The sequence below is a fragment of the Mesorhizobium ciceri WSM4083 genome (assembly GCF_000519305.1).
Classification (GTDB): Bacteria; Pseudomonadota; Alphaproteobacteria; order Rhizobiales; family Rhizobiaceae; genus Mesorhizobium; species Mesorhizobium ciceri_B.
Map to the genome: position 1 here is coordinate 1 of NZ_JAFG01000009.1, position 55,657 is coordinate 55,657.

Here is a 55,657-nt window from a genome sequence, read left to right on the forward strand (position 1 = left end):
CTGGTCGAGGCCAAGACCACCATCCCGCATTTCTACCTGACGCTCGACTGCGAGCTGGATGCACTGTTGGCGCTGCGCACGCAGATCAATGCGGCTGCCCCGGTGAAGAAAACCGACAAGGGCGANGCNCCNGCCTACAAGCTGTCGGTCAACGACATGGTGATCAAGGCGATGGCGATGGCACTGAAGGCGGTGCCGGATGCCAATGCCTCATGGACCGAAAGCGCCATGGTCAAGCACAAGCATGCCGATGTCGGCGTTGCCGTGTCGATCCCCGGTGGGCTGATCACGCCGATTATCCGCAAGGCCGACGAAAAGACACTGTCCACCATCTCCAACGAGATGAAGGATCTGGCCAGCCGCGCGCGCAGCCGCAAGCTGAAGCCGGAAGAGTATCAGGGCGGCACCACGGCGGTGTCCAACCTCGGCATGTTCGGCATCAAGGATTTTGCTGCCGTCATCAACCCGCCGCATGCGACCATCCTTGCGGTCGGCGCCGGGGAGGAGCGGGCGGTGGTCAAGAACGGCGAGATCAAGATCGCCACCGTGATGTCGGTGACGCTGTCGACCGACCATCGCGCCGTCGACGGTGCGCTGGGTGCCGAACTGCTGGTCGCCTTCAAGAACCTCCTTGAAAATCCGATGGGCCTGCTGGTCTGATCCACCAAGCAGAAGCCGGCGCCGAATGATGCGCCGGCTTACGGCAGAAACGACTTGTCAGGCGCCGACCCTTGACCCATGTTCTATCTGGATTGCGATCCAGGGAGGCCAAATATGCCTGCATTCGACCCGTCTGACGTCAAAACCCTGTTCGGCAAGGTCATGGGCGCGTCGCCATCCGACATCAAGCTGGTGGCGCAGCGCCTGCACGACCACGCCTTCGAGCCGCGCATGTCGGCGGACGAGACCAGGCAACTTGTCGCCAGCCTCGGCTATGACAGTCTGGACGCGTTCTGCGCCGACATCGGCTTGCCCACCCACATCGCCGAGCGGTGGAGCCGTTTCGGTGTTTCCGGCGAGATGAAGCAGGTGTTCACACTGTTGGCGGCGCAGCGCAAGCGGGTGGCCGAGGCGATCGCCGAATTCGAATCCATGACCCATGTCGGCGTCGAGGATTTTTTGCGAGAGCGCGGACTCATTTAGCGGGAAACACCGGAGCCAGTCGAACCGGCTCAGCCGCCCTTGGCAAGCAGCGCCGTGGCGGTATCGCTGTCGGTGATCAGCACGTTGGTGTCGACGGCTTTCAGCGCGGCGAGGATCGCCGCGACCTTGCGCTTGCCGCCCGCGGCAAGAACGACATTAGGCACGTTGCTGACCACATCGAGATCGATGGCCATGACGCGGCTGTTGACCTCGTGGTCGACCAGTCCGCCGGCGGCATCGACGAAATAGCACAGCATGTTGGCGACCGCGCCCTTCGCTTTCAGCGGAGCGATCAGCGATGACGGCACGATGCCGTGCCGGAAGATGGTGGCGTCCGGCGACATGTCGCCGACGGTGAGCAGCGCGATGTCGGCGGTCGCCGCGCGTTGGCGCACATCCTGCAGGGTCGGCTGTGCCCAGAGGAGATCACGCAGCGAGGAATTGTCGACCGTCACCGGCGCGGTGATCTGGTAGCTGTCGACCTCGAAGACGTCTGCGACCTTGGCTGCGACGATCGATGGATTGATCCATTGCGAATGCGGCAGGCTGCCGACGAGCGCCACCACGCAGGCACGCTTCAACTGCCGGCGGGCAAGGAAGCCGAGGCTGGCATGCAGGGTCGCGCCGCCACCGATCGCCAGCGTCATGCCGTCCTGCATCTGCTCGCCGAGATAGGCCGCGACGGCGTGGCCGATGGCCTTCTCCAGATGGTCATGCGCCGAAGGCGTCGGGATGACGACGGCGGCATTCAGACCCCAGCGCTTTTCCAGCTCCCGCTCGAGCGCCACCTGTCCGGCGGTCGGCGCGTTGATCATGGTGACGACGATGCCTTCGGCGGTGCACGAGGCCAGGGTACGCATGACCTTCACCCTGGAGACATCGAGCTTTTCAGCGATCTGTTCCTGGGTGAAACCTTCGACATAGTAGAGCCATGCCGTCTTGACGGTAAGGTCCGACGAGACCATCGGCAGGCGAGCCTGTCTGGGTTTTTCTGTGGTCATCGGTTCCTGTCCCTCATGAGCCGTGGCCTGCCCGGTGCTCATCAAGGAAACACCGGCCGGATGTCAACTGATGCCGGATCTTCGGCGTGTCGATTGTCGCACATTTCTGTTCATTTGTAATTGACATCGTACATATGAACATATTTTGTGGGTTTCACGCGCTGTGTCATCCACCAGTCATATGCGCCGTGCAGGGAGGAAGAGACGGGGAGCCGGCCAGAGCCGGACCGGTCATGCACAGACAAGACAGGAGGTCTCATTGAAGACGCACTTCATCAAGCTGCTGGCCAGCCAGCTGGCGCTCGCGGCAACCTTGTTTGCCGGGGTGGCAAACGCCGAAACACTGACGCTCTACACGTCCCAACCAGAAGCCGACGCGGCCAAGACCGTGGATGCCTTCAAGAAGGCACAGCCGGGTATCGATGTGAATATCTATCGCTCGGGAACGAGCGACATCCTGACCAAGATGGCGGCCGAGTTTGCCGCCGGCAGCCCGCAGCCCGACGTGCTTCTGATCGCCGATGCGGTCTCGATGGAGCTGTTGAAGAAGGACGACCGGCTGCTGCCCTATCCCGAGGCAAAGCTCGAAGGCATCGAGGCGGATGCCTATGATGCCGACAAGACCTATTTCGGCAGCAAGCTGATCACCACCGGCATCGTCTACAACACTGCGGCGACCGAGAAGCCGCAGCATTGGGCCGATCTCGCCAAGCCGGCCTATGCAGATGGCCTGGTCATGCCGAGCCCGCTCTATTCGGGTGCGGCCGCCTACCTGCTTTCGGGCTTCGTCGGCGATACCAATTATGGCTGGGATTTCTTCCAGAAGCTGAAGACCAACAACACCGTCAGCGTGCGCGGCAATGGTGCGGTGCTGAAGTCGGTGGCATCGGGCGAGAAGCCCTATGGCATCCTCGTCGACTTCATGGCGATGAATGCCAAGAAGAAGGGTTCCCCGGTCGAGTTCGTGTTCCCCTCGGAAGGTGTGCCGGCAGTGACCGAACCGGTCGCCATCATGAAGACCGCCAGGAATGTCGATGGCGCCAAGAAGTTCGTCGACTTCATTCTTTCCGATGACGGCCAGAAGCTGGCGCTTTCGATGGGCTATCTGCCGGCGCGCGCCTCGGTCGGCCGCCCCGAATGGCTGCCGGAAGGCGTCAAGGTCAAGGTGATGTCGTTCGACACCAAGGCAATCGTCGCCAAAACCGACGCCGACAAGGCGAAGTTCTCGGAACTGTTCGGCGGCTGAGCCGGCAATCCCGTCAGGGATGCCGTCCCAGCGGCATCCCTGACGGGAAAAACCCCGATCGCATCGGCTGATCGACCCCAGGAAACGCAATCATGTCCACACGGATCAGGGAAAGCCGGGGCCAGGAAATGGTCCTGACGGCGGCGGTAGCCATCGTCATCGTCCTGCTTTCGCTGCTGCCGATGCTGCGCCTGATCAAGGAGATCGTGGCACCCGGTGGCACGCTGTCGACCGTCGCGATAAAGGCGGGGCTCGCCAGTCCGGCGACCTGGATCGCCACCTGGCACACACTGGTCGTCGGTATCGGCGGCACCCTGCTTGCGGTGCTGTCGGGAACGCTGGTGGCCGTCCTCGTCACTCTGACCGATATCCGCGCTCGCAGCGCCATGGTGCTCTGTTACGTCATGCCCTTGATGATCGCGCCGCAGGTGACGGCGCTGGCCTGGCTGCAACTGTTCGGCCCGGCAAGCCCGTTCCTGAAACTGTTCGGGGCGGCACCGCCGCTCGGTACCAGGAACCCGCTCTATTCGACCTCGGGCATTATCCTGCTGCTCGGCGTGCAGTATGGGCCGCTGGTTTTCCTGCTGGTGCGCGCCGGCCTGCGCAAGCTGCCGCGCGAGCTGGTCGAAGCGGCGCGGGCCGGCGGCGCCGGCTGGTTCTCCGTGCTGATCACCATCGTGCTGCCGCTGATGACGCCGTCGATCATGGCGGCAGCGGCACTGGCTTTCGTCTCCTGCGTCGGGAATTTCGGCATTCCCGCCTTTCTCGGCATTCCTGCCAACTATCTCGTGCTGCCAACGCTGATTTATCAAAAATTGGCCGGCGGCGGCCCGGCCGTGCTCGGCGAAACCGCGTTCCTGTCGGTGCTGATTGGCGTCATTGCCATGGCTGGTATCTTCGCCCAGGAGGTGATGAGCCGCCGCCGCGACTATCGCATCAGCTCTACATCGCTGCCGGCTGAGCCATACGAACTCGGCCGCTGGCGGCCGGCCGTGCAGGCCGGCATGTGGCTGCTGATCATCGTGGTGCTGGTCCTGCCGCTGTTCGGGCTGGTTCTGACATCGCTGGTGCCGGGCTATGGCATTGCGCTCACAGCCAAGACGGCGACGCTCGACAATTATCGCTTTGTGCTGTTCGAGCATGACGCGGCCAGCCGCGCCTTCTTCAACAGCTTCTGGCTGTCGATCGCGGCGGCCTTCTTCGCGGTTCTGGTCGCAGTGCCGATCGGCTATCTGATCGCCTGGGGCAAGCAGCGCTGGGTACGGCTGCTCAATCTGTCGGTCGAGCTCCCCTATGCCTTGCCAGGCGTGGTGCTGGCGATCGCCTCGCTGCTCATGTTCCTGCGGCCGATCCCGCTCACCGGCATCCAGCTCTACAACACCGTCTGGATCATCCTCTACGCCTATCTCGCCCGCTTCCTGGTGCTGGCGCTGCGGCCGACCATCAGCGGCTATCACCAGATCGACCGGGCGCTGGAGGAGGCTGCGCAAGTGGCCGGCGCCGGGCTGTTCACCCGCATGCGCACGATCATCTTTCCCCTGGTGGCACCGGCGGCGATCGCCGGCGGCCTGCTGATCTTCATGACGGCGCTGAGCGAACTCACCGTTTCGGCGCTGCTGTGGTCGTCGGGCTCGGAAACCATCGGCGTGGTGATGTTCTCCTTCGAGCAGGGCGGCGATTCCAACTATGCGGCGGCGATGTCCGTCATCACCGTGGCGGTCACTTTCGCGCTGATGCTGGTGACCAATCTGCTTGCCCCCTACCTTCCGACCGGAGTGCTGCCATGGCGCGATTGAGCCTGGACAATGTGACCAAGAGCTTCGCCAATTTCGATGCCGTCAAGGACGTATCGATCGACGTCGCCGACGGCGAGTTCCTGGCAGTGCTCGGCCCTTCCGGCTGCGGCAAGACGACGTTGCTAAGGCTCGTCGCCGGATTCGAGAAAGTGACGTCAGGCGAAATCCGCATCGGCAATGAGGTGGTGTCGCGCAAGGGCGGCAGCGTCGCGCCGGAAAAACGGCGCGTCGGCATCGTCTTCCAGAACTATGCGCTGTGGCCGCATATGACGGTGGCCGAGAACATCGGCTATTCGCTGAAGGTGGCGAAGCTCGACAAGGCTGTCGCCCGCCGGAAGGTTGAAGACGCACTCGCCCTGGTCAATCTGCAAGGGCTGGGCGAGCGCCGGCCGGCCAATCTTTCCGGCGGCCAACGCCAGCGCGTGGCGCTGGCGCGCTGCCTGGTCGCCGCGCCCTCGCTGGTGCTGTTCGATGAGCCGCTCGCCAATCTCGACGTGCATCTGAGGGCATCGATGGAGGACGAGTTCGCATCCTTCCACAAACGCACCGGCACCACCATCGTCTACATCACCCATGATCAGGCCGAGGCGATGGCGCTGGCCGACCGCATCGCGGTGATGGATGGCGGGCGCCTTGCCCAGCTGGCGACGCCGCGAGAACTCTATCATGAGCCGGCAAATGAAATGGTGGCGTCCTTCATTTCGCAGGGCATTTTGCTGCCCGCCGACGTGCTGAGCGCGGAGCAGGCGGGCCACTGCAAGATCCGGGTTCTCGGGACTGAACTGATTGTCCGCTGCCGGCCAGGCGAGCGGCCGCGAATCGGGGCCAAGATCTGCTGCCGGTCGGCCGATCTCGACGTGTCGCCGGATGGCCCCGGCTTCGATGGCTTGGTCAAACGGGTGATCTACCAGGGTGGCTCGGCGCGCATCGAATTCACGCCTTCGACCAGTCCCGACCTCACCTTGCATTTCGAACAGCCCGACCCGGTTGTGCTGGAGAGCGGAGCCCAGGCGCGTCTGCGGATACGGTCCGGCTGGCTGATCCCGGCGGCGGGGGCAGCAGCGTGATGATGCTCGATCTGCTCGGCGGCTTTGGCGAAAAAGGCCGCACCAGCCTCGCTGTCGGCAGCGGCAAGGATCGCATCTTGCTCGACGTCGGCATCAAGGTCGGCGCCTCGGGAGCGGACTATTATCCGGCGCTGGATGGTTCGATTGCCGACATCGATGCGCTGTTCGTCTCGCACGCGCATGAGGATCATATCGGTGCGCTGAGCTGGCTGCTGTCGCGCGGTTATGCCGGTCCGATCTTCATGACGGCCGAGACCCGAGACGAGGCCCCGGCCACGCTTGCCGGCTATGCCGAGCCCGAGGATTTCAGGCGGTTCCCTTTTCCCGAAGACCGCATCGAATTGTTCGAGCCGGGCGACACGTTGAACAGCGGCAACCTCACGATCCGGACGGGACGCTCCGGGCATGTCGTGGGCGGCGTCTGGTTTGCGGTGGACGACGGCGAGAGCCGCGTCGCCTATTCGGCCGATGTGGTGCCGGACAGCAATGTCTTCGTCATGGACACGATCCCGCACTGCGACCTGCTTGTTCTCGATGCGTCCTACGGCGCCGATCCGGTGCCGGGGACGGCGCGTGCGCGCGAAATCTCGCAGTGGGTGGCGAGGCATTCGGACGGGTGTCTTTTGCCGACGCCGCTCTCGGGTCGGTCGCTGGAGCTGATCGCGGCCTTGCCGGGGCCGTTCGCCATCCATGCCGGCATGCGTTCGTCCCTGGAAGCGCAGATCGGCGCCACGGCGGCCTTGTTGCCGGGTGTCTCAGAATTGCTGCGCCGCCGCTTGCAGGAAGCAGCCGACTGGATCGATGCCGATCCCCTGCCGTCCATGCCTTTGCTGGCGGATGACGGCATGGGTGAAGCCGGCCCTTCGTCGCGCCTCTTGCCGCGTGCCGACCATTCCGGTTTTCCGGTGCTGCTTACCGGCCATCTGCCGTCAGGCTCGCCGGGCGATCTGTTGCACAAGGCCGGCCGAGCGGACTGGGTGCGCATGCCGACCCATCCGACGCTGTCGGGCAATGTCGACATCTGGGAGAAGGCCGGGCGTCCCGCAGCACTCGGTCACTCCTGCACGCCGGACCTTCTCGGCGATCTGCAAACCCACATCCCGTCGCTGCGCACGCAATGCCGCACCGGCCAGCGCATAGTGGTGTCGGAGGCAAGAAAACGATGAGAATTCTGATCTGCAACGACGACGGCATCGAAGCGCCGGGGCTTGCCCGTCTGGTCAATGCGGCCAGCGCGTTGAGCGACGATGTCTGGGTGGTCGCGCCCGACGGCAAGCGCACCGCAGCCGGCTCGTCATTGACGATTGCCAGGCCGTTGACCATGCGGGGCGTCAAACCGAACTGGTACGCCTGTTCCGGCACCCCGGCCGATTGCGTGGTAAGCGCCATGACGTGGCTGTTCGCCGATTCCGAGAGACCGGGCCTTGTGCTGTCGGGCGTCAACGATGGCCGCAACGTTGCCGAGGACCTTGCCTATTCCGGCACGCTCGGCATTGCGCGGGAGGCGACCTTCTGGGGCGTTCCAGCCATCGGCTTCTCACGCGTGAAAAATCCTGATTTCACCGATGGCGACGACCAATGGCTTGGCGCGCTGATCGCTTCATTGTGGCAATCGCGCGCCGACTGGGCCGCTGAGGGGCATTGGCTGAGCATCAACCTGCCGACCTTGCTGCCGGCCGAAATCCGGCAGCCGCGCATCGGCCGCGACAAGATCGCCCGCAAGGCCGAGATCATGGAAAGCGACGGCGAACGCACGGTCATCACCGTGCCGCGCGGGCGCGCTCATGCAAGTGAGCCGGGTGACGAAAACGAGGCGATCGATGCCGGCTTTATCAGCATCAACCGGCTGAACTGGTTTGGCGAGACACGGCTGGACGAACGGTTTCTGGACGGGATCGCGAGCCAGCGGCAAACTGGCTGACCTGGGGTCTGCGCGTCGTCATCCGATCACCAACCTGTCAGCGGTTAAATCAAGCCAATCCACTACCTATGCTTGAAGCCGCCGCTATTTCATTCCACATCGGTGAGGATGAAGGGCGAGACAGGAGAACGGCGGCGGCATCTGCTGTGGGCTTTGCCCGCATCGCTGATCCTGCATGCGCTCATCGCGGCGTTTCTGGTCTATGGCCTGCCGAGACCCGAGCAGCAGCCGGTTCAGCAGGAACAGCCCGTCAATGTCGCGATCGTGCCGCCACCCGAGAAGCCCAAGCCGAAACCTGCTCCAAAGCCACCGGAACCAACACCTGAAAAGAAGGCTGAAAAGCCGCCTGAACAAAAGCCGCCTCCAGAACCGCCGAAACCGCCAGACGAGCAGGTTCTGAAGCGCGTCTTCCAGTACGGCCAGAAAGATACCGGGCCGGAGAAATCGCTCGACGGAAGCAGCGCTAAACCCAACACGCCATCGCCGGCCAAGGATGAGGCGGCGAAGCCGCCTGTGGCACCGACACCCACGCCGACCCAGCCAGCCCCGGCTGCAACGCCACCGCAGAAGGCGGAGTCCAGCAAGCCTGACGAGAAGCCAGCCACCGTTGCGCCGGACGAAAAGCCCGCGCAAAGCGAGGAAAAGGCGGCGACCGAGGATACCGACAAACAGCAGCCGGACAAACAGGAACCCGCACCGCAACCCGACGAAAAGCAAGCCGTCGTGACGCCAAAGCCATTGACGGCTGAGACCGGTGACAAGCCGGCGCCTCCAGCCTCGACCGAAAAGGCAAAGCCCAAAGCCAAACCTGCCAAGACAATGACGTTCAAACCCGCAAGAGCTTTCAAAGCGCCGAGCGGGAATGCTGGAAGGTCAAATCCCACCAACAACGCCCTTGCGGGATCACCGATCTATTCCGGCCTTCCTGGCGTCAGAAAGCTTTACTCGCAAGGGGCAACCGGCAATGCGTTCGCTACAAGCTCCATGGAGAATGTGCCGCGCGGTCAGCGCGTGGCCACCCTTTGCGGCAACGTTCTGAGCCGGGAATTGCAAACTGCCGACTATACGGTCAAATGGGTGCCAACCATCACGCTGGACAAAGGCAATGTTCTCAATCCTCCGCAGGCCGCCTTCAGCACCAGAAACGCCTGGTATAACCTAAATTTTCGATGCGAAGTCGACGCCGATGCGACCAGGGTCCTGTCCTTCAACTTCCGTGTGGGCTCATTGGTGCCGCCTGGCGAATGGGCCAGCCGTGGATTCACAAAGTATCGCCTAAACTAGGCCGGCACACCAAACCTAGCCAATTGCCGGCTAACTTCTTGCCAGTCGGCGCAGACGAAATCGGCACCGGCAGCTGTCAGCCGCGCGGCGTGCTCGGCATAGGTATGGCCGCCGCCGGTGTAGCCGATCGCCGTCATGCCGGCGGCGACAGCGCCCTGGATGCCGAAGGGCGAGTCCTCGATGACGATGCAGTCAACGGGATTGGCGCCGATCTTGTCCGCCGCGAAGAGGAAGATGTCCGGCGCGGGCTTGCCGTTCTTGACCATCGAGGAGCTGTAGATCGCGTCGCCGAAGAAACGCGCCAGCCCGGTCACGGCAAGGCTGTGGTTTATGCGCTCGACGGAGGAGGACGAGGCGACACAGCGGTCGCCCGCAAGCGTCGCGAGAAACGCAGTGATTCCCGGTGTCGGCTTCAATTCCTGCGAGAACAGCACCTTGGTCTCGGCCCAGATGTCGCCGTCCGCCGCCGCCGGAAATTGGTGCCCGGTCAATTCCTTGATCCTGGCGATGATATCGGACTGCTTCATGCCGACGCATTGGGCGATGATGCTGGTGTTGACACCGGGCATGCCGTGCTTTTCGTAGACGCGCTCATAGGCGCGGGCGGCCAGCGGCTCGCTGTCGACAAGAACGCCGTCGCAATCGAAAATAATAGGCCTTGGTCGCGCCACGCGTTTCCCTCTCGAGTCAATTTTCGCACATCGCTATCGGCAAAAAGTCAAATGTTCAATAGTGCGTGCGTTTTGGGGGCGCGAAGAGCGGGCTCAAAGCTGGCGCAACGCATCGCTCGCACGGGAAGACCCGAGCGCCCGTTGCATGGCTTGCCGGGACTGTGCGCGGTCCGGGGTGATCCAGTTCGGTTCGGCGCCGAGAAAGCGGTCGAGGAAAGCCACCGCATAGGCCGGCATCTCGGTCACATTCTCGCGATAGGACCACCATGTGCGCAAATCGTCGGCGCATTTGTCGATGCCGGGTGCGGTGCCGAATTCCTGCTCGTGGATCGCCGAAATCACCGAGACGCAGTAGTTGGTGTAGAGGAAACCCTCCGGCCAGAAGCGGACGATTTCCAGCGTGCCGGCGTTCGTTTCCGTCTCGATCAGCTGCGTGAGGCCGGAGATTTCCCTGGCCGGCGCCTGTTTTATCAGTTCGCGCAGCACGAGGCCGGCGGCAAAGACGATGAAGTCGGCGCGGTTGATCGCGGCGAAGCGCTTCTGCGCCTCCATGATCTCGACCCAGTCGAGAAAGGCCCTGGTGAGCTTTGCCTCGTCGATCTCGAAGCGCACGCCGAACGTGTCCGAGACCACCTTCGCGCTGCCGCGAAAGGTGGCGCGGAACCAGCGCAACTGCCGCAGCCGATGGCGAAGATCGGGCATCAAGGCCAGTTCGTCCCTGAAGGGCAGATCCATCTTCCTCGTATCCTGTTTCCCGGTCAGCCTAGCACAATGGCACCACGGCCGAAATCGGTCAGCGTCCCTGTGGATGACCGCAGCCGAGGCCAATATCATACATATTGACATTCTTGGAAACAAATGTTCTCACTTTGCTGTTGTCACGCGCCGGTCCAAGGTGCGGTTCAACTGAGGCTTCGGGAGGAGAACCGAATGGCGATTTGGCAGTGGGGACTGCTTCTGCTGGTTATTGTGTGGGCGCTGCAGTCGCTCGGCGTCTGGCTGCAGATGCGGCACTATTCGGATGTCTTCAGGGGCGTCACCGACCAGTACAAGGACGGCTTCGTCGGAGCCGGCAATTTTCGCGGCCGTTTGGCCAAGGGCACCATCGCGCTCGTCGTGGTGACACCCGACCTGATCGTGCGCCGCCTGATGGTGATGAGCGGCCGTTCCGTCTTCACCAAGTTCAAGAGACATGAAGAATTCGAGGGTGTTCCCCTCGATAGACTCCGGTCCAACCCTGCAATCATGGGGGAGGGGGAACCCGGTGTGGCCGAGGCCGTGAAACGGGCGATCGAACAGATCGACAAGACACGGTCGGAGCCGGGAAAGAAGCCGGGTCTGTCCGGCTTGAACATAGCAAGGGCCTAGAGGACGAGAGGACGCCGCGCACCGACTGGGATCAACCGGCGGGCGGCATAAGGAGGAGAAATGTCTGTATTTTCGTTGTTAGCGCAGCATGCCGACATGGCCGTGCACAATCTGCATGTCGCAGGTGCCATGGTCTCGGATGCCGCATTGCATGGCAAGCTCGCCGTCGAGCATGCCTCCGACCATCTCGTTGTCCTCGCACAAGCGGACAGCGGACCGATCACCGTCGATCAGTTCAAGGAAAAGCTGAAGGACGTCCAGCAGGAAGAGCAGCTCGGCTGGCTGACTGCCATCGGCAAATACTTCATCGGCATCTTCCAGAAGGGCGGCGAGGTCTTCGCCGGCTTCGTCACCGGCATCATTCCGACGCTGGTGGTGCTGATGACGGCCTTCTACGCCGTCACCGAACTGGTCGGTGAAGAGCGCGTGCATGGTCTGGCGCGCGGGGCCGGCCGGATCGCGCTGACGCGCTACACGCTGTTGCCGCTGCTGGCGGTGTTCTTCCTCACCAATCCGATGGCCTATACGTTCGGATCGTTCCTGGAAGAAAAGCACAAGCCGGCCTTCTATGACGCGGCCGTATCCTATGTGCACCCGCCGCTCGGTCTGTTCCCGCACATCAATCCCGGCGAGTATTTCGTCTGGGGCGGCATTCTCGTCGCGCTGCTGGAGCTGGAAAAGAAGGGCGTCGTCGTCGCCGGCTACCACGTCAAGGTGGCGATCTGGTACGCCATCGTCGGCCTCGTCGTCATCCTGCTCAAGGGCATGCTGACCGAACGCATCACCGCGATCATGGCACGCCGCCAGGGCGTCGAGCTGTAAGGGCGGGGAGGACATCATGGCCAAGACATACAAAGCCGTAAGGATCACCCAGGGCAAAACCGGCTGGGGCGGCCCGCTCGTCATCGAGCCGACCGAACAGCGCAGCAAGGTTGTTTCCGTCACCGGCGGTGGCATTCACCCGGTGGCGCAGCTTATCGCCGACATGACCGGTGGCGAAGCCGTCGACGGCTTCAGGGCGCCGCCGATCGAAAGCGAGATGGCGGTGGTCGTCGTCGACTGCGGCGGCACCGCACGATGCGGCGTCTATCCACGCAAGCGCATCCCGACCGTCAACCTGACGCCGGTCGGCCAATCCGGGCCGCTGGCCCAGTTCATCACCGAGGACATCTACGTTTCGGGCGTGAAGCCGGCCAACATCACAATGGCGGACGGATCCGAAACGGTCACGACTGCAGGGGGAGCAGCAGCGATGAGTTCAAGCAACAATGCGGCCGCGGCACCACAGCCGCTGCCGAGCGAAGGTGGGCTGATCGGGCTCATCAGCACGATCGGCCGCGTCATGGGACGTATCGTCGGCATCTTCTTCAATGCCGGCCGTCGCACCATCGATCAGGTCATTCGCAACGTGCTGCCGTTCATGGCCTTCGTGACCATGCTCATCGGTCTGATCCTGTATACCGGCATCGGCGATGTGCTGGCGCAGCCGATGGGTCCGCTGGCCAACAACATCGTCGGCCTGCTGATCATCTCGGCGATCTGCGGCCTGCCGTTCCTGTCGCCCATCCTCGGGCCAGGCGCTGTCATCGCGCAGGTCATCGGCGTTGCCATCATCGGCCCCCAGATCGCCAATGGCACGATTTCGCCGGCAATGGCACTGCCGGCGCTGTTTGCCTACAATACCCAGGTGGGCTGCGACTTCGTCCCAGTCGGCCTGGCGCTCGGTGAGGCCAAGCCTAAGACGATCGAAATCGGCGTTCCGGCGGTGCTCATCAGCCGCCAGATCATGGGTCCGGTCTCGGTGCTGATCGCCTGGGTCGTCAGCCTGATCGTGTTCTAAGGCAATTCCGGGAAAAGCGCACAATGCTTTCCCTTGGAAATTGCGTCAAAACAAAGAGATAGAGCGGTTCACCGCTCTAGGGAAAGTTGAGAAAATGAGGTTCGCCATATGACGGTTCTGCTGAGAACACGGGTCACTGCCATCGGCCCCGAAGTGGCGGACCTTGCCGAAGGGGGCGTGGTCATCCTGTTTGCGGATGGCTCGCCGCCGGAGCTTGCCGAGGTTTCGGTGCTCCACAAGGCGGAGCAGGGACCAAGTGACGGAGCGCCCGCCAAGGGCGCTTCGATCACCCTCGGCCCGGTTGCCGCTGTTATCACGGCGGTAGGCTCCAGCGCGTGGAGCAAGGTGCTGGAAATGGGTCATGTCGTCATTTCGTTCAACGGCGCTACCGAGGCCGAGAGGCCGGGCGAGATCTGTGCGTCGCAAGTCGACCCGCAAGCGCTCGTGGCCGCCCTGAAGACGGGCGCGATCATCACCATCGCCGCCTGACAGCATTCGCGCCGCGGCCTATGTTGGGAGCGGCGCCCAAAACCAGAGTATTTGCCATGGAACGCTCGACCATCGTCAGAGTGCATGAAGGTTTGCACGCCCGTCCCGCGACGCGGTTCGTGAAGCTCGCCAAAGGCTTCGAATCCGATGTCGAACTGGTCAAGGACGGCAAGGCGGTCAGCGCCAAGAGTTCGGTCAAGCTGATGCTTTTGGCAGTCAAGGAAAACCAGGAAGTCACAGTGCGGGCGCACGGTGCCGACGCGATCGAGGCGATCGAGGCGTTGATCGGCTATCTCGAGAATCCAAAGGCCGGCCTTGATGACGAGGACTCCCAGCCGACAGGCGATGCCGGGCCGAAGGCGGCGGTCGGATCCGCGCCGACGGCATCTGGAGCAGCAAACGCCTTGCGCGGGGTGGCGGCAAGCGAAGGTTTTGCCATCGGCCCGGCCTTTGCGCATTTCCCGCCCGATATCGCCGGACAAGGCCGCGTGTTGCGGGCCGAGGAGATAGAAGGCGAGATCGACAGGTTCCGCACGGCTGTCGGCGCGGTCCAGGCACGCATGGACCATGCGTTGGCGCAGGACAGCCTGTCGGCTGGAGACCGCGGCATCGTCGCCGCACTGCGGGACATTGCCGCCGACGACAGTCTGACCGGCGAGGCCGAGGGCCTGATCAAGGGTGGCAACGATGCGATTTCGGCCGTCATCACCGCCGCCTCCACCATCGCCGCCGATTTCAGCGCTGTCGACGATCACTATCTCAACGCGCGGGCGGACGACGTTCATGCGGTCGGACGACAGATCTGCCTGGTGTTGCTGGGCCAAGACGATGTCAGCCTCGAAAACATACCCGAAGGCGCTATCCTGATTGCCGATGACATCGGCGCCTGGGATCTGGCACGCGCGCCGCTGAAGCGTATCGGCGGCGTGGTGTGCGGCCATGGCGGCGCCACCTCGCACATCGCCATCATCGCGCGCTCGCACGGCATTCCGGCCGTGCTCGGCCTCGGCGGCCAGGTCAATGCCTTGCGCACCGCGCGAGACGTCGCGCTCGACGGCAATGCCGGCCATGTGATCATCGACCCCGACGAGGCGACCCGCGCCGATTTCGCCGGCCGCGTCGAAGCGGCGGCAAAGGAGCGCGCCGGGTTGACCGTCTTCAAGACGGTGACGCCGAAGCTCGCCGACGGCAGGATCATCGAGGTCGCGGCCAACATCGGCTCACTTGAGGAAATCGAAGCGGCGCAAGAGGCTGGCGCCATGGGCATCGGCCTGTTCCGCACCGAGCTTTTGTTCATGCGCCATATGCATCTGCCCTCGGAAGACATGCAGGCCGAGACCTATGCGGCGCTGGCCAAGGCTTTTGCGCCCTATCCGGTCATTGTGCGCACGCTCGACATCGGCGGTGACAAGCCGATTGCCGGCATCGAATTTCCCGACGAGGAAAATCCCTTCCTCGGCTGGCGCGGCATCCGCATGTGTCTCGACCGGCCCGACATCTTCAAGCGCCAACTGCGGGCGCTGCTGCGCGCCGCCGTGCACGGCAACATCAAGGTGATGCTGCCGATGGTGTCCGACATCTCTGAAGTCAGGCAGACGCGCGTGCTGATTGACGAATGCACGGTCGAGCTGAAAGCCGAAGGCGTGCCGCACGCGTCATTCGATCTCGGCGTCATGATCGAAACCCCGGCTGCCGTGCTGATCGCCCCGGCGCTGGCCAAGGAGGTCGCTTTCTTCTCGATCGGCACCAATGATCTGACCCAGTACATCATGGCCGCCGACCGGCTCAATCCGACGGTCGCCAAGCTCAACGATGTCACCAATCCGGCCGTCATGTCGGCGATCGAAATGACGGCAAAAGCCGGCGTCGCCGCCGGTATCATGGTCGGCATGTGCGGTGAGGCGGCCGGCCGTCCGGATTTGATTGCGACCTTCGTGAAGATGGGGCTGACCGAACTCTCGATGAGCCCGGCTTCCATCCAGCGCGCCAAGAAAGCGATCATGGCCATGGCCGCTGAAGGCTAGCCCAGGCCGGCTGACTACGGCAGATGGGCAAGCAAGGTGGCGAACACCGGTGTCAGTTCAGCGATCGGGTTTGCCTTGGCGCAGGCCTGAACGATGCGGTCGTGGCGGATATCCGCCGCCAGGATCGCGATCTCCAGCATATCCGGCTCCGGCGCGCCGTCCCTGCCGGTGGTCGCCAGGCCGCAGGCCAAAGCGAGCGGTGCCAGGCAGCTTATGTCAGGCGCGCTGCTGCCCATCACCGCCGGCGTTTCGGACACTGTTTCGGCAAAGCGAACGGGACGCTGGCCGAGGCACTCGACCAGCAGTGCCGAACAGGTTGCCGCGATTGCCTGCAGTCCGGCACCTGGCGCGGCCAGCGCGGTCAGGAGGTCGCCATGCCGCTTGCGCATCGTGGCGTGGACGGCCGCGAAATCGGCTTCGTGGATGCGGGCATTGTCGATGTTCAGGCCGGCAAGCACTGCCTTGGTCAGATAATACATATCGCGCCGGAACAAGCGCTCCGCGCTCAACTGGCGATCCTCGTTGCCGATCGGGAAATAGGTGCCGAGGCCCTTTACCGTCGTGCCGTCCACCTTGATCGGGCGCTCATGGGGGACGAAAGCTTCAGCGATCGACAGCGCCTCGTCGACGGCACTGGCGGCATGGCTGAGCAAGCCTTCGATGCCCTTGCCCGGAAACGGCGGCAGATGGCTGGTTGCTTCGCGCAGGATGCTGGCATCGCCGCTGCCGTCATGGCGGCTCTGGCGGATGATTTCGCGGACTTCCCGCAGCCGGTCCTTCAGATTGACGCGGACATCTTCGGAGATTTGTCGGAGCATCGCGGGTCGCCTTGAAATTTGCTGCGGATAGCCGCCAACCGGGGCAGCCGCCACTCTCTACATTGTTCCTATCGATTGGTAGATCAATAGGCGATACTAGACCAGCATGCAGAATCGGCGGCGGCGCGCTCGTCCGTCGCCGCAGGGGGAGAGACAGACTTGGGCAGACGACGACAGGGCGAAAGCGAAGACGGTCGAGGCGAGGCAACCGAGCACGTCGCCAGCGAAAGCCGGACGGATCGCCTCAGGATTCGCGCCGCCTGGATGTATTTCGTCGAACAGATGACGCAGAACGAGATCGCCGACGTGCTCGGCGTCGGTCGCGTCACCATCGTGCGCATGCTGGCGGATGCCCGGGCGCGCAACGAAGTGAAGATCACCATCGAGAGCGAATTGTCGGAAATCGTGCGGCTTGAGCGCGCGCTGGAGAAGACGTTCGGGCTGCAGCAGGCGCTGGTGGCGCCGCTTTCGGCACCCAATGCCGATCCGATACCGGCGATCAGCGCCAAGACCGGCAGTTTCCTGTCGGACATGATGAAGTCCGGCATGCGGGTCGGCGTCGGCTGGGGGCAGACGTTGTTCTCGAGCCTGCCCTTCATCAGCGCCAAGTCGCTCACCGACTTCAAGGTGATTTCGCTGCTTGGCGGCGTCGGCGTCGTGCGCCGGGTCAACCCAGCCGAGTTCGCCTGGCGCTTTGCTCAGATATTCCAGGGCGACGGCTATCTGATGCCGACACCAGCCGTCGTCGACAGCGTCGAGACCAAGATCGCGCTGATCGAGCGCTGCGGCCTGCAGGAGATTTTCGAGATGGCCGACGTGCTCGATGCCGTTCTGCTGAGCGTCGGCGGGATCGCCTCGGCCACCACCTTCTCTCGTGGCGGCTTCCTCAAGGAGGCGGATCGGGAGGCCCTGCTTGCGCGTGGCGCTGTCGGTGACCTCCTGTTCCATTTCTTCGACCGCAACGGCGATCTGGTCGACCATCCCGTCAACAGCCACGTGATGTCGGTGGATGTCGACCGTCTGCGCAAGGCGCCGATCCGTATCCTCACCTCCGGTGGCGAGGAGAAAACCGAAGCGCTGCTTGGCGCCATGACCCTCATCGCCCCAACCATCCTGATCACCGACGAGGAGAGCGCGCGGCGCATGCTGGAAGCGGTCAGCGGAAGCTGAAACTGTCCGTGATGTAGTCCGGCCAGGCCTGCTGTTCGTCGAAAACAGCGGCGAGATCCGGTGTGTCCGCCAGTATTCCGCTCAGCACTAGCGCGGTGGCGATGCCGGCGTTGTTTCCCCCCGATATATCGTGTTCGACGCTGTCGCCGACACAGACCACGGTGCCACGGTCCGGCTCGCCGGCCAGCGCCAGCGCGGCTTCGAAAATCGCCTTGTCGGGCTTGCCGATGCGGGTAACGCTGCCGCCCAGGCTTTCGTAGAGATCGGCAAGACGGCCGGCGCCGAAGCGAGGGCCTTTGGCCGTCAGCATGATGATGTCGGGATTGGTGCAGAAACACGGCACCCGCCGCGCTGCCGCCGGTGCGAACAGCCTGCGATAATGGTCGAGGTCAAAGCGGTCACCCTCACTGGCCGCGATCAGCACCAGTTCGGCTTCATCGCCGGACCCGGTCAGCACAAAAGGCAGACCCTCGATCGCGGAGCGGTCACCTTCACGGCTGACCAGCAGGCATTTTGTCCTTGGGCGCAGCTTTCCCGACGCGGCCATTTCCCTGAAGGATCGCCACGCCACCTCGCCGGAAGAAACGAAATGATCCCAGCTTCCCGCTTCGAAGCCGAGTTTTATGAGCCGGCTTTCATTGGGTTGTGCCCGCCTGCCGGAGTTCGAAACGAGCACCACCGTCTTGCCGGCGCGCTTCAGCGCCGACAGTGCCGCCACCGCGCCTGGATAGGGCCGCGTGCCGTCATGCAGCACGCCGAACTGGTCGAGCAGGAACACGTCGTAGCGCTCCGCCAGCGGCCCGATGCCGTCGAGACGTTCGATCGTCTTCGCGCTCATAGGAGTCCTGCCCGGCTTGCACCCATCAGCGCCAGCCGCGCCGTGCCGGCGGCGGCCTCGTCGGAAAGCGCGGGCAGGAAATCGACGCCGAGCCTGCGCCGCCGGATTGCCGTCCAGGCTGGGTTCGCCGCCCCGCCTCCGACGCTCCTGACCGATATCAGCGCGGGCGCGCCGAGTTCGGCAAGCCTGCCAAAGCCGAGCGCTTCGATCGCGGCGATGCCTTCGAACATCGCTTTCAGATAATCGGCGTCGTCCGCCGGCCGGGGCGCAAGGCGCGGCGGCAGCGCCGGATCGGCGATCGGAAATCGTTCGCCCGTGGCGGGAAGCGGATAATAATCGAGGCCGGTGTCGGTCTCCGGGTCGATTGTCGCGCTGAGTTCGATGATACGGGCGAGCGGAAAATGCTGGGCCAGCACCTTGCCGCCGGAATTCGACGCNCCGCCAGCCAGCCAGGCGTTGCCGAGCCGGTGGCTGTAGATGCCGAAGCGCGGCGCCGAAATCGGCCGGTCGGACAGGATCTTGATGGTCAGCGAGGATCCCAGCGCGGTAACGCCGTCGCCGATCGCGGCAGCACCGGTCGCAAGGAACGAGGCGCAGCCGTCCGTGGTGCCGGCGACAATGGCCACATCGCGCGGCAAGCCGAACAGTTCCCCGACTTCCGCGGTGAGGGCGCCGGTGACCTCGCCTGGTTCGACCACGCGCGGCAGCAGCTCCATGCGCATTCCGGTCGCCGCGATCCATTCCGGCCAGCGGCGGGCCTCGACATCATAGCCTGTCTTCAGGGCATTGTTCTCGTCGCTGACGTCGAAGCGGCCGGAGAAGTTTCCGGCAATCCAGTCGGCCTGATGCAGCACCATTGCAATGCCCGGCAGATGCTGGAAGCGCAGGGCCTTGGCGAGGCCGGATGTCGCTCCGTGCGCTGCACTTGCAGCCGGCGCGTTACGGGCGATCGCGGCCAGGATGTCGTCGTCATCGACCTTGTCGTTGTACATCAGCGGTTCGGCCAGCGGCCGCCCGGCGGCGTCGACCGGCAGCAGCGTGCCGGAGGTGCCGTCGACGGCGATGGCGCGGACCGCCGTGCAGTCGATGCCGGAAAGCAGCTCCGTCAGCACCGTCTTGACCGCTTGCCACCACGCCGTGGCAGCTCGCCCATCGCTGCCAAACCTGTCGAGTGGGACGGCCGAGTGCCCGGCTATGGAAAAATCAGGGCGCATGGCGACGGCGCGCGCACCCGATGTGCCGATGTCGATGCCGATGGCAAGTGGCATCATCTCCATGCTAGCCGCCGGCCGCGTTGAGCTTCTGGCGATACTGCTCGGCGTCCCAGTTGACCAGTTCGTCATTCTCGGCGGCGGTGAGATAGTTCAGCCGCGCCGCGATGTCGATGCGCGCCGTCACATCGGCAAGGCAGCGTTGCATGGCGTCGGCGCCGGCACTGGCGTCGCCGCGCATCAGCACGCCTGCGCCGGGAAACAGGATCGCAGCCGGCGGCGTGCCCAGACGTGCGATGACATCGGCCACGGTCTCGCCAGGCCCCGCCACGACCGAGCCCTGGCCGAGGAAGATGACGTGGTCCGGATAGAGGCTGCCGGCCTGCGCCATGCGGCGGCTCTCCGGGTCGAGCGCAACCGCATGCGCTTCGACATCGGCCGGCAATCTGTAACCGCTGTTGCCGGCAAGCGCCGCCAAGGCGGCAAGGTCGGGTGCGGCGGTCGCGCGCGCCGGCCGGGCCAGTAGCGACCGGACGCTACGCAGCAGAACCTCTGCCCCGGCGACGGTTTCGGCGGCGATGACCAGCCCGTGATTGCCAAGGATCAGCACGTCGACATCAGGCCTAAGCTTTTCGGCAATGCCGCGGGCAAGCGGCAGGCCTGGCCGGAAATAGGGCACATAGGCCCATTCGATGCCATCGAGCCGCCTGATGACCTCGGCCTCGCCATCGGCCTGCACGGCAAGCGAGATGGTGTCGACGCAATGGACATGCAGAACGACGCGCTGCGGCATCAAGGCGTGCACCGTGGTCTCGATCGACGGACGCAGGCCGCGCGGGTTGAGCGCCGCAATGGTGAAACCCTGCGGCTGGTCGGCGGCGCGGTCGCGCTGCTCGACGGCCCTGAGCAGCGGCGCCATCGCCACCGGCACCATGATGTCGTCGGTGAGCGCGTCCTTCAGCCAGGTGCCGGAGGCCTTGATCCACAACGTGTCGCCGGCTTTCAGCGAAGTGTTGCCGCCTGCGGCCTGGGTCAGAAGCGGGCTCTGCCCGATGCTGGCTGAAAGCGCCCGCAAGGCCTCCAGTTCCTGCGCGTCAGCCTGGGTCGCCATGGCGCTTTTCCTCCAACGGCTCGGCCGTGTCCTGCGCGAAATCCCGTTGCCGGGATCGAATTGGCGCTGATATCGCAGATACGAGTGATCTACGTCAATAGTGATCTACTATCATCAAAACCCGCTTGCAATCTGGCTGGCGTTGAGTAAGTTGCACCAATTGCCATGGAAAAGGGCATTCGGGAGGAAAGAGTTGAGCGATTCCGGCCGCCAGCGTCAGATCGTCGAACTGCTGCGTGATCGCCCGTTCGCCTCGGTGCGCGAGCTGCAGGAGCGGCTTGGCGTTTCAGCCGCGACGGTCCGGCGTGACATCGACAGGATCGACGAAGCCGGCGAGGCGCGAAAGGTCTATGGCGGCATCTCGGCGCTCGACGGCGCTTCCCAGGCCGGGGTCGCCTACGCCCGGCCCTATGACGAGAACCGCGACCTTGCGGTCGAGGCCAAGCGGCAGATCGCCGCTCTCGCGGCGACCATGGTGCGCGACGGCGATGCGGTCATCGTGCATGGCGGCTCGACCTGCTTCCATCTCGGGGTCAAGCTCGCCGAGCGCAACATTCGCCTCTACACCAACTCGATGCCGCTGGCGGCCTATCTCAGCGACCACGGCCATTGCAGCCTGACGGTTGCCGGCGGCGACCTGCATCGCGAACCCGGCATCATCCATTCGCTCAGCCAGGCCGTGCCCTTTTACGCCTCGAAATTCTTTCTCGGCGCGCAAGGCCTTGGCCAGGAAGGCGTGATGGAATCGCATCCGCTGCTGGTGCGCTCCATTGTCGATCTCAGCCTTTGCGCGGACCAGATCGTGGTGTTGGCCGACAGCCGCAAACTGTCGATCCACGCGCGCAATGTCGCGCTGCCGCTTTCCCGCATCGGCACGCTGGTCACCGACGACGGCCTCTCCGACGCCGATGCGCGCATGCTGGAGGATGCCGGCGTCATGGTGCGGATAGCCTCATCCTCGGGAGTCATCCCGTGAAAATGGCGGTCCTCGATTTCGGCAAGACCAATTCGAAGCTGTTCGTCTTCGGCCAGGACGGGCGTATTCTCGACGAACGCCGCACGCAGCCGAAATGGGTGCGCCAAGGCGGCTTCGGCGTGCTCGACGAGGCAGCGCTCCATGATTGGGCGCTCAGTGCCGCAAGCGATGCGGTCGACAGCCACGGCGTCCAGGGGCTGATGGTGTCTGGCCATGGCTGCACCTTCGCTTTGATCGACGAGTCGGCGCTGACGCATCCGATCCTCGATTACGAGCAAGAGCCGCCGGCCGAGATTGCCGCACGGATCGATCGCCGCATTCCGGACTTTGCCGAGACGTTCTCGCCTCGACTGCCGCTCGGCTTCAACTACGGTCGCCATATGCTGTGGCTGCAGGAGGTCGATCCCGACGCATTCGCTGCGTCGAAATCGATCCTCGGCTATCCGCAATACTGGAGCTGGCGCCTTGGCGGGCGGGCGGTCTCGGAAGTGTCCTATCTCGGCTGCCATTCGCATCTGTGGGCGCCGCGCAGCCAAGACTTTTCCTCGCTGGTCGACGCCCAGGGCTGGCGTGGCCGGATGCCTGCCTTCGAGCGCGCCGGCACTGTTATCGGCGAACGGCGCCTCGGCGGTGCGGCGAGGCCGATCGCCATCCACAACGGTGTCCATGACTCGAATGCGGCGCTGCATGCCTATCGCCGGCAGGAGCTTGGTCCGGTCACAGTCGTTTCGACCGGCACCTGGGTTATCGTGCTCAATCCGGACTGCCCGCTCGACGCGCTCGACCGGGATCGCGACATGCTGGTCAATGTCGATGTCGATGGCGGCCCGGTGCCGACCATCCGCTTCATGGGCGGACGCGAATTCGCTGTCATCAGCGAGGGCTGGCAAGGCGTGATCGGCCTGTCCTCTATCCAGCGGGTGATCGACGCCGGTATCATGGCGCTGCCGAGCTTCGCGCCGGGCGGACCGATGTCCGGCCATTCCGGCCGGCTGGTTGGGCGTACGCCCAATGCCGAGGAGCGGGCGGCGGTGGCGCTGCTCTATGTCGCGCTGATGGTCGATCTTTGCCTCGACCTCATCCATTCGAACAACACCGTGATCATCGATGGCGGGCTGAACACGGGCGGTCTGCTCGCCGGGCTGTTGGCTGAGCTGCGTCCCGGCCAGGCTTTCCTGCAAGGCGCCACGTTGGAAGGCAGCGCCACGGGCGCCGCGGCGCTCGCCTTCGAGAGCGTCGGGCGCGAATTTGCCGCCGAAGTGCCAGAGCCGGTGCGCGCGTCGCGTTTCACTGGGTTAGCCTTCTATCGCGATGACTGGCGTGCGCTGGCCATGGACCGTGGCACCGCTGGTGCCGCGGCGGGAGGCGCGCGATGAGTGCTACTGCCAAGGTTGAGACGGCGCGCCAGCCGGTGCTGGAGATGCGGCACATCTCCAAGACGTTTGGCGCCATCCGTGCCTTGCAGGATGTCTCGCTCACCGTTCACGCCGGCGAGCTGCACGCCTTGATGGGCGAAAACGGCGCCGGCAAGTCGACATTGATGAAGGTGCTTTCAGGTGCCTATCGACCGGATGCCGGTGGCGAGATCCTGATCGACGGCACGCCTGCCGCGACGGGCGATCCGATCAAGGCACGTGCCAGCGGCATCGCGGTGATCTATCAGGAGCTGTCGCTGGCGCCCAATCTGACGGTGGCGCAGAACATATTCCTCGGCAACGAGCCGCGACGCTTCGGCATTGTCGACCGCGACCAGTGCGCCCGGCGCGCCAGAGAGATCATCGCGCGGCTCGGCGTCTCCTTTTCGGCCCGCGACATGGTCTCCAGCCTGTCGCTGGGCGAGCGCCAACTGGTCGAGATCGCCCGCGCGCTGTCGACCAATGCGCGCATCATCGTCATGGACGAGCCGACCACGTCGCTGACCTCGCGCGAGACCGACCGGCTGTTCGAGGTCATTGCGACGCTGAAATCGCAAGGCATCGCCATCATCTACATCAGCCACCGCATGGAAGAGGTCTACCAGCTTGCCGACCGCGTCAGCGTGCTGCGCGACAGCGGTTATGTCGGTACGCTCGAGCGCGCCGAGCTCAGCGCCTCGCGCCTCGTCTCGATGATGGTCGGCCGCGATTTGTCCGCCTTCTACAAGAAGGACCATCGGCCGCCGGACGCAAAGCGCGCGGTGGCGCTTTCGGTGCGCGGCATGTCCGACGGCCGTCTCCTGAAGAACTGTTCGTTCGACCTGCACAAGGGCGAGGTGCTGGCGCTGGCGGGCCTGGTCGGCTCCGGCCGCACCGAGCTTGCGCGGCTGATCTTCGGCGCCGACAGACGTACGTCAGGCACGCTGGAACTCGACGGTAAACCTGTAACTATTAACGCGCCGCGCGAGGCGCTGGATGCCGGCATCGCCTATCTGACCGAGGACCGCAAGGAGCTTGGCCTGTTCCTCGACATGTCGATTTCCGACAACATCAGCATGGGTGTGCTGGCAAGGGATGCGCACGGCGGCGGCTTGCGCGACTTCGCGGCCGCCGAAAGGCGCGCCTCCAAGGCCGTTGCCGATCTCTCCATCCGCACCAGTTCGGTGCAGGCCAATGCCGGCTCGCTGTCGGGCGGCAACCAGCAGAAGGTGCTGCTCGCCCGCCTGCTCGAGACCGAGCCGAAGGTCGTCATCCTCGACGAGCCGACCCGCGGCGTCGACGTCGGGGCGAAGTCGGAAATCTACCGGCTGATCGACAATCTTGCCAAGCGAGGCATCGCCATCCTGATGATCTCCAGCGAACTGCCGGAGGTGATCGGCGTCGCCGACCGCGTGCTGGTGATGCGCGACGGCACGATCTCGGGCGAGGTGACGGCATCGCAAGGCGAGCCGCTCAGCCAGGAGAAAATCATGGAACTTGCAACGGGAGCGGCTCAGCAATGACCGACAAGGCGACCGAGATCAGCACAGGCGGCCAGGCCACCGGCACGAGCCGGCGGTTGCGCACCGCAATCGCTGCCCTTGGCATGCTGCCGGTCCTAATCCTGCTGGCCGCCGGCTTCCAGTTCCTGAACCCGCGCTTCCTGACCGAGACTAACCTGTTGATCGTCACCCAGCAGTCGTCGATCAACATTGTGCTGGCGGCCGGCATGACCTTCGTTATCCTGACCGGTGGCATCGACCTTTCCGTCGGCGCCATCCTCGCGGCTTCGGCGATGGTGGCGGTGATGGTGTCGCTGGTGCCGGACTGGGGCCTGCTCGGCGTGCCGGCGGCCATTCTGGTCGGCCTCGGCTTCGGCCTCATCAACGGGCTACTCATCGCCTACATCAAGCTGCCGCCCTTCATCGTCACGCTGGGTTCGCTGACGGCGGTGCGCGGCGTCGCCCGCCTGCTCGGCCAGGACACGACGGTGTTCAACTCGGACCTGCCGTTCGACTTCATCGGCAACGGTTCGCTGTTCGGCATTCCCTGGCTGGTCATCATCGCGCTGTCGGTCGTGGTGCTGTCCTGGCTGGTGCTCAAGCGCACCGTGCTCGGCACCTGGATCTATGCCGTCGGCGGCAATGCCGAAGCGGCGCGGCTTACCGGCATCAAGGTGCCGCTGGTGCTGCTCTTCGTCTATGGCGTTTCCGGCCTGCTGGCCGGTCTTGGCGGTGCCATGTCGGCGGCCCGGCTCTATGCCGCCAATGGCTTGCAGCTGGGCCAGTCCTACGAACTCGACGCCATTGCCGCGGTCATCCTCGGCGGCACCAGCTTCGTCGGCGGCGTCGGCTCGATCTGGGGCACGCTGATCGGCGGCCTGATCATCGCGGTGCTCTCCAACGGGCTCATCTTGGCCGGTGTCTCCGACATCTGGCAGTACATCATCAAGGGATTGGTCATCATCGTGGCGGTCGCCCTCGACCGCTACAGGCTCCAGGCAGGAGCAAGAACGTGATTGACCTTAGTCGCCGGCGTCAACGACCGGTTTGTGTAACGCACCGTGAGAGGCGCGGGGCAATCGGAGGAAAGCAATGAAGACCATCGCCAAACTGCTCTGCGGCGTCGCACTCGCGTCGCTCGCCATCGCGCCTGCTTCAGCCAAGGACCTCAACAAGGTCGGTATCTCGGTCGGCCTGCTCGGCAACCCCTTCTTCGTCGCCACCATCAAGGGCATCGAGGACGCGGCCAAGAAGATTAACCCGAAGGTCGAGGTGACGTCGGTGTCGGCCGACTATGACCTCAACAAGCAAGTCTCGCAGGTCGATTCGTTCATCGCCGCCGGCGTCGACGTGATCATGCTCAATGCCGTCGACGCCAAGGCGATCGCGCCGGCGGTGAAGAAGGCGCAAGCCGCGGGTATCGTCGTTGCCGCCTTCGACGTTTCGGCGCCGGGCGCCGACGTCACCGTGATGACCAACAACGTCAAGGCCGGCGAAGAGGCCTGCCAGTACCTGGTCGACCACACCGGCGGCAAGGGCGACTATGTCATCCTCAACGGACCGGCATCGTCCTCGATCCTGGAGCGGGTGAAGGGCTGCAAGAACGTGCTGGCGCAGCATCCCGACATCAAGATCCTCTCCGACGACCAGAATGCCGAAGGTTCGCGCGACGGCGGCCTGAAGGTGTTCCAGTCGCTGCTCACCCGCTTCGACAAGATCGATGCGGTGTTTGCCATCAATGACCCGACGGCGATCGGCGCCCAGCTTGCTGCCAAGCAGCTCAACCGTTCGGAGTTCATCTTCACCGCCGTCGACGGCGCGCCGGATATCGAGAAGGAACTCTCCTCCGGCACCTCGATGATCAAGGCCTCGGCCTCGCAGGATCCCTACGTGATGGCTGGCCAGTCGCTGACGATGGCGGCCGAACTGCTGGCCGGCAAGAAGCCGGCGGAGCCGACCGTCCTGCTCGACCCGAAGCTGATCACGGCCGAGAACCTGAAGGACTACAAGGGCTGGACCGCGGCCCGCTAAGAGCCTGTTGGAAATTCTACTCTGTCGGCCATCTGATGGCGTTTTCTGCGCTTCCGTTGCTCACGGACCAAATGTCCGCTGCGCTACGGTTCTCGAAACCACCACCATATGACTCGCCAGAGCGAATTTCGAAACAGTCTCTAACTCCATCTACAGCGTGCGGCCGGGATGACCCGGCCGCACCTCTTGTCAGCACCGGAGACGATGATGTCGCGTATTGGAATCCATTCTTTCGTCTGGTCGGCGAGCTCGGCTCAGGCCGATCTCGAGCGCACGCTGGCCAACACCAGGGAGGCCGGCTTCGACCTCATCGAATTCTCCTATCTTGATCCCGCCAATGTCGACATCGGCGGGCTCGCCAGGCGCATCGCCGATCTTGGCCTCGGCGTGGCGATCAGCATCGGATTGCCTGTTGATGGCGACATTTCGAGCGCCGACAAGGCGATTGCCGCGCGAGGCGTCGAAATCCTCAACGACACCATCGCGCTGACGCGCGATCTCGGCGGCCGCAAGGTCGCCGGCATTCTCTCGACCAGCCACGGATTGCAGGTCGAGGCGCCGACGCGCGATCAATGGCAGCGCAGCGCCGGCACGCTGGCCAAGGTTGCCGAGACGGCCAAGGCGGCCGGCGTCACGCTCAACCTCGAGATCGTCAACCGCTTCGAAAGCAACCTGCTCAACACCGCCGCGCAAGGGCTGGCCTTCATCGAGGACACCGGCTCGGACAACATCTTCCTGCATCTCGACACCTTCCATATGAACATCGAGGAGGCCGATGTCGGGCTGGCCATCCGTCAAGCCGCGGACAAGATCGGCTATGTCCATATCGGCGAAAGCCATCGCGGCTTCCTCGGCACCGGCAATATCGATTTCGCCGCGATTTTCGATGCGCTGACCGCTATCGGCTACAGCGACGACCTCAGCTTCGAATCCTTCTCTTCGGAAATCGTCGATGAGAACCTGTCGAAGAAGACCGCGATCTGGCGCAATCTCTGGACGGACAACATGGCACTGGCCAAGCACGCGCGCGCTTTCATCGGCCTGGGAATGGAGACGGCAAGGCGCAAGGCGGAACTCGTCTCGGCGCGCCACAAACCCTGACCCGCTCCTCGAGAGCGAAGGACGCGGTGTGCGCCGCATGGCAGGTTTCGAACTTAGAGTACCAAAAGGCCTCGTGGCAGCCAGTGCTGACAGCTTGCGCCGCCAGTTTTTCTGAGATAGGAATTTTTTCTTGACCCGGTGATCTCAGCTATGGTACATTTTTGCCCATGGTGCTGATTTGCGCCAGTGACCCGCCGCATGGCGGGTTTTTTGTTTGATGCACCGTCAGCCAACGTGCCGGCGAAGGCTCCGAAGGAACCTGCTAGCCCGAGTTCGTTGGCCTGCGCCATATGGCGCCGGCATTGCTCGCGGCAGGTGCATCGGTTATCTGACAACGCCACGCAAACAGCGCCACGCAATCCACCAAACGGAGCCCAGCACATGACACGCGAGACAATCCTCAAATTCGGCACCGTCGAACACGCGGACGCCGGCGATCTGGCTGGCTGGATCGTCGTCGAGGGCAGGCCGACCATGCAAACCGCCGTCCAGCACACGACCGAGGACGGCAAGGTGTTGTCCGGCACCTGGCGCGCGACGCCCGGCACCTATCACGCCACCTATACCGACTACGAGTTCGTGCACATGATCGCCGGCCGCATCATCATCACGCCGGACGGCGGCACGCCGGTCGAGGTCGGCCCCGGCGATGCCTTTGTGGTGGAAGCGGATTTCAAGGGAACCTGGAAGATCATCGAGCCGGTGACGAAGCATTTTGTCGTGCGGGTCGGCTGAGGCGGATCGTTTCCAAGTGTGTGAAAATCACCCGCCAATGGTTCGCCATGGCGGGTTTTCATTTCCAGGTCGGTGCCAATCGTTTTTTCGAACCAGCGACGCCGTCAGGGACCAGGTGGACCGTATGGGTCAGGGAGCCTGGCACGGCATTTTGCTGCTCTTGTGCATGAGGCCACAATGGCCGGCTTGCGTCAGGACCATTGGTGGCCTCCTGGTTCCCGTCAAGGAATACTGTTCCCCGGACCCAAATTGTTGGGTATCGTTCGGGCTGGGTTGGGCCTGCGAGCGCGTGCGGAGATATGAAAATGGGCCTTTCAGGCACGGAAAACGAACCCAGGCGCCTTTCGGAAATCGCCAGCTATCATGCGCATGTCTATTACGACCGACTGAGGACCCGCCCGGTTGCGGAATGGCTGCGCGCCGCGATCGGCGAACGCTTTCTGGTTCGGCTCGGGAACTGGCATGACGAGAAGGTGGGGCCGCATGATCAACCGATGTTTCAGGTCTCATTCGGAAGCGAGGTTTTTGCCACACTCGTGCCGTGGCTGATGCTCAACCATCGCGGCCTCAGCATTCTCGTCCATCCGAACACTGCAAATCCGCGGCGAGACCATCTGATCGATCCGGTCTGGGTGGGCACACCACTGCACCTTCACGGTGAGAGCCTCCCGGAGGACCATGAAGCGGAGGAGGCATTGCTGCCGAACACCACGCCGACCATCTTGGCCTGATCGCAGGACGCATGAAATTCGCCACGCCAAGGGCCAAAAACTACGGCCCTAATTCACCAAGTCTTTGAAAAGCATGGTGATCCCGACAGGAATCGAACCTGTGACCTACAGATTAGGAATCTGCCGCTCTATCCTACTGAGCTACGGGACCACGCGGCCAGACACATAGCCGCTTCGGATCGTTTCGCCAAGAGGCCGGCCGAAGGCAATTCGGCCGGCTTTGCGCTGCCGCCGTCAGGCGGCCAGGGCCGTTTCCGCCAGTTTCACCCAGTAGCTCATGCCGTGCGGGATGACCTCGTCGTTGAAGTCGTAGGCCGGGTTGTGGAGACCGGCGGTGTCGCCATTGCCGATGAAGATGAAGGCGCCGGGGCGGGCTTCGAGCATGTAGGAAAAATCCTCGCCGCCCATCACCGGCTGGATGCCGCGGTGGACATGGGCGTCGCCGGCGACACTCATCGCGACATCGCCGGCAAACACCGTCTCTTCCGCGTGGTTGAAGGTCACGGGGTAATTCGCCTGGTAGTCGACCTCGATCCTGGCGCCGAACGCGGTCGCCAGGCCGTCGCATATGGTGCGGATGCGCTCTTCGGACTTCTTGGCGATTTCCTTGCGCAAGGTGCGCACGGTGCCGGCGATTTCCGCCATCTCCGGGATGATGTTGTAGGCGTCGCCGGCGTGGAACTTGGTCACCGACACCACCACGGCCTCGACCGGATCGGTGCTGCGCGAGGCGATCGTCTGCAAGGCGCCGACCAGCTGGCTGGTGATGACGATCGGGTCGATCGTGCCGTGCGGCATCGCCGCGTGGCCGCCCTTGCCGCGCACGGTGATGGTGAACTCGGCGGTCGCCGCCATGATCGGGCCCGGGCGAATGGCGAACTGCCCGACAGGCAGGCCCGGCATGTTGTGCATGCCGAACACCCTGGAGATGTCGAAACGCTCCATCATGCCGTCCTTGACCATCTCGTTGCCGCCGCCGCCGCCCTCTTCGGCCGGTTGGAAGATCACCGCCACCGAGCCGGTGAAGTTGCGCGTCTCGGCGAGGTATTTCGCGGCACCAAGCAGCATCGCCGTGTGGCCGTCATGGCCGCAGGCGTGCATCTTGCCGGGAATGGTCGAGGCGTAGGACTTGCCTGTGATCTCGTTGAGCGGCAGCGCGTCCATGTCGGCGCGCAGGCCGATGGTCGGGCCTTCGCCCTGCCGGCCGCGGATAACGCCGACGACGCCGGTCTTGCCGAGGCCGGTGACCACATCGTCACAGCCGAAAGCCTTCAGCTTCTCGGTGACGAAGGCGGCGGTCTTGAAGACGTCGAAGTTCAGTTCTGGCGTCTGGTGCAGATGCTGGCGCCAGCCGGCAACTTCGTCCTGCATTTCGGCGGCACGGTTCAGGATTGGCATGATGGTTCCATCTCGCTGTTGGGACAGGCGGTATTGGCCGCTGCCTTGCAATTGTGATCGCCAGGCACTTTGCCATCTTGGCGTCACATAGAGTAAATAGCACCGCAACAATGGGGTCCGGTTTTTTGAGGGTCGGACCATATGCTGGCGATCGCGTAACGAAATCTTACGGAGCCAGGGGCGACTACGGCAAGAGGCGATTTCGGATTTGATCATGCGGTACAGGCATTTCCTCAAACTATTCTCGGCTGGCACAATCGCGCTATCGGTCGCGGCCGGGCCGGCGCTGGCCAATCCGGTGGTCGTGTTCGACTTGAACAGCGGCAAGATCCTGCAACATCAGGATGCGTTCAAGCGCTGGTATCCGGCATCGCTGAGCAAGCTGATGACCGCTTATGTCACCTTTCGGGCGATCGCCGCCGGCGAGGTGCAGCTTGATTCGCCGATCAAGGTGACCAAACACTCCGCCGCCGAGCCGCCAAGCAAGATGGGCTTCAAGCCGGGCTCGGTGATGCGGCTCGACAACGCACTGAAGATGATGCTGGTCAAATCGGCCAACGACATCGCCATGGCGGTGGGCGAAAATGTCGGCGGCTCCCAGGCGGCCTTTGCCGACCGGATGAACGCCGAAGCGACCCGGCTCGGCATGAACGGCACGCATTTCGTCAATCCGAACGGGCTCTATTCGCCGGATCAGTACACGACGGCGCGCGACCTCGCCGTGCTGGTGATGGCGATCCGCCGCGAATTTCCGCAATATGCGCCGTGGTTCTCGATCGAGGGCCTTGCCGTCGGCAAGAAGGCTATTCCCAACTACAATCTCTTGATTGGCCGTTATCCCGGCGCCGATGGCATGAAGACCGGCTTTGTCTGCCCCTCGGGCTTCAACATGATCGGTTCGGCGACGCGCAACGGGCGCACGCTGGTCGCGGTTGTGCTCGGCGAGAAATCGGCGGTCACACGTGCCGAGACCGCGGCAAAACTGCTCGATCAGGGTTTTGACGCGCCTGCCGCCGGCTCGGCCACCGTCACCACGCTGGCGCCCTATGGCGATACGGTCTCGCCCAACGACATGAAGGACGAGGTCTGCAAGAAGAAGACGCCGCAGGAGCAGTCCGAGGCGCCGCCGGTCGTCGCCAAAGATGTGCCGAAATCGCCCTATCAGGAAAAGCTCGACCATGTGCCGACGCTGGTTGCCGTCGGCCTTGGCGGCGCCACCGGTCCGGCGCCGAAGGCCATCCTCGACCGGGGCGCCCAGGAATATGCCGATGTGCCGATCCCGAGCTGGCGGCCCGACAGGCCGGCACCGGCCGGCGCAGGCCCGAAGATTGCCGGCTCCGCCGCGCAGGGCGACCAGCCGGTCAAGGTTGCGAACTAGCCAATGGGCAGCGGCTTCCCGATCCCAGTCTCGGTGCTGACCGGCTTCCTCGGCGCCGGCAAGACGACGCTGCTCAACCGGCTGCTCAAGGATCCGGCGCTGGCCGACACGGCGGTAATCATCAACGAGTTCGGCGAGGTGGCGATCGACCATCTGCTGGTCGAGCAGTCTTCCGACGGCATCATCCAGCTGTCGGACGGCTGCCTGTGCTGCACGGTGCGCGGCGAACTGGTCGATACGCTGGCCGACCTGGTCGATCGGCTGCAGACCGGCCGCATCGCCCGTCTTGCCCGCGTCATCGTCGAGACCACCGGCCTTGCCGACCCGGCGCCGGTGCTGCAGTCGATCATGGCGCATCCGGCGCTGATCCAGGCCTTCCGGCTCGACGGCGTCATCACGCTGGTCGATGCTGTCAACGGCAACGCCACGCTCGACGCCCATGTCGAGGCGGTCAAGCAGGCTGCCGTCGCCGATCGCATCGTGCTCAGCAAAGCCGATCTGGTCGCCGATCCCAATGAGTTGGAAATGCTGCGGGCGCGCCTGCGGCAGATCAATCCGGGCGCCGAACTGCTCGATGCCGGCGACACGGAGACAGGCGTGGCGGCGCTGTTCGACTGCGGCCTCTACAACCCGGCAACCAAATCCGCCGATGTGCGGCGCTGGCTGGGCGAGGAAGCCGCTCATGATCATCACCATCATGATGGCCATGACCACGAGCATGGCCATGACCACGGGCATCGTCACGATCAGCGCGTGCGCTCCTATTCGCTGGTGCATGACGGCCCGGTGCCGTTTTCAGCGATCGAGATGTTCCTCGACCTGCTGCGCTCGACGCATGGCGAGCGCCTGCTGCGCATGAAGGGCGTCATCGAGCTCAGTGAAGACCCGTCGCGGCCTTTGGTGATCCATGGCGTGCAGAAAATCCTGCATCCACCGGTGCAACTGCCGTCCTGGCCGGATGGCCAGCGCGGCACACGGCTGGTGCTGATCACGCTCGATATGCCCGAAGATTATATCCGCAGGCTGTTCGCCGCCTTCACCAACCGGCCGTCGATCGACACGCCCGACCGCGCGGCGCTGGAAAACAACCCGCTGGCCATTGCCGGGCGGTAGCTCCCACGATTACGGCGCGCCGCGCTCGACCAGGAAGCGATGACCGCCGGAGATCGCCGCCGTTTCAATCAACTGGTGGCCGCTCTCGGAGCAGAATGCCGGAATGTCGATGACGGCGAGCGGGTCGGTGGTCTCCAGCCACAGCCGGCTGCCCGGCTGCATGCCGGCCAGGCGCTTCTTGGCCTTGAGCACGGGCAAGGGGCAGTTCAGTCCCTTGAGGTCATAAATAGCGGCGCGGTCAGCCACGGGTGGTATCAACCGCCGAACATGCCGAGCAGCTTGTTCTTCAGCTTCGTCACCCGGCTTTCGTCGGCGCTCGCCGCCTGCGTTTCGGCCATCGGCGCCGCTTCCGAAGGGGCCGCGATGGTCGCGGTGGCGACAGGGGCTTCCTTGGCGGCCTTTTCGGCCTCCTTTTCAGCCAGAGCCTGGGCCTTGGCGGCTTCCTTGGCTTGCTTGGCCGCCTCTATGGCAGCCAGCCTCTGCTCCTCGGCCTTCTGCTTGGCGGCTTTTTCCGCGTCGAGGGCAGCCATCTTGCGGCCGGCGGGCGAATCGATGCGGCCCATGCGCGCCGTCTCGGTGACCGAGCCGTCATTGTTGAGCGACGGCGGATCGATCGGCACGCGTTCGCCGCGTGCGCGGCGCTTTGACCAGTCGGAGACGATGCTGGCTTCCTTGATACCGGCAATGGTCGGCTTGGGCGCTGGCACGCTGGCCTTGACCGCGCCGCTGAACGCCGCGTCGTAGGTGCTCATGTAGGAATTGTAGGCGCTCTTCAGCGAATCAGGTTGCGTGGTCGCCGGGCAGGCGCCGGTCGGATCGAATGTCTGACCGTCGGCGGCAACCTGGTTGAAGACATAACGCTTCTCGCAGACATCGACCTTCGGCGGCACCTTGGTGATCTCGAAATTGTCGTAGCCGACCTTCAGCATCTTCCAGAAATCGTAATTCGGATCGTTGCGGTAGCGGGCCATATTGGCGGCGGTCATGCGGAAGGGAAACGCCTGGATCTGGAACTCGGTCTGGCCGCCCTGGAAAGCATCGCGGCCGAAGGCATAGATCTGCTCGATCTGCGCATCGGTCATCGAATAGCAGCCCGACGACGAGCAGGCGCCGTGCACCATCAGATTGGAGCCGGTGCGGCCGTTGGCGCGGTCATAGGCGTTGGGATAGCCGATGTTGAAGGACAGGTGGTAGTTGGAGCGCGGATTCATCTGCGCCGGGCGCACCGTGTAGAAGCCTTCCGGCGCCTGGCGGTCGCCTTCGGTGTATTTCGGCCCGAGCTTGCCCGACCATTTGCAGATGTCGTAGCTGGCGACCATGTCATAGCGGCCGTTGGTCTTGGCCTTCCAGATCTCGAGCTTGCCCTCTTCCTTGAAGATGCGGGCCATCACCGACGAGGTGCGGACCATGCCCTTGGCTCTCATGTCGGCGAGGATCTTGTCGGGCAGCGGCTTGTTGGCCTCCGGGGCAAAATCCTTCATCGACGAATTGTTGCACCCGGCAACGCCGAGGGCAGCGATCAGGATTCCGGTGCGGGCAAGCTTGACAAACATGGCTGCGGATATCGTCTTTTCTCTGGCGCCAGGACGTTTCCTGCCCCGGCTGCTACACTGCGCATCGACGGACCCTAAGCCCGTTAACCCTAATAAATTCCTTACCGCAAGTGCCGACGCATCCCCCTGCGGCAGTCTCATTGAGCCGAATGCAGCGGCATTTTTGTGGCAAAAATGCTCCGCCCCGCCACATTATGGCGGCCAAGGCTGCCTGTGGTCAGAGACTGCGGCCCATGGCCAGGTATTTTTCGCGGCGCTGCTCGCGGAAATCGGTGTTGGCGCCGGCAAAGTCCTTCATCGTCCTGGCGATGAGGTCTCCGGTCGCGGCGATCACGGTTTCGGCGCCGCGATGCGCACCGCCGAGCGGCTCGGGGATGATGGCGTCGATGATCTTCAGTTCGAAAAGATCCTGCGCGGTGATCTTCATGTTGGTCGCCGCGTCCTTCGATCGCGTCGTGTCGCGCCACAGGATCGAGGCGGCACCTTCCGGCGAAATCACCGAATAGATGGCGTGTTCGAGCATGTAGACGCGGTTGGCGGTGGCGATGGCAATGGCGCCGCCCGAACCACCTTCGCCGATGACCACCGAGATCGACGGTACTTTCAGGCCGAGACAGGTCGAGGTTGAACGGGCGATAGCCTCCGCCTGGCCGCGCTCCTCGGCATTGACACCGGGATAGGCGCCGGCCGTGTCGACCAGTGTCAGCAGCGGGATCTTGAAGCGGTCGGCCAGTTCCATCAGCCGTACCGCCTTGCGGTAGCCCTCCGGGCGAACCGATCCGAAATTGTGTTTCAGGCGGCTGGCTGTGTCGGAACCTTTTTCCTGGCCGATGATGGCAATGGGTTCGCCGCGGAAACGCGCGAAACCGCCGACGATCGCCTGGTCCTCACCGAAATTGCGGTCGCCGGCCAGCGGCGTGAAATCGGTGAACAGGCCCTTGATGTAGTCGACGCAATGCGGCCTGTCGGGATGACGCGCCACCTGCACCTTCTGCCACGGCGTCAGCGCCTTGTAGGCGTCGCGCAGCGCGTCGCGGGAGCGCTTCTCGAGACGGCTGATCTCGTCACCGACATCGACCGCCTCGCCATTCTCGGCAAGCTTCTTCAGCTCGAGGATCTTGCCCTCGAGGTCCTGCACCGGCTTTTCGAAATCGAGGTAATTATACATGCTTGAGCGGACCGATACGTCGGAAGGCAGTGGCTGACGGAACCCTTGAATCCAAGGCTCCGGGCGGTGAAATGTCGTCCTCACATAGCGATATGAGGCCTAGTCGGCAAGCGGATGATGATCGTTGACCAGCCGCACCAGCCGCTCTTCCAGCACATGGGTGTAAATCTGTGTCGTCGATATGTCGGCATGGCCAAGCAATTGCTGCACGGCCCGCAGATCGGCGCCGTTCTGCAGGAGATGGCTGGCGAAAGCATGGCGCAGCACGTGCGGCGAGATCTTCGCCGAGGCGATGCCGGCCCTTGCCGCCAGCCCTTTCAGGTCACGCGCGAAGACCTGGCGCGAGAGATAGCCGCTGTCGGAAGCGGCCGGAAACAGGAACGGACTGTCGGCAAAGGCGGGCACCCTGGCACGGGCGGCAAGCCAGGTCTTCATCGCCGCGCGTGCCTTGGCGGACAGCGGCACCATGCGCTCCTTGTCGCCCTTGCCGCGCACCATGAAGAAACGGTCGTCGCGCTGCGCCACCGTGACCGGCAGGCCGACCAGCTCGGAAACGCGCAGGCCGGTGGCGTAAAGCACCTCGACCAGCGCATGCAGGCGCAGTGATGCCAGACTGTCCCCATCTCCCGACGAGACATCGCCGGCCTCAAGCGCCGCACGGTCGATCAGCCGGCCGGTGTCGGCCTCGCTCATCGTCTTGGGCAGCGGGCGGCCCTTTCTCGGGCTGTCCAGCGTGCCGGTCGGGTCATCGGCGCGCAGGCCTTCGGCGTAGAGGAATTTGAAGAACTGGCGGATCGCCGACAGCTTGCGCGCCTGCGACGTGGCGGCAAAGCCGCGGGCGGCAATGTCGTCGAGATAGGCGCGGATATCGGCGGCGGCGGCACCGGCCAGCCCGCCAACGATCGCGCCGGAAGCGTCCTCGAGGTCGCGGCGGTAGGAGGAAAGCGTGTTTTCGGCCGCGCCCCGCTCGGCGCTCATCATTTCCAGAAAGGCTTCGATGCGGGCGGCGCTGTTCATTCAGCCTGTCTTGTCATTTAGCTTTTCTTGGGATTGAGCTTTTCCGGAGGGATGCGCACGCTCATTTCCCCCTTCTTTGGCTCGACGAACATCACCAGTGCGAACATCGTACCATAGGCAATGCCAGCCAGAATCGCTGTTACCACGACAAAGCGAAACAGTGTCGGCATCAATTTTCGCCCGTCTTCTTGTTCTGCGTTTCCAAACCCTGTCCCCTTATGGGACGCCAATCCGGCCAATTCAAGGAAGAAGCGGAGGCCTGTTAGCATCTTCTGATGCAGACCCTGCCGGTCCATATCGGGTTCAAGGCGCTTGCCACGCTTGACGCAAACGGGCTTTTCATGTCGATACGCCGGCAAAGAGGGCCTTCGAAACATCCGATGAACGCGCTGCCAGCAAATCCTCCAGACGAGACCCACGCCGCGTTGCTTGGCCGGCTGGGCAGCCGTTCCGTCGTCTTCGTCGGATTGATGGGTGCCGGCAAGACGGCGATCGGCCGCAAGGTGGCGACGATGCTGGCTCTGCCCTTCATAGACAGCGACCAGGAGATCGAAAGCGTCTCGCGCATGACCGTTCCGGAGCTGTTCGAGCGCTACGGCGAGACCGAATTCCGGGCGCTGGAGCAGCGCGTCATCCTGCGCGTGCTGGAAAACGGCCCGCAGGTGCTGTCGACCGGCGGCGGTGCCTTCATGAATGCGCAGACGCGCGAGGCGATCGCAGCGCAGGGCGTGTCGGTGTGGCTGAAGGCCGAACTCGATCTTCTGATGGACCGCGTTTCCAAGAAACAGAACCGGCCGCTCCTGAAAAGCGCCGACCCGCGCGCCGTGCTGGAGCGGCTGATGGGCGAGCGCTATCCGGTCTACGCGACATCCGATGTCACCGTGCCGACCCGCGACGACCGCAAGGAAGTCATCGCGACCGAGGTGGTGGACGCGCTGTGCCGGCATTTCGGTATCGATGAGGCGGCGGCGACGGGCGAGGTGGAACAGTGAGCATCGAGGCACCCGTTGTCGTCGAAGTCGGCCTTGGCGACCGGACCTATGACATTCTGATCGGCTCGGGATTGTTGGCCCGCGCGGGTGCGGAGATTGCGCGCCGGCTACCGGGCACGCGCGCCGCGGTCGTCACCGACGCCAATGTCGCGGCGGCGCATCTCGCTGCCCTTCAGGCCAGCCTCGAAACGGGCGGCATCCAGACCGCCGTGATCACGTTGCCGCCCGGCGAGAAGACCAAGAGTTTTACTCATCTCGAAGAGGCGGTCGACGGTGTGCTGGCTGCGAAACTGGAGCGCGGCGACATCGTCATCGCCTTCGGCGGCGGCGTTATCGGCGACCTTGCCGGCTTTGCCGCCGGCATCGTGCGGCGCGGGATGAATTTCGTGCAGATCCCGACCTCGCTGCTGGCGCAGGTCGATTCCTCAGTCGGCGGCAAGACCGGTATCAACAGCCCACGCGGCAAGAACCTTGTCGGCGTCTTCCATCAGCCGAAACTGGTGTTGGCCGACACCGGGGTGCTCGACACGCTGCCGATCCGCGAATTCCGCGCTGGCTATGCCGAACTCGCCAAATACGGGCTCATCGACCGGCCGGAATTTTTCGCCTGGCTGGAAAAGAATTGGGTCCAGGTTTTTGCCGGCGGGCCGGAGAGGGCGCAGGCGATTGCCGAAGCCTGCCGCGCCAAGGCCGACGTCGTTGCCCGCGACGAGTTCGAGACCGGCGACCGCGCGCTGCTCAATCTCGGCCACACATTCGGCCACGCCCTGGAAGCCGCCACCCAGTATGACGGAACCCGCCTCGTTCACGGCGAGGGGGTCGCCATAGGCATGGCGCTGGCGTACCGGTTCTCGTCGCGACTCAATCTGGCCAGCCCCGACGATGCCGCGCGCGTCGAGGCGCATCTGCGCGCCGTCGGCCTGCCCTGGCGGATGGCCGACATATCAGGCGATTTGCCTGACGCCGAGGCGCTGCTGGCCTTCATCACCCAGGATAAGAAGGTGTCGCGCGGCGCGCTGACTTTCATCCTGACGCGCGGCATCGGCCAGGCCTTCATCGCCAAGGATGTTCCGGCATCGGAAGTGCTGTCGTTTCTGAGGGAGAACCACCCAAAGGAAAGCGACCGGAGATGAACGAGCCCGGCTGGATCGTCGTCGCCGTCCTTGCCATCCTCATCGTGCTGCTTGTTGCCGTGCGCACGCGCCTGCTTGCCCTGTTCGGATACGAGCTTTCGCACATCGAGCCGCAGCGTTCCAGCCAAGACGAATTGCGCGGTGCGGTCGACGATTTCCGCCGCGACGGCCAGGTGGTGCGCGAGGATCGCGACCGCGTCGGCGGCCTGTTCGATCTCGCCGAGCTCGAAGTCTCCGACATCATGGTCCACCGCACCAACATGCGCTCGGTCAATGCCGACAATGCGCCGGAAGCCGTGGTGCGCGAGATCCTGCAAAGTCCGCACACCCGCATGCCGCTGTGGAAAGGCTCGCTCGACAACATCGTCGGCGTGCTGCATGCAAAGGATCTGTTGCGCGCCTTGAATGAAGTCGGCAACGATTTCTCCCGGATCGACGTGATGAAGATCGCCTCGAAACCCTGGTTCGTGCCCGACACCACGACCTTGCAGGAACAGCTCAATGCCTTCCTGCGCCGCAAGGCGCATTTCGCCGTCGTCGTCGACGAGTATGGCGAGGTCGAAGGGCTGGTGACGCTGGAGGACATTATCGAGGAGATCGTCGGCGAGATCGCCGACGAGCATGATGTCGACATACAGGGCGTCAAGCAGGAGGCCGACGGCTCCGTCGTCGTCGACGGCACCGTGCCGATCCGTGACCTCAACCGGGCTCTCGACTGGAACCTGCCGGACGAGGAGGCCACCACCATTGCCGGCCTCGTCATCCACGAGACGCAATCCATCCCCGAGGAGAAGCAGGCTTTCACATTCCACGGCAAGCGCTTCATCGTCATGAAACGTGACAAGAACCGGATCGCAAGGTTGAGGATCAGGCCAGCCGGCGACGCCTGATGCGCGCCGGGAGACCGGGGTGTCGTCATCCCGCGGTCTGGCTCGTCGAGCGTTCGTGGATCGTCGCGCCGGTCTCGGCATCCACGGCTGCCAGGCTGACTTCATAACCCCAAAGCCTGCGGATGTGACGAAGCGTGGCGTCGCGGCTGGCATCCTCGAGAAGGATGCCGTCATTGACCTTATGCTGCAGCCGCAAATGGCGGTCGCCGAGCAGATCGACATCCACCACCTGAATGTCCGGCCGGTTCGCGCCGAGATCATAACTGTTGGCGAGCGTGGCGCGTATCTTGGCGTAGCCGCGCTCGTCGTGGATGGACGCGACCAGGCAATGCGGCTGGTCGGCAGCGTCGCCGAGCACGAAAAACCGCCATTTCCGGATCAAGGCCGGACTGAGATACTGGCGGATGAAGGATTCGTCGCGATGCTCGGCCCAGGCGTCCAGCAGCACCTCGCGCCAGTTGCCCAGGCCGGCGATGTCGGGGAACCAATCGCGGTCCTCGGCGGTGGGTTTGGTCGAGATGCGCTGAATGTCCTGCATCATGTCGAGGCCGAGAGCATAGGGGTTGATGCCTGAAAAACGCGGATCGTCGAAGGCCGGCTGGAAGACCACGTTGGAATGATTGCGCAGGATCTCGAGCATGGCGCCTTCGCTGATCTGGCCGCGGTCGAACAGCATGTTCATCAGCGTATAGTGCACGAAAGTGGCACAGCCTTCGTTCATCACCTGTGTTTGCCGTTGCGGATAAAAATATTGCGCGATGACACGAACGATCCTGATGATCTCACGCTGCCAGGGCTCCAGGACCGGGCTGTTCTTTTCGAGGAAATAAAGCAGGTTTTCCTCAGGCAGGTTGAGCGATTTCTTCCGCTCCGGGTCCTGGCCCTTGTCGTTGGCCGCTTGCTGCGAAGGCGGCAACGTACGCCACAAGTCGTTGTAGGAGCGCTCCTCGTATTCGAGACGCTCGCGAATTCCTTCGCGTTGCCGTTCCGACGACAGCCTCGGCGGCCGGTGATAGCGAAACACGCCCTGATCCATCAGCGCGTGGGCGGAATCGAGAACAGCCTCGACGGCGGCGAGGCCATGCCGCTCCTCGCAACGGACTATGTAGCCCTTGGCGAAGTCCAGGTAGCCGAGGATCGCACCCGCATCCGTCCACTGTTTGAACAGCTGATTGTTCTTGAAGAAATGATTGTGCCCGAGCGCTGCATGGGCCGTCACCAAGGCCTGCAGGGCCATGGTGTTTTCCTCCATCAGATAGACGATGCAGGGATTGGAATTGATGACCAGTTCATAGGCAAGCCCTCGCCCGCCCTTGCGATAGAGCAGATCCTGGTGAAGGAAATGTTTGCCGAAAGACCAGTGACGGTACATCAATGGCATGCCGATGGACGAATAGGCGTCGAGCATCTGTTGCGAGGAGATGATCTCCATCTGAACGGGATAGGTGTCCAGATGAAGCTCTTCGACCGCAAGTGCCTCGATCGCGTCATAGGCCCGCGACAATGTTTTGAAATCCCAGTCGGACCCTGAAAAAAGCAGGCTGGATTTGCTGGCTTGTCTGACCATCGGGAACCCTCACGCTCTCTTGAGGGAGGCCGGCTGCCTGCCGAAGAGCTGGCGAAAGACCGGATATATATCGGCGGGCGTGGCGATGCGGCTCATCTGGAAGTTCGGCCATTTCTGGTCGATGGCGTTATAGGCACGCCACAGCGATGTCCCGTTTTCGGTCGAGCCGAAAATATGGGCTTCACGCTCGTCGATGATCTCGACATAGGCAAAATACTGGCACAGCCGCATGAGCTCGCCGTTGAGAAGCGAAATGCATCGCTCCGAATCGCCGGCGAAATTGTCGCCGTCCGAGGCTTGGGCGGCATAGATGTTCCAGTCGTGGGCCGGGTAGCGGCTGGCGATAATACGGTGCATTTCCTCCAGCGCGGTGGAAACGACAGTGCCGCCGCTTTGGGTGTTGTAGAAAAATGTTTCCTCGTCGACCTCCTGAGCCAGGTGCGTGTGGCGGATGAAGACAATCTCGATGCGGTCGTAGCGCCGTTTCAAGAACAGGTGCAGCAAGACGAAGAAGCGCTTGGCCAGATCCTTCTCGCGCTCGCCCATGGACCCGGACACGTCCATCAGACAGAACATGACGGCATTGGCGTTCGGCACTGGCCGGGAATCGAAGCGGTTGAAGCGGATGTCAACCGGATCGACATAGGCAATCCGGCGGCGGCGTCGTTCCAGCCGGTCAAGCTCTTCGCGCAATGCCGCGATACGCTGGCGCGCGTCGGCGCTGGATGGCGCCTCTTCGAGCGAGGCGATTTCCTCGAGGATCGCATCCAGTTCGACCTGCTTGGGGCGCCTCAGCGCAATGCGGCGGCCGTGGCTGTTGCGCATCGTGCGGCCGACATTGATGTTGGTCGGCGAACCGGCGGCGGCAAAGCCCGCCCTGCGCGGCTTGAAGGCAAGGATCTCCTTGAGGTTGAGCTTGACCATGTCGGGGAGTTCAAGATCCTCGAAGAAAAGATCGAGCACTTCCTCGCGCGACAGCACGAAACGAAAGTCGTCTTCCGATGCCTTGTTTCCCGGGGACGATGCTCCCCCGCCGCCCCCGCCGGGCTTGGGGATCAGGTCTCCAGCGGAGAAATGCCTGTTGCCCGGCAAGATGTGCTGGCGCCTGCCGCTGTCGCGGGCGTTGTTGAAGCTCGGCTCGCTTGTGCCTCTTTCGGGCATGCGCACGGCGTGCTCGGCATCAGCGTCGGCGATCCTGCCGGTGCGGATCTGGTCGCGTATGCTGCGTTTCAATTCCTCGCGCGCGCGTCGGAGGAAGCGCTGGCGATTGCCGAGGCTCTTGTCTTTCGGGTTCAGGCGACGGTCGATGAAGATCGGCATGGAACCATCCGGGTTCTCTAACCCGCCCTGTTCACCCGCATGTACCAGTCCACAAGGCGACGAACTTGCCGCTCGGTGTAGCCGCGCTCGACCATCCGCTGCACGAATTCATGGTGCCGCTTTTCCGTGACGCTGTCCTGCTTGGAGCCGAAACTGATCACCGGCAGGAGGTCCTCGACCTGGCCGAACATGCGTTTCTCGATGACTTCCCGCAGCTTTTCGTAACTTGTCCACGCCGGGTTGCGGCCATGGTTTCTTGCACGGGCGCGCAGCGTGAATTTCACCACTTCATTGCGGAAGTCCTTGGGATTGGCGATGCCGGCCGGTTTTTCGACCTGCGAAAGCTCGTTGTCCAAAACCTCGCGGTTGAGGATCTGGCCAGTGTCGGGATCCTTGTAGTCCTGGTCCTCGATCCAGGCGTCGGCGTAGGCGATGTAGCGGTCGAAAAGATTCTGGCCGTACTCGCTGTAGGATTCCAGATAGGCTTTCTGGATCTCATGACCGATGAATTCGGCATACCGCGCGGCCAGTTCGGACTTGATGAACTCCAGATAGGCGGCTTCCGTCTCCTTCGGAAACTGTTCGCGCTTGATTGCCTCCTCCAGGATGTACATGAGGTGCACGGGGTCGGCGGCCACCTCATTGGTGTCATAGTTGAAGGTCTGCGACAGGATCTTGAAGGCAAAGCGCGTGCTGACGCCTGCCATGCCCTCATCGACGCCGGCGGCGTCCCGATATTCCTGAACCGACTTTGCCTTGGGGTCGACCTCCCTGAGGTTCTCGCCATCATAGGCGCGCATCTTGGTGTAGAGCGGCGAATTGTCGTGCTCGGCCAAGCGGGTCGAGACGGTAAACCGGCTGAGGATGTCGAGGACCTCGGGAGCGCAGGGACTGGCGGCCAATTCGCTCTCCCGCAGCAGTTTCTCGTAGATTTGCCGCTCTTCGGTTATCCGCAGGCAATACGGCACCTTGACCACGAGGATGCGATCGAGAAAAGCCTCATTGTTCTTGTTGTTCTTGAACTGCAGCCATTCCGACTCGTTGGAATGGGCCACGATGATCCCCTGATAGGGAAAGGCGCCGAAATTTTCGGTACCGTTGTAGCTGCCTTCCTGGGTAGCGGTCAGCAGCGGATGCAGGACCTTGATAGGCGCCTTGAACATCTCGACGAATTCAAGCAGGCCCTGGGTGGTCCGGTTCAGTCCGCCACTATAGGAATAGGCGTCCGGATCGGATTGGCTGAAGTTTTCCAATTGTCGGATGTCCACCTTGCCGACCAGGGCCGAAACGTCCTGATTGTTCTCGTCGCCGGGCTCGGTCTTGGCGATGCCGATCTGGCGCAGCCGCGACGGCATCAGCTTGACGACGCTGAACTTGGAAATGTCGCCGGAAAGTTCGTCGAGGCGCTTGGCCGCCCATGGCGAAATGAGCCCATTCAACCGGCGTCGGGCAATGCCGTATTTATCCTCCAGCAGGTCGCCCATGCGATCGGGGTGGAAAAGGCCTAGCGGCGATTCGAAAACCGGGCTGACCTGGTTGCCGACCTTCAGCGTGTAGATTGGGCGCTGTTCCATCAACTTCTTCAGCCGCTCGGCAAGGGAGGATTTGCCGCCGCCCACGGGGCCGAGCAGATAGAGGATTTGCTTGCGCTCCTCGAGCCCCTGGGACGCATAGCGAAAATAGCCGGCAATCCGCTCGATTGTGTCCTCCATGCCATAGAAATCGGCAAAGGAGGGGTACACTTTCAGGGTCCGGTTGGAGAAAATGCGGCCGAGCCGTTCATCTTTGCTGGTGTCGACCAAGGTCGGCTCGCCGATCGCCTCGACCATCCGTTCAGGCGCCGAGGCATACATCGACTTGTCCTCGCGGCAGGCAAGGAGATATTGCTGGATGCTGATCTCTTCCTGTGCCGCGTTGGTGTAAATTTCCGAAAACAGATCGAAGACGTCAGACTGGTTCTCTCGCATGATGCTTTGCCCTCGGAGCCGCTGTGGCGTCCATTCGGCTCATCTTGCATTCAACTGCCGGGGGGCACCGTTTGTTCCCTTCATGTGAAGAGGTGGCCGCGATCATAAGGATTTGCGGCCACTCCGCGCGATCAGGGCGCTCGTTGCGGAGCGGTATTCAGCGCGAGTACGGGTGTGTTGCGAATCCCTGACTGGACGGCCGGGGCGGCCGCGTGCAGTCTTGCCTCGCCAGGAGACAGTGATGATCGATCGACGAAGCCTGATCATGGCCTCGGTGGCGGCGATGCTGCCATTGGAAGCATCGGCCGCGCGGCGCCCGCGCCAACCCGCGCCAAAAACCTTCGATTACGGGCCGGCCAAGCTCGACATCTATGCGCCCGATGGTGCAACCGGCCTGCCGGTCGTGGTTTTCGTTCATGGCGGCACCTGGCAGTTTGGCAAACGCAGTCAGGTCGACGCCAAACCAGCCTTCCTGCTCGCCAACGGTTTCTGCTTCGTCTCCATCGACTACCGCATGCTGCCGCAGGCCGATGTCGCCACCCAGGCCGGTGACGTCGAAAAGGCCTTCGCCTACATCAGGGCCAACATCGCCCCGCATGGCGGCGACCCCAACCGCATTGTCGGCATGGGCCATTCGGCCGGCTGCCATCTGGTTGCCCTGACCGGCATGCGCGGCGGATTGCCGGGCATAGCCGCGCTCATCCTCGACGACACCAGGGCCTATGATCTTGCGGCACTTGCCAAGAATGGCGGTATGGTCCGCGCCTATGCCCGCGTCTTTTCCGATCCCGCGCAATGGGCGGCACTGTCGCCGGCCAGCTATGTCGATGGCCGCAAGCATCCACCGACGTTCATCGCCTATTCGCGCGCCCCTGGCCGCGGCGAGGACTCAAAGGCCTTTGCCGAGCGCCTGCGCGCGACGGGCACCCAGGTCACGCTGTTCGACGGCAGCGCCTACACGCATATGTCGATCAATCGCGATTTCGGCGAGGACGGTGACGCGCTGACCGCTGCCGCGCTGGCATTCCTGAAATCGGTGGTCGGCTGATCCTTACCGCACTGGATCAGATCAAAAGTGGCGGCGGGACATTGCTGTGCGGGCGCGCCCAGGTGCAAGTGCTCTTCGATCGTGAGCGGGAGGGAATTGCATGAACGGCGCCGATGTCCTGTGTGACGTGCTTCTGGCCAACGATGTGACGGTCTGCTTCGCCAATCCCGGCACCTCCGAAATGCACTTCGTTGCAGCACTTGACCGCAAGCCGAAAATGCGTTGCGTGCTCGGGCTGTTCGAAGGCGTGGTGACGGGTGCCGCCGACGGCTATGCGCGGATGACCGATCGGCCGGCCGCGACGCTGCTGCATACCGGTCCCGGCCTGGCCAATGGGCTCGCCAACATGCACAATGCCCGGCGTGCCTTCAGCCCGATGATCAACATCGTCGGCGATCACGCCTCTTACCATTTGCCGCTCGATGCCCCACTCACCAGCGATATCGAGAGCCTTGCGGCGCCGATGTCCAACTGGGTCGGCCGCGTCAAGGGGCCGGCCGATGTCGTGCGGGCAGCTGAAGCAGCCTTTCGCGCCTCGCTGACACCACCCGGCGTGGCAACGATGATCCTGCCGGCGGATGCGGCCTGGGGCGAAGTCGACGCGGTTTCGGTCGGCAAGGTGACGTTGGCGCCGACGCCGGCCGTCGATATGGACGCCGTGCGCAAGGTCGCCGCGGCGATCCGTGCCGCTCCGAGCCGGGCCGGCATGATCGTTCGCGGGAAGGCCGCTCGCGCCGATGCGCTTGCCATCGCCGGGCAGATATCGACGGGCAGCGACGTCCGGCTCTTCGGCGAGGTTTTGATCGCACGGATGCAACGTGGGCGCGGGCGTGTCGCGCCGACCCGCATCCCCTATCCGGTCGATGCGGCGACGGCCGTGCTCAGGGATATCGACGTTCTGATCCTGGTCGGCGCGAAGGAGCCGGTTGCCTTCTTCGCCTATCCGGGAAAACCGGGACGGCTTGTTCGGGAAGGCTGCGAGGTGCTGACACTGGCCGCCCATGGCGACGATCTGCATGCGGCGCTGGAGGCGCTTCGCGACGAACTTGGCATCAAGCCGTCGCAACAACGGGTGCTGGCGGCCGCTTTTCCCGACGAGGCAACGCCGAATGGCAAGCTGACGGAAGATGCCATCGCGCTCTCGGTGGCGCGCAAACTGCCGGCCGATGCGATCATTTGCGATGAAGCAATCACCTCCGCCAGGCGTTTCTTCGCGCTGTCGGCCTTTGCCGCGCCGCACGACTACATGATGGGCACGGGCGGATCGATCGGTGGCGGCATCCCGATGGCGACCGGGGCTGCAATCGCCTGTCCGGACCGCAAGGTGATCAATCTCGAAGCCGACGGCAGCGGCATGTACACGGTGCAGGGATTGTGGACGCAGGCCAGGGAAAAGCTCGACGTGGTTACGATCGTGTTTTCCAACCGAACCTATGCGATCCTGCACGGCGAGATGAAGAATGTCGGCGTCGGCGCCATCGGCGAGAACGCCAGGCGCATGCTCGACCTCGACCATCCCTCGCTCGACTGGGTGTCGCTGGCCAAAGGCATGGGCGTCGAGGCGGCTCGCGCCGATACGTGCGAACGCTTCGAGGCGCTGCTGGACAGCGCGCTGTCACGGCGCGGGCCGTTCCTCATCGAAGCGGTGCTCTGAGCGCGGCGACAAACGGCAGGCGGAACCGAGCTACCAGCGCGTCTTTTCGCCGGGAGCCGCCGGTTCGATCGCCAGCGCATGCACGCCGGCCTGCAATTCGTCGGCAAGCAGTTCATTGACGGCGCGGTGACGGTCGATACGGCTCATGCCGGCAAAGGCGGAAGCGACGACGCGCACGCGAAAATGCGTCTCGCCGGTGCCGTCGTAAGTGCCGTGATGGTCGGAGCCGTGATGGTGGTGGCCGGCATGGAGATGGCTCTCGTTGATGATAACCAGCCTGTCAGGCGAAAATGCCTTGTTGAGCTTGTCTTCCATAGTCGCCTGTATGGACATCGCCGTTTTCCTTCACCACATATGGCTGGCGCCTCAGCCTTGAAACCAAAATCGGTCTTCGCAAAAGCGCTGCCGTGCAACAAAATCCGCCATTCGCCTGCTTTATGCCGCGATTCAGCGGTTAGGGCGATGATCGCGAAAATGTCAATTCTTGTTTCGCATCTGCGAACGCCCCATAAATGGGTAAGATGAAGCCGTACCCCAAATATTTCGAGAAGATTCGCGTCCGCCCCGACAAGGACGCGGAGCTGAAGTCGCACTCGCCGATCTGCCAGTGGGACGGCTGCAAGGAGGCGGGCACCCATCGTGCACCGGTCGGGCGCATGAAGGAGGGCGAGTATTTCCGCTTCTGCTTCGACCATGTGCGCGAGTACAACAAGGGCTTCAACTATTTCTCCGGCGTGCCGGACACCGAGGTCGCGCGCTTCCAGAAAGAAGCCATGACCGGGCACCGGCCGACCTGGAAGATGGGCGCCACCGGCCCCTCGACGCGGTCGTCGCCCGATATGGCGCAGATGCGCTCCGGCCGCGCCGGCTACTACAACCGCATGCGCGACCCGTTCGACCTGTTCAAGGGACCGAAGGATCCGCGCGAGGCGCGCGAGCGCAAGGCCAAGCCGCTTGAGGCCAAGGCGCTGGAAACGCTTGGCCTTGATACAAAGGCGACTGGCAAGGAGATCAAGGCGCGCTATAAGGAACTGGTGAAACAACACCATCCGGATGCGAATGGTGGCGACAGAGGTTCGGAAGACCGGTTCCGCGATGTGCTGCAGGCCTATCGCGTGCTCAAACAGGCGGGCCTGTGCTGAGCGACCATACGGTTCGTGTCGTTTTCCAACTTTCATAAGGTTGGAAAAGGCTCTAAGACCGCCCCCGGACAAAATCGATTGCCGGCGAAATCAGACGTTTCGCCCGTGGAGACGTTGAGAGATATGAACAAGGTCGATCGCGACATCGCCAACCTGCCCGACACGACGGTGTCGGTGAAGGAGAAATTCGGCTTCGAATCCAAGATGGTGGTGCCGGCCTATTCGGTGACATCGGAGCATGTGCCCGACATCGACCCGGACTATCTGTTCGACAAGAACACGACGATGGCGATCCTCGCGGGCTTTGCCTACAACCGCCGCGTCATGGTGTCGGGCTATCACGGCACCGGCAAGTCGACCCATATCGAACAGGTCGCCGCCCGCCTCAACTGGCCTTGTGTGCGCGTCAACCTCGACAGCCATGTCAGCCGTATCGATCTCGTCGGCAAGGACGCGATCGTGGTCAAGGACGGCCTGCAGATCACCGAATTCCGCGACGGCATCCTGCCTTGGGCCTATCAGCACAATGTCGCGCTGTGCTTCGACGAGTACGATGCCGGCCGTCCGGATGTGATGTTCGTCATCCAGCGCGTGCTGGAATCGTCGGGCCGGCTGACGCTGCTCGACCAGAGCCGGGTCATCCGCCCGCATCCGGCCTTCCGGCTGTTTTCGACCGCCAACACGGTCGGCCTCGGCGACACCACTGGCCTCTATCATGGCACCCAGCAGATCAACCAGGCGCAGATGGACCGTTGGTCGATCGTCACAACGCTGAACTATCTGCCGCACGACAATGAAGTCGCCATCGTGCTGGCCAAGGCCAAGCACTATCGCGACGTCAAGGGCAAGGACATCGTCAACAAGATGGTGCGCGTCGCCGACATGACGCGCTCGGCCTTCATCAACGGCGATCTGTCGACCGTGATGAGCCCGCGCACCGTCATCACCTGGGCCGAGAATGCCGAGATATTCGGCAATATCGGCATGGCGTTCCGGCTGACCTTCCTCAACAAGTGCGACGAACTGGAACGCTCGGTGGTTGCCGAGTTCTATCAGCGCGCCTTCGGCGAGGATCTGCCCGAGAGCGCCGCCAACGTGGTGCTGGGATAAGCACAGTCTCGATGGCGGGTCCGGGCGACAACACGCGCAACAAGTCGAAGACGGGGTCTGAAGCCGACAGCTTCAAGCGCGCCGTCACCGTCTGCATGCGCGCCATTGCCGGCGACAAGGAACTGGAAGTCGGTTTCGCCAAGGACCGGCCCGCACTTGCCGGCAGCCGTGCGCGTTTGCCCGAACTGCCGAAGAAGGCATCGAAGACCGATATTGCGATCACCCGCGGCCTCGGCGATTCCATGGCGCTGAAGCGCGCCTGCCACGATGTGCGCATCCACACCAAGCTGGCGCCGGAAGGCAAGGCCGCCCGCGCCATCTATGACGCGGTCGAGCAGGCCCGCGTCGAGGCGATCGGCTCACGCGCCATGCAAGGCGTCGCCGACAATATAGGTTCGATGCTGGAGGACAAATACGCCAAGGCCAACCTCGTCGACATCAAGGACAAGGCCGACGCGCCGATCGAGGAAGCTCTTGCCCTGATGGTGCGCGAGAAGCTGACCGGCCGCCCGGTCCCGAAAAGCGGCGAGCGGCTGGTCGAACTCTGGCGCCCCTGGGTCGAGGAAAAGGCCAAGGCCGATCTCGACGGATTGTCGGCCAAGCTCGGCGACCAGCAGGCGTTTGCCCGGGTCGTGCGCGAGATGCTCGCCTCCATGGAGATGGCCGAGGAACTTGGCGACGACCAGGAGACGGAAGATTCCGAGGACAATGACGACAACCAGCCGCAAGGCGAGGAGCAGAGCGAGGAGGGCGGCGAAGAGGATTCCGGCTCCGAGCAGTCGCAGTCCGAGGATGCCGAAGCTTCGGCCGATGACGAGCAGTCGGCCGAGACCGAAGCCTCCGACGCCACCGCCGACGACCTGTCCGACGATGACGACGCCGATGCCGAAACACCCGGCGAAGCGCGCCGCAACGACAATCCCTTCACCAATCTGCCGAAGGAAATCGACTACAAGGTCTTCACCACCGCTTTCGACGAGACGGTCGGCGCCGAGGAGCTTTGCGAAGAAGAAGAGCTCGACCGGCTGCGCGCCTTCCTCGACAAGCAGCTTGCCAATCTGTCCGGCGTCGTCGGGCGGTTGGCCAACCGCCTGCAGCGTCGCCTGATGGCACAACAGAACCGCTCCTGGGATTTCGACCTGGAAGAGGGCTACCTTGACCCGGCAAGGCTGGTGCGCGTCGTCATCGACCCGATGCAGCCGCTGTCGTTCAAGCAGGAGCGCGACACCAAGTTCCGCGACACGGTGGTGACGCTGGTGCTCGACAATTCCGGCTCGATGCGCGGCCGGCCGATCACGGTCGCGGCAACCTGCGCCGACATATTGGCGCGCACGCTGGAACGCTGCGGCGTCTCGGTCGAGATCCTCGGTTTCACCACGCGGGCCTGGAAGGGCGGGCAGGCGCGCGAGAAGTGGTTGAAGGACGGCAAGCCGCCAAACCCAGGCCGGCTCAACGATCTGCGCCACATCATCTACAAGTCCGCCGACCATCCGTGGCGGCGGGCACGGCGCAATCTCGGCCTGATGATGCGCGAAGGCCTGCTCAAGGAAAACATCGACGGCGAGGCGCTGCTGTGGGCGCACAACCGGCTGATCGCCCGGCCCGAGCAGCGCAAGATCCTGATGATGATCTCGGACGGCGCGCCGGTCGACGATTCGACGCTGTCGGTCAATCCGGGCAACTATCTCGAGCGCCATCTGCGCGCCGTCATCGAGCTGATCGAGACGCGGTCGCCGGTGGAACTGCTGGCCATCGGCATCGGCCATGATGTCACGCGCTACTACCGCCGTGCCGTCACCATCGTCGATGCCGAGGAACTGGCCGGCGCCATGACCGAGCAGCTGGCTTCGCTGTTCGCCGAGGAAAGCGCGAAGGATACGCGACGCGGCGGTGGTATGCGGCGCGCCGGATGATTTTTTCGCGCGGCGTTCAACAGACGCTTTTCGCCGCGATCGCCCTGCTTTCCGGCTTGGCTTCGGCGGCAGCCGGTTCGCCCGATTCCGGTTCTGTCGAACCGGTCGAAATCTCGGCCCGCCCGATCACCGAATTTCACATTGGCCGTGCCGACAAGCAATTCGGCCCTTTCGAATTCGTCGGCGGGCTGGAGATGACCTCGCCGACGCGCGATTTCGGCGCGCTGTCGGCCTTCCGCTTCCTGAAGGCTGGCGGTGACTTTATCGGCGTTGCCGACACCGGCTTCTGGTTCTTCGGCACGGTGGTCCGCGACGCGGAAAAGCGGCCCTCCGGCATCCAGAATTTCCGCATGCAGCAGATGGTCGACCGGACGGGCCGGCCGATCGACAGGAAATGGGAGGTCGATGCGGAAGGTCTCGCGGTCAAGGACGGCATCGCCACCGTCGGCTTCGAGCGCAGCCACCGCGTCGCCCAGTTCAAAATCGACCCCAACGACATGAAGGCGCCGTTCAAGCAGCTGGATTTCCTGGTGCCGGCCCGTGAACTGCGGCAGAATCGCGGCTTCGAGACTGTCACCCACGCCAACGCCAACGGCCAGCATGAGGGTGGCCTGGTCGTGGTCTCCGAGAAGAGCCTGGACAAGGTCGGCAACATCTATGCCGCCATCATCGAAGGGCCGCACAAGGGCGTCTTCACCGTCAAGCGCAATGGCGATTTCGACATCACCGACGGTGCCTTCCTGCCCGATGGCGATCTGTTGCTTCTGGAGCGCAGTTTCTCGATGGCCAGCGGCGTCAAGATGCGGCTGCGGCGCATCTACGGCGAAAGCGTCGAGAAGGGCGCGGTCGCCGACGGGCCGGTGCTGCTGGAGGCCGACATGGGCTACCAGATCGACAATATGGAAGGGCTCGACATCTGGACCCGCGATGACGGCGCGCTGATGGTGTCGCTGATCTCCGACGACAACCACTCGATCCTGCAGCGCAACCTCTATCTGGAATTCATTCTCCACCAGGATTGAGCCCGCCGGCTTTATGTCCTGGTGGCGATCCAGATGACATGGCGGGCGCCGCGCTTGCCGTTGGCGCGCGTACTGACCTCTTCGACCCCGAAGCCTGCCTGCTTCAGCCGCCGCGTGAAGCCGCCGTCCGGGCCTTGCGACCACACCGCCAGCACGCCGCCGGGTTTCAGGGCGCTGCGTGCGGCTGCGAGGCCCTGCAGACTGTAGAGCGCATCGTTGGATTTGTGGACGATGCCTTCCGGGCCGTTGTCGACATCGAGCAGGATGGCGTCCCAGGCTGCCGGCCGCAACCGGATCAGATGCCCGACATCGGCTTCCTGGATTGTGACGCGAGGATCGTCGAGACAGCCGCCAAAGATTTCGGCCATCGGACCGCGCGCCCAGGCGACGACGGCCGGCACCAGTTCGGCGACGACGATTCCGGCATCATTGGCTAATTCTGCAAGCGCGGCGCGCAAGGTAAAACCCATGCCAAGCCCACCGATCAGGATTGTTGGCTGGCTATGGCCGGCAATCCGCTCGCAGGATAGTTTTGCCAGCGCTTCCTCGGAACCGCTGAGGCGGCTGTTCATCAGCTCGTTGGTGCCCAGCATGATCGAAAATTCGGTGCCGCGCCGCTTGAGGCGCAGTTCCTGTCCGCGGTCCGGAGTCTTGGCCGAATCGAGCTGGACCCACGGGATCATGATCTTTGTCCGACCATGATCTTTTCCGAAAACCGGGTCCCAAGTTTCGCTGACGCGGACCTTCGGTTCGGGATCATGGTTTAAGCCACAACCGCCGGCTGGCTCCAGCGGGCGGCGAGCAGACGGTAGGGGATCAACGCCACGACGGCGATGATCAGTTTCACCGAGAGATCGCCAAGCGCCCAGGAAATCCAGCGCATCGCCTCGACATGGAAGACGCCCATCAAAGGTGCGCTTTCCAACGCAAAGCCGTCGTTTGGTCCGGCGAAGGCAAAGGCAGCCGAGAAAGCGACGGTGAAGAACACGGCGGTGTCGAACACCGACCCGACCAGCGTGCCGATGATAGGCGCGCGCCACCAACTCTGCCGGCGCAGCCGGTTGAAGACGGTGACATCGAGCAGTTGCGCGCTGAGGAACGCCGCTCCGGACGCGGCCGCGATGCGGACCAGCCGGTCGGCGGCGGTCTCGAATTCGATCAGGCCGTGGCGGAACAGGAAGGGCGGGACAAGGATCGAGCAGATCACCGCCGTCATGAAGCCGACAAAGACGATCCGGCGCGCCACAGTGGGGCCGTAGCGGCGGTTGGCGAGGTCGGTGACCAAGAACGAGAAGGGATAGGTGAAGGCCCCCCAGGTCAGAATGTCGGCCAGCGAGAGGCCGCCGATCTGGCCCTGCATCGGGAATTGCACGAGAATGTTCGATGCCACGACGACAAGCGCCATGGCGGCCACGAAGGGCAAATACCGCGAGAAGGAAGTCATTTTTTTATCCTGGGTAATGGAACCAGCCAAGCACCATGCCCATGCGGGCGATGCTTGCCTTCGTATGTGGGCACCGGATTGCCAAAACCTTGCGGCTTCGATCCGATGCTCAGGCCAACAAGAGGTTGGCCAGAGGCCAACAAGAGGTCGGCCAGGGCGGTCGTCCCCCGCCTTTGAACTGTTTTAAGCGGCAGCCTGTTCGGCGGTCTTCTTGGCGATCTGCTTTTTCAGCAAACGGGCGCGCTGCGACAATTCCTTAACGTCGGCCTTGGCCAGGAAGGCGTCGAGGCCGCCGCGATGTTCGACCGAACGCAGCGCGTTGGCCGAAATGCGCAGGCGCACGTTTTGGTTCAGCGCTTCCGAAATCAGCGTCACATTGACGAGGTTCGGCAGGAAGCGACGCTTGGTCTTGTTGTTGGCGTGGCTCACATTGTTGCCGGACATGACTGCCTTGGCAGTGAGTTCGCAGGTGCGGGACATTGTTCTAACCTTCAGTTCTCGGGGTCTGCCAAACACTCAAGCCCACGCCGGGTGGCGCGCGGTTCTGGTCAGGCGGCCTTATGGAAAAAGTTGGCGTTCCATAGTTGCATTTCGCCGAGGCGTCAAGCTCCGGCTTGCCCAGCCCCTGCATTGCCCACGGCGCGCCCGGCATTTTCATATTAAGGCCGGAATTCATCCTATAAGCGGTTCCATAGGGACATGCCAGACCGGAGTTGCCCGCCTCCGGCCGAAAATCAAGGACCCGATCCCGCCATGCTTCGTTCGCCACATGCCCTTGCCGCCATGCTTGCCATAGCCTTGCCGTCCGCCGCGTCTGCTGCCTCGCCGCAGTCGTTCAAGGGCGAGTACACGGTGTCGTTCCTTGGTCTTTCGATAGCGAAATCAACGTTTTCCAGCAGCTATGAGAACGGCGCCTACGCGATCCAAGGCAGTGTCACCGCGGCAGGGCTGGCCAAGCTGTTCGACGACACGCGCGGCACGATCTCATCCAAAGGCACGATCGCGGGCAAGAAGATGGTGCCGCAGGCATTCCGCGCCGACTACACCTCAGGCAAGAAGGCATCGGTGGTCGATATCCGCTTTGCCAATGGCAGGGTCACTTCGACGAAGGTCGTACCGGCGCCGGGCAAACGCGACCCCAAGAACTGGGTGCCGCTCGGTGCCGGCGACCTGGCATCGGTGCTTGATCCCATGGCCGCCACGGTCATTCATGCCGACAGTCTCGACCAGGTCTGCGGCCGCACGGTGAAGTTCTATGACGGCGAGATGCGTGCCGACCTGACGCTGACCTACGCATCGAAAGGCACGATCTCGGTCCCGGGCTACAAGGGCGACACCGTCACCTGCCAGATGGGCTTCG

The 55,657-nt window shown here is 63.4% G+C and carries 54 protein-coding genes and 1 tRNA gene (1 of these 55 cut by a window edge); 34 read left to right on the forward strand and 21 right to left on the reverse strand.

Going from position 1 to position 55,657, the window contains the following annotated elements; all coding sequences use genetic code 11:
• Both MESCI2_RS0119575 and MESCI2_RS0119580 read left to right on the forward strand, forming a co-directional pair.
• The coding region (locus MESCI2_RS0119575) for a 2-oxo acid dehydrogenase subunit E2 (protein ID WP_027038051.1) at window positions 1-660 on the forward strand (660 nt) is incomplete at its 5' end.
• A gap of 114 nt (window positions 661-774) precedes the next feature.
• Window positions 775-1,143, forward strand: coding sequence for a hypothetical protein (locus tag MESCI2_RS0119580; protein WP_027038052.1), 369 nt, complete (start codon window positions 775-777; stop codon window positions 1,141-1,143).
• Window positions 1,144-1,172: 29 nt separating this feature from the next.
• Here MESCI2_RS0119580 and MESCI2_RS0119585 read toward each other — a convergent pair whose 3' ends face one another.
• Window positions 1,173-2,144, reverse strand: coding sequence for a sugar-binding transcriptional regulator (locus MESCI2_RS0119585; protein ID WP_027038053.1), 972 nt, complete (start codon window positions 2,142-2,144; stop codon window positions 1,173-1,175).
• Window positions 2,145-2,403: 259 nt separating this feature from the next.
• Between MESCI2_RS0119585 and MESCI2_RS0119590 the strand changes: the two genes are divergently transcribed.
• The 6 genes from MESCI2_RS0119590 (at window position 2,404) to MESCI2_RS0119615 (ending at window position 9,458) form a co-directional block, all read left to right on the forward strand.
• A complete protein-coding gene (locus MESCI2_RS0119590; RefSeq protein ID WP_027038054.1) occupies window positions 2,404-3,390 on the forward strand; it encodes an ABC transporter substrate-binding protein in 987 nt (328 codons plus the stop codon).
• Window positions 3,391-3,482: 92 nt separating this feature from the next.
• Window positions 3,483-5,186, forward strand: a complete 1,704-nt coding sequence (locus MESCI2_RS0119595; protein ID WP_027038055.1) for an ABC transporter permease — start codon at window positions 3,483-3,485, stop codon at window positions 5,184-5,186.
• Window positions 5,174-6,253 (forward strand): ABC transporter ATP-binding protein, encoded by a 1,080-nt coding sequence (locus tag MESCI2_RS0119600; protein ID WP_027038056.1) that lies wholly within the window; start codon window positions 5,174-5,176, stop codon window positions 6,251-6,253. The genes MESCI2_RS0119595 and MESCI2_RS0119600 overlap by 13 nt, the downstream gene beginning before the upstream one ends.
• Window positions 6,253-7,419, forward strand: coding sequence for an MBL fold metallo-hydrolase (locus tag MESCI2_RS0119605; protein ID WP_032901048.1), 1,167 nt, complete (start codon window positions 6,253-6,255; stop codon window positions 7,417-7,419). The genes MESCI2_RS0119600 and MESCI2_RS0119605 overlap by 1 nt, the downstream gene beginning before the upstream one ends.
• Complete coding sequence (locus tag MESCI2_RS0119610) at window positions 7,416-8,174, forward strand: 5'/3'-nucleotidase SurE (protein WP_027038058.1); 759 nt, start codon at window positions 7,416-7,418, stop codon at window positions 8,172-8,174. Before MESCI2_RS0119605 ends, MESCI2_RS0119610 begins: the two co-directional genes overlap by 4 nt.
• A 108-nt stretch (window positions 8,175-8,282) precedes the next feature.
• Window positions 8,283-9,458, forward strand: a complete 1,176-nt coding sequence (locus MESCI2_RS0119615) for a DUF930 domain-containing protein (protein ID WP_027038059.1) — start codon at window positions 8,283-8,285, stop codon at window positions 9,456-9,458.
• Here the strand turns inward: MESCI2_RS0119615 and MESCI2_RS0119620 are convergent.
• Together MESCI2_RS0119620 and MESCI2_RS0119625 are read right to left on the reverse strand one after the other, a co-directional pair.
• Entirely contained in the window at window positions 9,455-10,129 is a 675-nt protein-coding gene (locus MESCI2_RS0119620; protein ID WP_023811039.1) for an HAD family hydrolase, read from the reverse strand. The genes MESCI2_RS0119615 and MESCI2_RS0119620 overlap by 4 nt on opposite strands.
• A 93-nt stretch (window positions 10,130-10,222) precedes the next feature.
• Window positions 10,223-10,864 (reverse strand): hypothetical protein, encoded by a 642-nt coding sequence (locus MESCI2_RS0119625; RefSeq protein ID WP_027038060.1) that lies wholly within the window; start codon window positions 10,862-10,864, stop codon window positions 10,223-10,225.
• Between the two features lie 195 nt (window positions 10,865-11,059).
• Here MESCI2_RS0119625 and MESCI2_RS0119630 point away from each other — a divergent pair, with 195 nt between their 5' ends.
• The 5 genes from MESCI2_RS0119630 to ptsP all read left to right on the forward strand — a co-directional run bounded on the left by MESCI2_RS0119630 (window position 11,060) and on the right by ptsP (window position 15,850).
• Window positions 11,060-11,497: a transcriptional regulator GutM gene (locus MESCI2_RS0119630; RefSeq protein WP_027038061.1), complete on the forward strand. Its 438-nt coding sequence runs from the start codon at window positions 11,060-11,062 to the stop codon at window positions 11,495-11,497.
• Between the two features lie 60 nt (window positions 11,498-11,557).
• Entirely contained in the window at window positions 11,558-12,319 is a 762-nt protein-coding gene (gene srlA, locus MESCI2_RS0119635; protein ID WP_013529328.1) for a PTS glucitol/sorbitol transporter subunit IIC, read from the forward strand.
• A 16-nt stretch (window positions 12,320-12,335) separates the two neighbouring features.
• Complete coding sequence (gene srlE / locus MESCI2_RS0119640; protein WP_027038062.1) at window positions 12,336-13,337, forward strand: PTS glucitol/sorbitol transporter subunit IIB; 1,002 nt, start codon at window positions 12,336-12,338, stop codon at window positions 13,335-13,337.
• A gap of 108 nt (window positions 13,338-13,445) precedes the next feature.
• Window positions 13,446-13,826 carry a PTS glucitol/sorbitol transporter subunit IIA gene (locus tag MESCI2_RS0119645; RefSeq protein ID WP_013529330.1) on the forward strand — a complete coding sequence of 127 codons (381 nt, stop codon included), beginning with the start codon at window positions 13,446-13,448 and terminating at the stop codon, window positions 13,824-13,826.
• A 56-nt stretch (window positions 13,827-13,882) separates the two neighbouring features.
• Complete coding sequence (ptsP, locus tag MESCI2_RS0119650; RefSeq protein ID WP_027038063.1) at window positions 13,883-15,850, forward strand: phosphoenolpyruvate--protein phosphotransferase; 1,968 nt, start codon at window positions 13,883-13,885, stop codon at window positions 15,848-15,850.
• A gap of 14 nt (window positions 15,851-15,864) precedes the next feature.
• On the opposite strand, the gene MESCI2_RS0119655 is transcribed toward ptsP, so the two are convergent.
• A complete protein-coding gene (locus MESCI2_RS0119655; protein WP_027038064.1) occupies window positions 15,865-16,668 on the reverse strand; it encodes a hypothetical protein in 804 nt (267 codons plus the stop codon).
• A gap of 159 nt (window positions 16,669-16,827) precedes the next feature.
• Between MESCI2_RS0119655 and MESCI2_RS0119660 the strand changes: the two genes are divergently transcribed.
• Window positions 16,828-17,838, forward strand: a complete 1,011-nt coding sequence (locus tag MESCI2_RS0119660) for a sugar-binding transcriptional regulator (protein WP_027038065.1) — start codon at window positions 16,828-16,830, stop codon at window positions 17,836-17,838.
• On the opposite strand, the gene MESCI2_RS0119665 is transcribed toward MESCI2_RS0119660, so the two are convergent.
• The 3 genes from MESCI2_RS0119665 to MESCI2_RS0119675 all read right to left on the reverse strand — a co-directional run bounded on the left by MESCI2_RS0119665 (window position 17,825) and on the right by MESCI2_RS0119675 (window position 20,998).
• A complete protein-coding gene (locus MESCI2_RS0119665) occupies window positions 17,825-18,676 on the reverse strand; it encodes a TIGR01459 family HAD-type hydrolase (RefSeq protein WP_027038066.1) in 852 nt (283 codons plus the stop codon). The genes MESCI2_RS0119660 and MESCI2_RS0119665 overlap by 14 nt on opposite strands.
• Window positions 18,673-19,947 (reverse strand): FGGY-family carbohydrate kinase, encoded by a 1,275-nt coding sequence (locus tag MESCI2_RS0119670; RefSeq protein ID WP_027038067.1) that lies wholly within the window; start codon window positions 19,945-19,947, stop codon window positions 18,673-18,675. The genes MESCI2_RS0119665 and MESCI2_RS0119670 overlap by 4 nt, the downstream gene beginning before the upstream one ends.
• 7 nt (window positions 19,948-19,954) lie before the next feature.
• Complete coding sequence (locus MESCI2_RS0119675) at window positions 19,955-20,998, reverse strand: class II aldolase/adducin family protein (RefSeq protein ID WP_027038068.1); 1,044 nt, start codon at window positions 20,996-20,998, stop codon at window positions 19,955-19,957.
• Between the two features lie 193 nt (window positions 20,999-21,191).
• Between MESCI2_RS0119675 and MESCI2_RS0119680 the strand changes: the two genes are divergently transcribed.
• From MESCI2_RS0119680 to MESCI2_RS0119715, 8 genes are all read left to right on the forward strand, one after another.
• Window positions 21,192-21,974, forward strand: a complete 783-nt coding sequence (locus MESCI2_RS0119680) for a DeoR/GlpR family DNA-binding transcription regulator (protein WP_027038069.1) — start codon at window positions 21,192-21,194, stop codon at window positions 21,972-21,974.
• Complete coding sequence (locus MESCI2_RS0119685; protein ID WP_027038070.1) at window positions 21,971-23,350, forward strand: FGGY-family carbohydrate kinase; 1,380 nt, start codon at window positions 21,971-21,973, stop codon at window positions 23,348-23,350. The genes MESCI2_RS0119680 and MESCI2_RS0119685 overlap by 4 nt, the downstream gene beginning before the upstream one ends.
• Window positions 23,347-24,891, forward strand: coding sequence for a sugar ABC transporter ATP-binding protein (locus MESCI2_RS0119690; protein WP_027038071.1), 1,545 nt, complete (start codon window positions 23,347-23,349; stop codon window positions 24,889-24,891). Before MESCI2_RS0119685 ends, MESCI2_RS0119690 begins: the two co-directional genes overlap by 4 nt.
• Complete coding sequence (locus MESCI2_RS0119695) at window positions 24,888-25,886, forward strand: ABC transporter permease subunit (protein WP_027038072.1); 999 nt, start codon at window positions 24,888-24,890, stop codon at window positions 25,884-25,886. Before MESCI2_RS0119690 ends, MESCI2_RS0119695 begins: the two co-directional genes overlap by 4 nt.
• A gap of 76 nt (window positions 25,887-25,962) precedes the next feature.
• Window positions 25,963-26,901, forward strand: a complete 939-nt coding sequence (locus MESCI2_RS0119700; RefSeq protein WP_027038073.1) for an ABC transporter substrate-binding protein — start codon at window positions 25,963-25,965, stop codon at window positions 26,899-26,901.
• A gap of 207 nt (window positions 26,902-27,108) precedes the next feature.
• The gene (locus tag MESCI2_RS0119705) at window positions 27,109-28,002 is read left to right on the forward strand and encodes a sugar phosphate isomerase/epimerase family protein (protein ID WP_027038074.1); all 894 of its coding nucleotides are present in this window, start codon (window positions 27,109-27,111) and stop codon (window positions 28,000-28,002) included.
• 381 nt (window positions 28,003-28,383) lie between these two features.
• Complete coding sequence (locus MESCI2_RS0119710; protein ID WP_024503728.1) at window positions 28,384-28,737, forward strand: cupin domain-containing protein; 354 nt, start codon at window positions 28,384-28,386, stop codon at window positions 28,735-28,737.
• Window positions 28,738-29,042: 305 nt separating this feature from the next.
• Entirely contained in the window at window positions 29,043-29,468 is a 426-nt protein-coding gene (locus MESCI2_RS0119715) for a DOPA 4,5-dioxygenase family protein (protein WP_027038075.1), read from the forward strand.
• 74 nt (window positions 29,469-29,542) lie between these two features.
• Here MESCI2_RS0119715 and MESCI2_RS0119720 read toward each other — a convergent pair.
• Together MESCI2_RS0119720 and MESCI2_RS0119725 are read right to left on the reverse strand one after the other, a co-directional pair.
• Window positions 29,543-29,619, reverse strand: a tRNA-Arg gene (locus MESCI2_RS0119720).
• 83 nt (window positions 29,620-29,702) lie between these two features.
• A complete protein-coding gene (locus tag MESCI2_RS0119725) occupies window positions 29,703-30,866 on the reverse strand; it encodes a M20 aminoacylase family protein (RefSeq protein WP_027038076.1) in 1,164 nt (387 codons plus the stop codon).
• A gap of 214 nt (window positions 30,867-31,080) precedes the next feature.
• Here MESCI2_RS0119725 and MESCI2_RS0119730 point away from each other — a divergent pair, with 214 nt between their 5' ends.
• Both MESCI2_RS0119730 and MESCI2_RS0119735 read left to right on the forward strand, forming a co-directional pair.
• Window positions 31,081-32,244 (forward strand): D-alanyl-D-alanine carboxypeptidase family protein, encoded by a 1,164-nt coding sequence (locus MESCI2_RS0119730; protein WP_027038077.1) that lies wholly within the window; start codon window positions 31,081-31,083, stop codon window positions 32,242-32,244.
• A 3-nt stretch (window positions 32,245-32,247) separates the two neighbouring features.
• Complete coding sequence (locus tag MESCI2_RS0119735; RefSeq protein WP_027038078.1) at window positions 32,248-33,357, forward strand: CobW family GTP-binding protein; 1,110 nt, start codon at window positions 32,248-32,250, stop codon at window positions 33,355-33,357.
• A 9-nt stretch (window positions 33,358-33,366) separates the two neighbouring features.
• Here the strand turns inward: MESCI2_RS0119735 and MESCI2_RS0119740 are convergent, their stop codons facing one another.
• The 5 genes from MESCI2_RS0119740 to MESCI2_RS0119760 all read right to left on the reverse strand — a co-directional run bounded on the left by MESCI2_RS0119740 (window position 33,367) and on the right by MESCI2_RS0119760 (window position 37,265).
• A complete protein-coding gene (locus MESCI2_RS0119740; RefSeq protein WP_027038079.1) occupies window positions 33,367-33,603 on the reverse strand; it encodes a sulfurtransferase TusA family protein in 237 nt (78 codons plus the stop codon).
• A gap of 8 nt (window positions 33,604-33,611) precedes the next feature.
• Window positions 33,612-34,910, reverse strand: coding sequence for a L,D-transpeptidase family protein (locus MESCI2_RS0119745; RefSeq protein WP_013529353.1), 1,299 nt, complete (start codon window positions 34,908-34,910; stop codon window positions 33,612-33,614).
• A 217-nt stretch (window positions 34,911-35,127) separates the two neighbouring features.
• Complete coding sequence (locus tag MESCI2_RS0119750; protein WP_027038080.1) at window positions 35,128-36,078, reverse strand: acetyl-CoA carboxylase carboxyltransferase subunit alpha; 951 nt, start codon at window positions 36,076-36,078, stop codon at window positions 35,128-35,130.
• Between the two features lie 99 nt (window positions 36,079-36,177).
• A complete protein-coding gene (locus MESCI2_RS0119755) occupies window positions 36,178-37,095 on the reverse strand; it encodes a site-specific tyrosine recombinase XerD (RefSeq protein ID WP_027038081.1) in 918 nt (305 codons plus the stop codon).
• 17 nt (window positions 37,096-37,112) lie between these two features.
• On the reverse strand, window positions 37,113-37,265 hold the full coding sequence (locus MESCI2_RS0119760; RefSeq protein WP_013529356.1) for a hypothetical protein: 153 nt from the start codon (window positions 37,263-37,265) through the stop codon (window positions 37,113-37,115).
• Between the two features lie 210 nt (window positions 37,266-37,475).
• Between MESCI2_RS0119760 and MESCI2_RS0119765 the strand changes: the two genes are divergently transcribed.
• From MESCI2_RS0119765 to MESCI2_RS0119775, 3 genes are read left to right on the forward strand one after another with little or no spacing between them, the layout of a single operon-like run.
• Complete coding sequence (locus tag MESCI2_RS0119765; protein WP_027038082.1) at window positions 37,476-38,087, forward strand: shikimate kinase; 612 nt, start codon at window positions 37,476-37,478, stop codon at window positions 38,085-38,087.
• Window positions 38,084-39,220 carry a 3-dehydroquinate synthase gene (gene aroB, locus MESCI2_RS0119770; RefSeq protein WP_027038083.1) on the forward strand — a complete coding sequence of 379 codons (1,137 nt, stop codon included), beginning with the start codon at window positions 38,084-38,086 and terminating at the stop codon, window positions 39,218-39,220. Before MESCI2_RS0119765 ends, aroB begins: the two co-directional genes overlap by 4 nt.
• On the forward strand, window positions 39,217-40,110 hold the full coding sequence (locus MESCI2_RS0119775; protein WP_027038084.1) for an HlyC/CorC family transporter: 894 nt from the start codon (window positions 39,217-39,219) through the stop codon (window positions 40,108-40,110). The genes aroB and MESCI2_RS0119775 overlap by 4 nt, the downstream gene beginning before the upstream one ends.
• A 25-nt stretch (window positions 40,111-40,135) precedes the next feature.
• On the opposite strand, the gene MESCI2_RS0119780 is transcribed toward MESCI2_RS0119775, so the two are convergent.
• The 3 genes from MESCI2_RS0119780 to MESCI2_RS0119790 are packed head-to-tail and all read right to left on the reverse strand — an operon-like array spanning window position 40,136 to window position 44,964.
• Window positions 40,136-41,677 (reverse strand): SpoVR family protein, encoded by a 1,542-nt coding sequence (locus tag MESCI2_RS0119780; protein ID WP_027038085.1) that lies wholly within the window; start codon window positions 41,675-41,677, stop codon window positions 40,136-40,138.
• Window positions 41,678-41,686: 9 nt separating this feature from the next.
• Window positions 41,687-42,997 (reverse strand): YeaH/YhbH family protein, encoded by a 1,311-nt coding sequence (locus MESCI2_RS0119785; RefSeq protein ID WP_027038086.1) that lies wholly within the window; start codon window positions 42,995-42,997, stop codon window positions 41,687-41,689.
• Between the two features lie 17 nt (window positions 42,998-43,014).
• On the reverse strand, window positions 43,015-44,964 hold the full coding sequence (locus MESCI2_RS0119790) for a PrkA family serine protein kinase (protein WP_027038087.1): 1,950 nt from the start codon (window positions 44,962-44,964) through the stop codon (window positions 43,015-43,017).
• Between the two features lie 241 nt (window positions 44,965-45,205).
• On the opposite strand from MESCI2_RS0119790, the gene MESCI2_RS0119795 reads away from it, so the two are divergent.
• Both MESCI2_RS0119795 and MESCI2_RS0119800 read left to right on the forward strand, forming a co-directional pair.
• A complete protein-coding gene (locus MESCI2_RS0119795) occupies window positions 45,206-46,012 on the forward strand; it encodes an alpha/beta hydrolase (protein WP_027038088.1) in 807 nt (268 codons plus the stop codon).
• Between the two features lie 100 nt (window positions 46,013-46,112).
• Window positions 46,113-47,666, forward strand: coding sequence for an acetolactate synthase large subunit (locus tag MESCI2_RS0119800; protein WP_027038089.1), 1,554 nt, complete (start codon window positions 46,113-46,115; stop codon window positions 47,664-47,666).
• 30 nt (window positions 47,667-47,696) lie between these two features.
• Here MESCI2_RS0119800 and MESCI2_RS0119805 read toward each other — a convergent pair whose 3' ends face one another.
• Window positions 47,697-47,999, reverse strand: a complete 303-nt coding sequence (locus MESCI2_RS0119805; protein ID WP_027038090.1) for a BolA family protein — start codon at window positions 47,997-47,999, stop codon at window positions 47,697-47,699.
• 179 nt (window positions 48,000-48,178) lie between these two features.
• On the opposite strand from MESCI2_RS0119805, the gene MESCI2_RS0119810 reads away from it, so the two are divergent.
• The 4 genes from MESCI2_RS0119810 (at window position 48,179) to MESCI2_RS0119825 (ending at window position 52,853) form a co-directional block, all read left to right on the forward strand.
• On the forward strand, window positions 48,179-48,808 hold the full coding sequence (locus MESCI2_RS0119810) for a J domain-containing protein (protein WP_032901057.1): 630 nt from the start codon (window positions 48,179-48,181) through the stop codon (window positions 48,806-48,808).
• A gap of 123 nt (window positions 48,809-48,931) precedes the next feature.
• Window positions 48,932-49,918 carry a cobaltochelatase subunit CobS gene (gene cobS / locus MESCI2_RS0119815; protein ID WP_027038092.1) on the forward strand — a complete coding sequence of 329 codons (987 nt, stop codon included), beginning with the start codon at window positions 48,932-48,934 and terminating at the stop codon, window positions 49,916-49,918.
• Window positions 49,919-49,929: 11 nt separating this feature from the next.
• A complete protein-coding gene (cobT, locus tag MESCI2_RS0119820; protein ID WP_013529369.1) occupies window positions 49,930-51,831 on the forward strand; it encodes a cobaltochelatase subunit CobT in 1,902 nt (633 codons plus the stop codon).
• Complete coding sequence (locus tag MESCI2_RS0119825) at window positions 51,828-52,853, forward strand: esterase-like activity of phytase family protein (RefSeq protein WP_027038093.1); 1,026 nt, start codon at window positions 51,828-51,830, stop codon at window positions 52,851-52,853. Before cobT ends, MESCI2_RS0119825 begins: the two co-directional genes overlap by 4 nt.
• 11 nt (window positions 52,854-52,864) lie before the next feature.
• On the opposite strand, the gene MESCI2_RS0119830 is transcribed toward MESCI2_RS0119825, so the two are convergent.
• From MESCI2_RS0119830 to rpmB, 3 genes are all read right to left on the reverse strand, one after another.
• Complete coding sequence (locus MESCI2_RS0119830) at window positions 52,865-53,536, reverse strand: spermidine synthase (RefSeq protein WP_027038094.1); 672 nt, start codon at window positions 53,534-53,536, stop codon at window positions 52,865-52,867.
• 80 nt (window positions 53,537-53,616) lie between these two features.
• Window positions 53,617-54,297 (reverse strand): queuosine precursor transporter, encoded by a 681-nt coding sequence (locus tag MESCI2_RS0119835; protein ID WP_027038095.1) that lies wholly within the window; start codon window positions 54,295-54,297, stop codon window positions 53,617-53,619.
• A 183-nt stretch (window positions 54,298-54,480) separates the two neighbouring features.
• Complete coding sequence (rpmB, locus tag MESCI2_RS0119840) at window positions 54,481-54,777, reverse strand: 50S ribosomal protein L28 (protein WP_013529373.1); 297 nt, start codon at window positions 54,775-54,777, stop codon at window positions 54,481-54,483.
• A 273-nt stretch (window positions 54,778-55,050) separates the two neighbouring features.
• On the opposite strand from rpmB, the gene MESCI2_RS0119845 reads away from it, so the two are divergent.
• Window positions 55,051-55,657: the 5' portion of a DUF3108 domain-containing protein gene (locus tag MESCI2_RS0119845; RefSeq protein WP_027038096.1), read on the forward strand. The gene runs 182 nt beyond the window's last position; only the first 607 of its 789 coding nucleotides appear in the window; the start codon lies at window positions 55,051-55,053; its stop codon lies beyond the right edge, outside the window.

Bases quoted from the DNA above. Each gene is read 5' to 3' on its own strand.
- MESCI2_RS0119580 (WP_027038052.1), top strand. From the start codon at position 775: ATGCCTGCATTCGACCCGTCTGACGTCAAAACCCTGTTCGGCAAGGTC.
- MESCI2_RS0119585 (WP_027038053.1), bottom strand. From the start codon at position 2,144: ATGACCACAGAAAAACCCAGACAGGCTCGCCTGCCGATGGTCTCGTCG.
- MESCI2_RS0119595 (WP_027038055.1), top strand. From the start codon at position 3,483: ATGTCCACACGGATCAGGGAAAGCCGGGGCCAGGAAATGGTCCTGACG.
- MESCI2_RS0119600 (WP_027038056.1), top strand. From the start codon at position 5,174: ATGGCGCGATTGAGCCTGGACAATGTGACCAAGAGCTTCGCCAATTTC.
- MESCI2_RS0119605 (WP_032901048.1), top strand. From the start codon at position 6,253: ATGATGCTCGATCTGCTCGGCGGCTTTGGCGAAAAAGGCCGCACCAGC.
- MESCI2_RS0119610 (WP_027038058.1), top strand. From the start codon at position 7,416: ATGAGAATTCTGATCTGCAACGACGACGGCATCGAAGCGCCGGGGCTT.
- MESCI2_RS0119615 (WP_027038059.1), top strand. From the start codon at position 8,283: ATGAAGGGCGAGACAGGAGAACGGCGGCGGCATCTGCTGTGGGCTTTG.
- MESCI2_RS0119625 (WP_027038060.1), bottom strand. From the start codon at position 10,864: ATGGATCTGCCCTTCAGGGACGAACTGGCCTTGATGCCCGATCTTCGC.
- MESCI2_RS0119630 (WP_027038061.1), top strand. From the start codon at position 11,060: ATGGCGATTTGGCAGTGGGGACTGCTTCTGCTGGTTATTGTGTGGGCG.
- srlA (WP_013529328.1), top strand. From the start codon at position 11,558: ATGTCTGTATTTTCGTTGTTAGCGCAGCATGCCGACATGGCCGTGCAC.
- srlE (WP_027038062.1), top strand. From the start codon at position 12,336: ATGGCCAAGACATACAAAGCCGTAAGGATCACCCAGGGCAAAACCGGC.
- MESCI2_RS0119645 (WP_013529330.1), top strand. From the start codon at position 13,446: ATGACGGTTCTGCTGAGAACACGGGTCACTGCCATCGGCCCCGAAGTG.
- ptsP (WP_027038063.1), top strand. From the start codon at position 13,883: ATGGAACGCTCGACCATCGTCAGAGTGCATGAAGGTTTGCACGCCCGT.
- MESCI2_RS0119655 (WP_027038064.1), bottom strand. From the start codon at position 16,668: ATGCTCCGACAAATCTCCGAAGATGTCCGCGTCAATCTGAAGGACCGG.
- MESCI2_RS0119665 (WP_027038066.1), bottom strand. From the start codon at position 18,676: ATGAGCGCGAAGACGATCGAACGTCTCGACGGCATCGGGCCGCTGGCG.
- MESCI2_RS0119675 (WP_027038068.1), bottom strand. From the start codon at position 20,998: ATGGCGACCCAGGCTGACGCGCAGGAACTGGAGGCCTTGCGGGCGCTT.
- MESCI2_RS0119690 (WP_027038071.1), top strand. From the start codon at position 23,347: ATGAGTGCTACTGCCAAGGTTGAGACGGCGCGCCAGCCGGTGCTGGAG.
- MESCI2_RS0119695 (WP_027038072.1), top strand. From the start codon at position 24,888: ATGACCGACAAGGCGACCGAGATCAGCACAGGCGGCCAGGCCACCGGC.
- MESCI2_RS0119700 (WP_027038073.1), top strand. From the start codon at position 25,963: ATGAAGACCATCGCCAAACTGCTCTGCGGCGTCGCACTCGCGTCGCTC.
- MESCI2_RS0119705 (WP_027038074.1), top strand. From the start codon at position 27,109: ATGTCGCGTATTGGAATCCATTCTTTCGTCTGGTCGGCGAGCTCGGCT.
- MESCI2_RS0119710 (WP_024503728.1), top strand. From the start codon at position 28,384: ATGACACGCGAGACAATCCTCAAATTCGGCACCGTCGAACACGCGGAC.
- MESCI2_RS0119715 (WP_027038075.1), top strand. From the start codon at position 29,043: ATGGGCCTTTCAGGCACGGAAAACGAACCCAGGCGCCTTTCGGAAATC.
- MESCI2_RS0119725 (WP_027038076.1), bottom strand. From the start codon at position 30,866: ATGCCAATCCTGAACCGTGCCGCCGAAATGCAGGACGAAGTTGCCGGC.
- MESCI2_RS0119730 (WP_027038077.1), top strand. From the start codon at position 31,081: ATGCGGTACAGGCATTTCCTCAAACTATTCTCGGCTGGCACAATCGCG.
- MESCI2_RS0119735 (WP_027038078.1), top strand. From the start codon at position 32,248: ATGGGCAGCGGCTTCCCGATCCCAGTCTCGGTGCTGACCGGCTTCCTC.
- MESCI2_RS0119745 (WP_013529353.1), bottom strand. From the start codon at position 34,910: ATGTTTGTCAAGCTTGCCCGCACCGGAATCCTGATCGCTGCCCTCGGC.
- MESCI2_RS0119750 (WP_027038080.1), bottom strand. From the start codon at position 36,078: ATGTATAATTACCTCGATTTCGAAAAGCCGGTGCAGGACCTCGAGGGC.
- MESCI2_RS0119755 (WP_027038081.1), bottom strand. From the start codon at position 37,095: ATGAACAGCGCCGCCCGCATCGAAGCCTTTCTGGAAATGATGAGCGCC.
- MESCI2_RS0119760 (WP_013529356.1), bottom strand. From the start codon at position 37,265: ATGCCGACACTGTTTCGCTTTGTCGTGGTAACAGCGATTCTGGCTGGC.
- MESCI2_RS0119765 (WP_027038082.1), top strand. From the start codon at position 37,476: ATGAACGCGCTGCCAGCAAATCCTCCAGACGAGACCCACGCCGCGTTG.
- MESCI2_RS0119775 (WP_027038084.1), top strand. From the start codon at position 39,217: ATGAACGAGCCCGGCTGGATCGTCGTCGCCGTCCTTGCCATCCTCATC.
- MESCI2_RS0119780 (WP_027038085.1), bottom strand. From the start codon at position 41,677: ATGGTCAGACAAGCCAGCAAATCCAGCCTGCTTTTTTCAGGGTCCGAC.
- MESCI2_RS0119785 (WP_027038086.1), bottom strand. From the start codon at position 42,997: ATGCCGATCTTCATCGACCGTCGCCTGAACCCGAAAGACAAGAGCCTC.
- MESCI2_RS0119790 (WP_027038087.1), bottom strand. From the start codon at position 44,964: ATGCGAGAGAACCAGTCTGACGTCTTCGATCTGTTTTCGGAAATTTAC.
- MESCI2_RS0119795 (WP_027038088.1), top strand. From the start codon at position 45,206: ATGATCGATCGACGAAGCCTGATCATGGCCTCGGTGGCGGCGATGCTG.
- MESCI2_RS0119800 (WP_027038089.1), top strand. From the start codon at position 46,113: ATGAACGGCGCCGATGTCCTGTGTGACGTGCTTCTGGCCAACGATGTG.
- MESCI2_RS0119805 (WP_027038090.1), bottom strand. From the start codon at position 47,999: ATGTCCATACAGGCGACTATGGAAGACAAGCTCAACAAGGCATTTTCG.
- MESCI2_RS0119810 (WP_032901057.1), top strand. From the start codon at position 48,179: ATGGGTAAGATGAAGCCGTACCCCAAATATTTCGAGAAGATTCGCGTC.
- cobS (WP_027038092.1), top strand. From the start codon at position 48,932: ATGAACAAGGTCGATCGCGACATCGCCAACCTGCCCGACACGACGGTG.
- cobT (WP_013529369.1), top strand. From the start codon at position 49,930: ATGGCGGGTCCGGGCGACAACACGCGCAACAAGTCGAAGACGGGGTCT.
- MESCI2_RS0119825 (WP_027038093.1), top strand. From the start codon at position 51,828: ATGATTTTTTCGCGCGGCGTTCAACAGACGCTTTTCGCCGCGATCGCC.
- MESCI2_RS0119830 (WP_027038094.1), bottom strand. From the start codon at position 53,536: ATGATCCCGTGGGTCCAGCTCGATTCGGCCAAGACTCCGGACCGCGGA.
- MESCI2_RS0119835 (WP_027038095.1), bottom strand. From the start codon at position 54,297: ATGACTTCCTTCTCGCGGTATTTGCCCTTCGTGGCCGCCATGGCGCTT.
- rpmB (WP_013529373.1), bottom strand. From the start codon at position 54,777: ATGTCCCGCACCTGCGAACTCACTGCCAAGGCAGTCATGTCCGGCAAC.